This is a genomic window from Corynebacterium sp. CCM 9204, from assembly GCF_041357695.1.
GTDB lineage: Bacteria > Actinomycetota > Actinomycetes > Mycobacteriales > Mycobacteriaceae > Corynebacterium.
This window is the reverse complement of sequence record NZ_JAUERX010000006.1, coordinates 1-57,671: the sequence shown is the minus strand read 5'-3', so window position 1 is coordinate 57,671 and position 57,671 is coordinate 1. Positions and strand designations below refer to the sequence as shown.

Here is a 57,671-nt window from a genome sequence, read left to right as displayed (position 1 = left end):
ATACCGAACGTCACCAGCAGAACGACACCGATCTCCGTACGAATCCGCCGTACCATGTCAGGTGAGGTCACGGATGGATCTCCGAGGCTACACCGAGCAACTCGTCGAAGGACGCCCGCACAGAACCCAGATGGATTCCCACAGGAGGGCGCCCCGTCACGGGTACCGGTACACTCACCGCGGCGCCACCCGTCATGTTGAACAATGTTGCCCATGGTGTCCACCGTGTTTGTTCCGCAAAATCCTCTGGTGGTTCTAACCGGGAGAAATGACCAATTTCCGGAGGGTCGAAAGCCAATGTCGGGGTGAGGAGGACATCAATCTTCCACGCGGTGAGAATCGTCTGCCGCACCGAGTCAAAATCCCGGATGGCTTCTACGCGCCGCGCCTCGGACAGTGCCCCGCCCCGTTTCCGCAACCATCCGATGATGTCACTCGCCGGACCGGGGATGTGCACGGATCGGGAGGCGAGAACGTCAGCGAATGCCGCAAATGGACGGTGTCCGTAGGGACGGAAAACCTCCTGCACCCGGTGCCCGAGATCGGACAGTCGATCCGCAACCGAACACACTGTGGAGATCATCGTCGGAGAAACCCGTCCGTCGCCGTGCAACGGCTCGACGAGCACCCCGACTCGCAACGGTCGGCGCACGGGGATCGCTCCGAACAAGAATGCCGCGTCAGCGATGGTCCGGGTAATGAATCCCTGGGCGGTGGGTACGCCTCCCTGACTGTTGTGTGGTGGTTTCACGCCCACCGTTCCCGTTGCCGCAGCCGGTACCCGGATGGAACCGCCACCGTCGGACGCATGGGCGGCATCAACGAGACCTCGTGCAACCGCGACGGCGGCTCCGCCGGATGAGCCGCCGGGGGTTCTCCCCGGCCACAGGGGGTTCTCGACGGCCGACATACCCACTGGTTCGCAGTATGCGGTCATCCCCATCTCGGAAGTCTGGGTCTTCCCCGGAATGATGACTCCCTCCGCGAGGAGTCGGGCAGCCCGGGGATCGGTTTCCGTGGGATGGGTACGCCGGGTGATGGAACCGTAGGAACACGGGAATCCGGCGACGGGCATGAGATCCTTGATCGGCAGAATGAGACCGTGGAGACGCCCCCGTTGGGATAGGGGAAGCGAGTCGAGGAATTGGGCGTGACGCAGCGCGAGTTCCGGGTCGGTCGCGGAGAAACCACTCAGCTCGGGGCTGGTGTCAACGAGAGCCGTCAATGCTGTGGATACGTCAGACACCGCAGAAGCTGCGCCGAGACGCATTCGCTCCACACGGGCGGCAATGGGCTCAACGGACATGGTCAGCAGATTACCCGCTGCGGGGATGGGGGGTCGGAGCGGACTACACTTCATGAACATGAAGAATGTCGTCGCTTATCTGGGGCCCGAGGGTACCTTCACGGAAGCTGCCCTGATCTCCTTCCATGAGCGTGGCAGCTTCGGCCCGGGAGACATCGGAAAGCTCGCGGTCGCAAGCCCCCATGAAGCTCTCGCGGCCGTGCGCGCGGGTGCTGCGCAGTACGCGTGTGTCGCCATCGAGAATTCCGTCGACGGGCCGGTGACGCATACCTTCGATGCTCTTGCGGACGGCGAGGGCGTGCGTATTCTCGCGGAAACGGAGATCGAGATCAGTTTTTCCGTGATGGTGCGGCCCGGGGCATCCGCGGGTACTGTCCGGAGCTTCTCGACACACCCTGTCGCGCGGCAGCAGGTCCGTCAGTGGACCGACCGTTCATTCCCAGGTGCGGAGTTCATTGCCGCCTCGTCCAACGCCGCCGCCGCGAAAGCGGTTGCGGAGGGGCGGGTTGATGCGGCGGTTGCCCCCAGACGGGCCGCGGATGTTTTCAATCTGGAGCGTATTGCCGATGACGTGATCGATGTTCCAGGGGCCCGGACCCGCTTTGTGGTCGTGGGGTCTGTGCAAGTGCCACCCGTGCGGACCGGAAACGACAGGACCGCCGTCGTGTTCACACTGCCCAACCGGCCGGGAACTCTGGTCTCTGCGCTGACCATTTTCGCGGATCGCGGTATCGATTTGACCAGGATCGAGTCCCGCCCGACGCGGACATGCCTGGGAACATATCGTTTCCACATCGATATCGCGGGTCACATAGACGAGGCTGAGACCAGGGATGCGCTCCATGACCTGAACGAACTCGCGGAAGAAATGACATATCTCGGGTCCTGGCCAGTGACGGACGGGCAGAGCTAGATGAGGGGTTGAGCTGGGTTGCGGTTACCCCCAACCCAGCTCATGCAGTTCGTCGTCGTCGAGGCCGAAGTGGTGGCCGATCTCATGTCCGACGGTGATGCGGACCTGTTCGATCAGCTCCTCTTCGCTGGTGCAGTAATCGAGCATGGCCTCCTTGTAGATGGTGATCGAGGACGGTAGCCCGGTGTGGTTGGCGAGGCGTTCCGGTAGCGGGACCCCGTGATAGAGCCCGAGGATGCAGGGCGAGTCAGGGTTGTAGTCCTCGATCAGGATGGCCACGTTTCTGAGGTTGTCGAGGAATTTATCGGGAATCTGAGCGAAGCCCATGTCCACGAGTTCGTTGAAACGTTCGTCGGAGATGTTGATCACTGGCGTCCTTGTTGTCGTGGAGCGTGAGCTACTGGCGTAGGGGATCGCGTTCGGGTTGGGGTGCCGGGGGCGCGCCATCGATGAGGAACGGCCCCGTGGCTGCGCCCTCGAGAGTGGCGAAGCGCCCCTCTCCGTTCGCCTTGAACAGTGCGCAGTTGACGGTATTGGCGCCTCCAGTCCAGGCGTTGGCGTCGATGGCGGTCCAGAACGATTCGAGGGTGGAGTAATAGAAGGGGTCATCGCCACCGAGGTGGGTGGTGGCGGCCTGGGTGCATGCGCCCTTGAGGAAGGCGTCCTGTTCCTCGACGGTGGGGGTGCCCTCGGGGAAGACGGGCTTGAGGTCGATTACTGCGGTGATTTCGAGCTGGTGCGGCTCGGCGCAGTCCACGGCACGGGGTGCTCCGGCGGCATCGATGGTGACGCATTCACCGGGCTGGAAGATCCTGGACTGGTCCTGCTCCGCGGCGCGTCCGCGAGTGGTCAACGTCTGGCCGGTGTCATCGGTGACCTGGACTCCGCAGAGCATAGTGCGGTCGCCGGCCTCCCATGCGCTCGCCGGAGGGAGAATGGGCGCAATGGAGTAACGGCCGCGTGGCGTGTAACGCCCTCCCAGGTAATCGATGGTGGGGGTCTTGCAGAGCTCTTCGCGCAGTTGCGCCTGCCGGGTGAGGTTGGGTGCGGGGGCGGAGGAGCCGAACTCACTCGAGGGGTAGGTGGCGAGATCTTCGCGTGCGGAGACCTCGAAGCGGTGATCGGTGGCGCAGTCGGTTTTCTCGAAGTTAGATACCGTGCCGTCGGGTGCGACATCCCAGGTGAGGCAGTCGCCGACGTCAGCGGTGGTGAAAGGAGCGGTAGACGGTGCGCTGGTGGAGGTTACTGCGGCGCCTGTCGATGCCATGGTGGTCCTGGCTCCGGTGTCGACACCATCGTCTGCGGAGGTCTCCGCGGCGACGTGGTTGTAGGAGCCGACGCCGACGGCTGCGACGAGCATCGCGATCAGCCCGGCCTGTACCGCGGTGGCTGAACGCCACGATCTGGTTGCTTTCATGATTCCTCCATCATGCCGGGTACATGGGACAGGTGCACGCTCCCTCCACGGCTTGGGTCACTCTCTGCCTGTTTCTGTAGCGCGTTCCACACGCGTTTTTAGTGCGTAGCGATCCGTTCGGTAGAGGGATGCGCACCATTCCACGGGGTGTTCCCGGGAGAACGATCGCCGGACGATCATCAGTAACGCCGTTCCAGGTTCCACATCGAGGGCGAGGGCTGTCTCATCGTCCGCGTTCACGGCGGTGGCGGTCTGCTCGGCCCCGGTGACGGGCATGCCGTAGACCTTGTCGAGGATGCCGTAGACGGAGTGGTGGATGTCGTTGTCCAGCAGGTCGGGGGCGTGGAGACTGTTGTACCAACCGTCGTCGATTGAGTAGGGGCGGCCGTCGCCCAGTCGGACACGTCGCAGATGGATGTGGGGCCGTTCAGCCACGCCGAAGAAGGTTTCCACCTGTCGTGGTGCGGTCTCCCGCTCGGCGAGGAGGATCGTGGACGTGGCCTGTAGCCCCTGTGCGCTCATCTCGGAGGAGAAGGAAGCCAGGTGTAATCGGGAGATGAGTGGGGTGGGGGCGACGAAGGTGCCTTTCCCCCGGGCGCGCTTCAGTCTGCCGGATGCGACAAGATCCCCGATGGCACGCCGTACGGTGATGCGGGACACCCCGAAAGTCTCCTCGAGCACCCGCTCCCCGGGCAGCATGTCGCCGGGGGCGAGTCTGGTGGTGCAGATTTCCTCGAGAATTTCCCTGAGTTGTGCGTGCTTCGGTTTCGGCCCATCAGTGAGGTGGCGGGCCGGTAGAACCGGAAACTTCGGGGAGGACACCATGTGAACAGTATACTTCGCTGGTAATAACCGGATGATGGTCCTTTTTAGGATCAGCACCACCCGGGACCGGGGACCGCCGGGTTCGGTAGGCTGGCAACCGTGATTGATCTCAAATTCCTCCGTGACAACCCCGACGTGGTCCGTGCCTCACAGCGCACCCGCGGCGAGGACCCAGGCCTCGTCGATCGGTTGATCGCCGCTGACGCCACCCGCAGAGAGGCGATCGTCGCCGCGGACAGCCTTCGCTCCGAGCAGAAGGCCTTCGGAAAGAAGATCGGCCAGGCCGCACCTGAGGACCGCCCCGCCCTGCTCGCCGGTTCCAACGAGTTGAAGGCCAAGGTCAAGGAAGCGGAGGCCACTCAGAAGCGGGCTGCAGAGGAGGTGGAGCGGCTTCAACTGAGTATCGGGAACATCGTGGAAGGCGCGCCTGCGGGAGGTGAAGATGATTTCATCGTCCTCGAGCACGTCGGTGAGCCCCCCAGCTTCGATTTCGAACCCAAGGATCACCTGGAACTTGGTGAGTCGCTCGGGATTCTCGATGTCGAGCGGGGCACCAAGGTCTCCGGGTCCCGTTTCTACTTCCTGACCGGATTCGGGGCTCTTCTACAGCTCGGTATGCTGACCCTCGCCGCGCAGCGTGCCACCGCCGCCGGCTTCACCCTCATGGTTCCACCGGTGCTCGTCCGTCCCGAAACCATGCAGGGTACTGGTTTTCTGGACAGTCACGCTGACGAGATCTACCACCTTGAAGAGGATGATCTCTATCTCGTGGGCACCAGCGAAGTGGCACTCGCCGGATACCACTCCGGCGAGATCATCGACCTCTCCGACGGCCCACTGCGCTATGCCGGTTGGTCTTCCTGTTTCCGCCGTGAGGCCGGATCCTACGGCAAGGACACCCGAGGTATCCTGCGTGTCCACCAGTTCGACAAAGTCGAGATGTTCAGTTGGTGCAAGCCCGAGGACGCTGTTTCCGAACACCAGGCACTCCTCCAGATGGAACGCGACATGCTCGCCGCCGTCGAGGTTCCCTACCGCATCATTGATGTCGCGGGCGGTGACCTCGGTAGTTCCGCAGCCCGGAAATTTGACACCGAGGCGTGGGTTCCAACCCAGGGCACCTACCGCGAGTTAACCTCAACCTCGAATTGCACGACATTCCAGGCCCGTCGCCTCAAGGTCCGCTACCGGGATGATGAGGGACGTACCCAACCCTGTGCCACTCTGAATGGAACGCTGGCTACGACGCGGTGGCTTGTCGCGATCCTCGAGAACAATCAGCAGGCGGACGGTTCCGTCCGGATTCCCGAGGCGCTGCGGCCCTTCGTCGGGCGTGAGATCCTTGAACCAGTGAAATAGACGCCCCGCCTCCAAGGAATAGGCACCCCACCTGCGGAAGGGGCGGGTGTCGATAAAAGCAGGCCGACACAGACAGGATTCCCATGACGCAGCGTGACTTCATCCGGGAGGGAATCTTCCGCTACCCTGCGGACCTCATCCGGGTGCCCGACCATCCGACCGAGGCGAACGAGCCGTTCTACTCCCGTATCGTCGCTCTCGTCCGCTCACTGATGAGAGTGCAGGACATCACCATCACCATTGAGGGCGTGGAGAATGTCCCACTTGAAGGTGGTGCTCTGCTCGCCTACAACCACACTGGTTACTATGATTTCATCTTCGGTGGGGTGGCCGGGTATTTCCGCGGACGCAGGCTCGTCCGTTTTATGGCGAAACGCGAGATTTACGATGTCCCCGTCGTCGGGTGGTTCATGAACCGCATGCATCACATCCGGGTTGACCGGTCCGCGGGCCGCGGTGCTCTTGACGAGGCGGTGAACAGGCTCCGTGGCGGCCAGCTCGTCGGAATCTTCCCCGAGGGCACCATCTCCCGCAGTTTTGAGATGGACAGATTCAAGACCGGTGCCGCCCGGATCGCCGATGCCGCCGGGGTGCCCCTCATCCCGGTCGCGATGTGGGGATCCCAACGGATCATCAGTAAAGGCGTCCCCCGCAACCTCGGACGCAAGCACATTCCAGTCTGGATCCGGATCGGTGAGCCGATCTCGGCGAACGGTGATCCCGTTGAGGTCACCGAGAGACTCCGTGATGCTGTCGCTGGCCTCCTCGACGGCGTCCGTGCGGACTACGCCGCAGAATATGGCGCCTTCGAGGGGGCGCCATGGATGCCCGCATCTCTCGGAGGCAGCGCCCCCACCCTCGAGGAAGCGGCGGTGATCACCGCGGAAAAGAAACAGGCTCGCGCAGACAGGAAGGCCGCCCGGGCCGCTGCCCGCGCGGACCGCCGCGCGGACTTCGCCCTTGAGCGGATCACCGAACGCGGCCGTGCACTTCCCGCCCGGATCTGTCGTGTCCTCGACCGATTACGTGATTTCCTCCGGGAGCTGCGGTGAGTCGTCCCCTGCTTGTCGGAAGCGATATCGACGGCACGCTGATCACGGGTACGGAACGTATCAGCCCACGTACCCGTGATTGTCTCCGCAGATTCATCAATGCCGGTGGTGCTCTGGTGCTCGCAACCGGACGTCCACCGCGCTGGCTTCTTCCCGTGCTTGAACAGCTTCCGGTCCGGCCGATGGCTGTCTGCGCCAACGGGGCCGTTCTCTACGACAGTGCGGTTGACCAGATCGTCGAGACTCATCCACTCTATCCCCGGCAACTGCGAACCATCGTTGACACCGCACGGGATATCTTCGCCGGTGACGGAGGCGTGGGCATTGCCGTCGAACGCGCCGGAACCAGCGCCTTCGACCCGCAACCCGAACTATTCATCATCGCCCCGGACTGGGCGCACGCCTGGCCGACGATCAATTTCGGTGAAGCCTCTGAAGATGAACTCCTCGCAGAACCCGCCATCAAGCTCCTCCTCCGCAACGAGGAACTCGACAGTGCGGACATGTACCGGCGGCTCGCTCCAGAGATCTCACCCGAACTGGCACACCTCACCTACTCGTTCAGTGATGGGCTGCTCGAGTTCGCGGCTCCTGGCATCACCAAGGCAACTGGTCTCCGTGGTATCGCCCGAATCCTCGGAACCCCCTCTGAAAGGGTAATTTGTTTCGGCGACATGCCCAACGACATCGAGATGCTCCGTTGGGCCGGAACTGGCGTAGCCATGGGAAACGCGGCCCCTGAGGTGAAGGCAGCCGCCGATCTGACGACTCTCACCAATAATGAGGATGGGCTGGCCGCTGTACTCGAACGCTGGTACTGATCCGATCCCACTATCACTCTGTGGCGAATATTGTTCGGCAGCGTTGTATAGTAGCACTGTAGCTATGAAACGAAATGTGGGCAGCAGAGATAGTAGAACTGGCAGGACGGTGCTACCACTGATGCTTTGCGGACGATAAGTCCGGGTCATCGATCCGAGGAAGTCAACCGCAGCCGGTCCTCCACCGGTTGGCGGTTTCCCATCTGCACAAAGATAACTGCGTGGTCATAATGCCCGGAGGGGGCCCGTGACCGCCGGAAAACGGGGAACGGTGAAAGATATCAGAGAAGAAAAGAAGAAGGCTGAGGGGGGTCGACGTGGTCGCCCGCTGACGGTATCTCGCGAGCGGGTCATCGAGATTGCCGCGGATCACATCATGACCAAGGGTGCCGCAGGCTTTTCGATGAGGGGGGTTGCCGAGGAAATCGGTGTCACGGCGATGGCTTTGTACCACCATTTCGATTCCAAAAACAGTCTCATCGCAGAAGCGTTTCTTCACACACTCAAAGCCGGTAGTCCCGCAGAGCTACCGTCTGATCCGGTGGACCGGATCGTCGCGATCTGCATGGAGATCATCGACCACCTGGAGAAGTTTCCCTTCGCCAAGGAAGTGATCGTCTCCGGGGAAGATACCGCCATCGTATTCGGATCGCTCTACCGTGATTTCGCGATGACCGCCCACAGGTCGGGGGTTCCCGGTCCGAACATCGTCCGTAGCGTCCAGGCTCTCCGCCGGATCATCGTCGGAGAGGTCATCGCACGTCAGGTCGACAGAAACGCCACCGAAACCGGACAGTCCCCCTATCGTAGTGAGAGCCTCTTCGAGACGCTCCCCTGGGACATCGATCGTGCCGCGGAACTGCTGGAGGAAAGCGCCCGTACCTACTCGGTCGATGAGCTTCTTCGCACTGTCGCCGTGGAGATGCTCGGCGAACGCGTCCATACCTGAACCTGACCGGAAGGTTCACGAGACGCGTGGAGGGGCGGCCGGGTTCATCGGCCGCCCCTCCACTTTCTCCAACTAGGACTCGTGGATGTCCACCGTCCCAGTCTCCGGATCGAACGTGATCCATCCGCCCTGGAAATCGGTACGGATCAGATTGCCGTCCCGAAATTCCTCGTTCACGGGCATACCCAGCGGACCTGCATCAAAGCCCTGTGCCGCCCACGCATCACCGATGGCGCCCCAGATGGCGTGGGTACCGCTTTCAGGTGATGACACGATCAAGCCCCCATCAAACGGCGTGACCTCGATCCGGGAGTTTCGGGCTCCCACCGGTGTCGCCACCTGCGTACCTCCACGCGGAGAACCGAGAACGGGTCCGGCCACAGCGGAGACCCGATCCCAGGTTCGCTTCACTTTCGGGTCACTGCTGAACGACACCGCCTTTTCAACCAGGGCCGGAACATCTGAGAGTTTCAGGCCCGCGATGACTGGGGTTTTACCAATCTGTGAGATGCGTTGTTGTCCGTCTTCCCTGGAAACGAGGAATGCGACCGTGATCGCCAGGAGAGAACCGGCGACGCCGAGGATTGAATTGAGCTTCCCTCCACTGCTGGTGAGATAGTCAGGGGCAGGGGCAGGTTCAGGAATCGGCTGAGGTGTCGGGGCTGGAGCCTCGGTTTTCTCATCATCGGACAGGGACTCATCGACATTCGTGGTGTCACCCTGCAGCAACGCGCGGTACTTCGTGTTGGCCAGTGCCCGGATGGTTCCCATCTGGGCGTACCCCGCATCACCGGGGCATTCCGTAAGATCGACGTCCCGGTGCGCGAAGATGTTCGGCAACCTGACCGGTGTGCCCTTAGGGTACTGCGTGTATGACGACCCCTCGGAATAGTGGGTGTCATAGCCCAGGGGATCAATGCCGGCGACCTTCGCACGCCACCCGGCGAGCTCACCGACGGCCGCCAGCATTGTCGGATTCGGGGTGACATCCTGGTAGTTGCCGATCATCGAGATGGCCCACGTGTTCTCGTTGAAACCACCGGCGTGCGCGCCCTGCACCGCCCGATTCATTCCGCCGTAACGGCCCTCGTAGATTTGACCGAACTTGTCCACCAACGACTGATACCCGATGTCGCACCAGCCCAACGTCTGTGCATGGTACTGGTAGATACCGCGAACGATGCCCGCAGCCTGGGCGCGATCATACTGGTTGGACCCGGCCGTATGGTGAATGGTCAGCCCACTGACCTTATCGTCGTAGGTGACGTTTCCACAGCGCTTCGACTCATCGGCACCCCATCCCTTCCGGGAGATGATTTTCGGCATGCCGCGGGCATCCTCTTCGGCATTCACCAGATCCACCGACGGCACAGCAGACGCCTTGCCGTCAACGAAAACAGCCTCGATGGCGTTGGCGTCGATGACCTCTGCAACAGGTGCGATCTCACCGACATCGACAGTGGTCGTGTGGTTGACCTCGCTCACCGGGATTCCTTCAACCGGCGGTACCCCCGCAAATGCCGCAGGCTGCTCGGCCGGAACCGTCGGGGTGTCGACAAGCTCATCATCGGAGGCCTCTGTGGCCGCGACCCCGGCACCGTTGTCGGGATCTCCCGGTAGGACATCCACATTCGCCGTCGACACCTGAACCGTATGCGTCGGCTCAATATAGATCAGCTCAGTGCCGTTCTTTCCCGCGGGATTCTGAACATCACCTGCAGGCTCCGCGTCGTACCAGGGGCTCCACGATCCGTCCGCGCGTTTCGCACGGAAGAAAGCAGCGATGTCCTTCTCCCCATGCCATGTCAGGGCGAACATGGAGAATTCCTCGTCCCGGGTGAACTCCTTCACCGTTTTGGGGCCGGTCGTCTCCGATCCCTGGCTGATCACCGCGGCATCAGAAACGACCACGTTCTCGCCCGTGGCGAAATTTTCGGTGGTTACGGCGGCGGTGACCGGATCTCCACCGACGGTGTCGGTCCGGAGAATCGGCTGGTTACCCACACCGACCATCACGGTGGTGATCAAAGCGGCGGAAAGAACCACCGCGAGGGCTGGGCGTCTGGACTGCGTGGTGATGCGGCGTCGCTGCTTCACGTTCTGGTTCTCCTCGGTGGGACAGGTGGGCTGTTCCGGTACCTCGCAGAACCTGCGGGGTACCGGAACATGCTCAAGTGTCGAAAGATGCTGTTGCCGATCCCCGAACCTCACCGATTCTGCGGGATATGTGGGATCAGTGGGGCAAAAGGAACAGCAGACTAGGTTTGTGGCCTATGGTAACAGTGTTGATCGTGTGACAGGTGGGGGTTGGCGGCGTGTCGCGCGGAGAACCGTGGAGAACCTACACACGGTCCCGGAACAACTGGAGCGGTCCGAACCTGGAGAACACCCCGTGCCACGGCGTGGGTGGACTTGGGACACCCGAGCCTCGACACCTTTCAACTTTCAACGCCACCGTCACGGAAGCGCATAGATCTGGTGTGCTGCCGCACGCACTGCGATCGTAGGATCCGCCATCGTCGGCCCCGGAGAAGCCAGGCGAAAACATGATTCACCCTTCCGAGGAAGCACTACGTTCCGTACCACCATGGGACCGTTTTCGAGTTCACCTTCCCTACGCTTGTCCGACGGGAACCCGGCTGCTCACCGGCCCCCGACTCTGCAGAATGATCCCCACGACGCCTCGACGTCAGATATCGTTATCTCCGGGGTGGACAGGCGGTGCCGGGAGCCTGCACTCGCAACCCCGCTCCGGGGTGCGGCGCGCCCACAGCCCGTGCCGCTGTCCGGGGCATTATTCTGGATCCCATGACAAATCCCTCGACCAGCCCCGCCATGAACACCCGGTACGACCTCATCGTCGTCGGTTCCGGCCTCTTCGGACTGACTGTTGCCGAACGGGCGGCCAGTCAACTGGGGAAGCGCGTACTCATCGTTGAGCGGCGCAGCCATCTGGGTGGTAACGCGTATTCGGAAGCTGAGCCGACCACGGGTATCGAGATCCATAAGTACGGCGCACACCTGTTCCACACCTCGAACAAGCGGGTCTGGGACTATGTCAACCAGTTCACCGAATTCACCGGCTACCAGCACCGGGTCTTCGCCATGCACGACGGCCAGGCGTATCAGTTCCCTATGGGCCTGGGCCTGATCGCGCAGTTCTTCGGACGCTATTACAGCCCGGACGAGGCACGTGCGCTGATCGCGGAGCAAGCCAGCGAAATCAACCCCGAGGAGGCCTCAAACCTTGAGGAGAAGGCGATCTCTCTCATCGGGCGTCCGCTCTACGAGGCGTTCATCCGCGACTACACCGCGAAGCAGTGGCAGACCGACCCCACAGAACTACCAGCCGGCAATATCACCCGACTGCCGGTGCGGTACACCTTCGACAACCGTTACTTCAATGACACATACGAAGGCCTACCGAAGGATGGATACGCTGCCTGGCTCGCGCGGATGGCAGACCACGAACTCATCGACGTCCGGCTCGACACCGACTGGTTCGAGGTCCGCGACGATGTCCGCGGTGAAAGCCCCGATGCGCCGGTCGTCTACACCGGTCCGCTGGACCGCTATTTCGACTACTCCGAGGGCAAACTCGGTTGGCGCACCCTCGACTTCGAAACCGAGGTGCTCGACACCGGCGATTTCCAGGGCACACCGGTGATGAACTACAACGATGCCGATGTCCCCTACACCCGCATCCATGAGTTCCGGCACTTCCACCCTGAGCGCGACAGCTACCCGAATGACAAGACCGTCATCATGAAGGAGTACAGCCGCTTCGCCGAGGACACGGATGAACCCTATTATCCGATCAACACACCGAATGATCGGGAGATGCTGCTCGCCTACCGGAAACGTGCGGAAGAGGAGACCTCGGAGAACCGGGTGTTCTTCGGTGGGCGTCTGGGTACATACCAGTACCTCGACATGCATATGGCCATCGCGAGCGCCATGAACCTCTTCGACAACAAGCTCACCCCGTTGTTCGAGGGAGAATAGCTCACCAGCCTCCCGAGGCTGCCCCACCGGAGAATCCGCCCGAGGAGTACCCGGTGGTGGTGCCCGAGGAACCCGTGGAAGAGCTCATCGCCGACTCATGCCATGAGTTCACCGTCATAAATGGCACGAACCCGGTGTACCCGTAGCCGGGGCGCCATGAATCATCCCAGATCCGTGGTGCCGTGGTGTCGTCATCCGGCTCCACGTCGTCGAACTCGCGCCGCCGCACGGCCTCGATGACGATCCGGTAGTCGGTGATGATCTGCGCGTAGGTCTCCATGAACACCGGGGCATCCGGTGTGTCCCGAAGCGCCAGGACCCGCTCATCGATCTTCTTCAGATCCTCGCGCAGACCATCATCGGACACCGTCGTCCGGGCCTCTGTCAGATCCTCGTGCATCTCCGTCAGGCGCCGGCGACGGACGGTGCCATCGCCGTGTTCCACCCGGAAGAACTCATCGATGTTGTCCTCCGCGTTCTCCATCTGCTGCACCGTTTCGTAGGCCTCGTTGATCGCCTTCCGATGTTTGGCCAGTTCCCTGTCCTCGACCTCGTTGCCGATACCACTCAGGCTCTGCACCGTATCGTCGATAGACAGAAACCTGGAACGCACATCCTCCCAGTCGCGGCGCACTGCGTCGTCGGCAAGCGGGGACGACAACGAGTGAGCCTGCACATTGATCGAATCCAGGTGCGCCGCTACCCGCGCGTAGTTGTCCACCACGTAGTCATAGCGTTCCCGCATCCGACGTCGACGATGACACCGAACCCAGGCCGCGCTGCCGATCCCAACCACGGCACCGATGCCGCCGATCCCACCCAGGATCCACCAGTGCGACGGGCTGGCATCCCCGCCCGCGGACACAACCGTCGTGTCCCCGGCCGCCCGGGCACCGGCCAGCAGTGCCGCCGCGATGTTCGGGTCGCCCGACTGTCGCAACGGCACCCGCATCTCGTCGAGGATCCCGTCCATGCGGCCCGCGCCGTAGAAGTTGATCGCGTTGCACACGTCGTCGCCGCAGGCCACCCCGACGCGGCGGGGATCCATACCCACCGCCACAATCAGCGAACCTGGGGCGAACTTGTCCTCCGCCCCAGACAGCAGCGATCGGTCGTCGCGCTCCGCGTAGTAGCGGAGTGAATCGTTCAGGTTGGACTCATTCGACTCGAACACCAGGTACACGACCCGCTTGACGTTGACCGGGAGGGCCAGGTTCTGGGTTTCCCCCGCTAATAGTGCGACGTCGTCATCTGTGAGCACGCCTCCACGCAGGGGGATCGCAACGGAACGTTCCGTTGGTGGAGCCTGTGCTCCAGCTACCGGAATCGGCAGAAGCAGCACCATGAGGAAGGCCACCAGAGCAGCTACCTGCAGGATTATTCGGGATGAGGGTTCCGCACGGTTCATATCGCCAGTCTAGTGGCGCCTAGAAACGGTGTTTCCTCGTTGTCGGCTGGTTGTGTGCCTGCGTGCGGGTGCGCTCCTGGGGTTTTTCCTCCAGGTGGCGTTGTGGTCCGTGAAAACGAGCTTATTCACCAGCCCGGTTCCTCTGGTCTTTCCGGATTACCGGCTCCGCTTGCTGTGCTCACCGCGTGGGTAACGCAGCACCATCGCGCTAATGATTAGATTGAGACTGGTACTGACCGAAGGCCGAAAGGACGTTGAAACGTCATGAGCGAATCTTCCGCCCCCGATTCCCGGGAAACACCTGCCGTTGCGTCGGCACCGCGGGTGCCAGATGATTCCAGGGCGGTGGAGCAGTTGCAGCGTGTTCTGCTGCCGAGGAGGGGGGAGCCGCACGACGTCCGCACGCTCTATCTTCTTGAGGCTGAGACGAACACACAGCGGGTGACGTGGCCAGACCGGACTAGCTTCAGTGTCCGTGCAGGTCAGGAAGTGAGTTTCCAGACCTACTTCAATGCTTTCCCGGCGTCCTACTGGCGGCGGTGGTCGCAGTTGTCGAAGGTTGTTCTCCGTGTCGAGGTCACCGGTGAAGCGCGTGTCGACGTCTACCGTTCGAAGATCGATGGTTCTCGGATTGCGGTTGCCGGCAGGCTCGTTGCGGACGGTGCGGCTGAGTTTGAGTTGTCGCTGGATCCGTTCGAGGATGGGGGTTGGTTGTGGTTCGACGTGACCGCGGAAACGGATGCGATGATTACGCAGGCCGGCTGGTTCGCACCGTGCGCACCCGCGCCGCAGACCATGCCCGATGGCACGACTGTCGGGCCGTTCGAGCCGCGGGTGACGGTGGGCATCCCCACGTTCAACCGCCCCGCGGATGCGGTCGCCGCGCTCGAGGCACTCGCCAGCGACCCGCAGGTTGACGCGGTGATCGACACCGTGATCATGCCGGACCAGGGGTCCCGCCATCCGGCCGACGAACCGGGCTATGCCGCGGTGACGGAGCACTTCGGGGACCGGTTCTTCGAGTTCCGCCAGGGAAACCTGGGGGGGTCAGGTGGTTACTCGCGCATCATGTTCGAGGCCCTCGGCGGCGTCGACGGTGCAGGGGAAGCAGGCGCGAAGAAGTCGCCGTATATCCTCTATATGGATGATGACATCGCGATTGAGCCGGATTCGGTGCTTCGTGCCCTCCAGGTGGCGCGGTACGCGAAGAGTCCGATGCTTGTCGGTGGGCAGATGCTGAACCTGCAGGAGCGAAGCCATCTGCACTCGATGGGTGAGGTCATCGACCGGTCGATCTTTATGTGGACGTCAGCGCCTCATGTCGCGTACGACCATGACTTTTCCCGCTATCCCCTGTCTTACCAGGGCAGACCCGGAGACGGCCCGAAGGATCGGAACTCACGGGATCTGCACCGTCGTATCGACGTCGACTACAACGGCTGGTGGATGTGTCTCATCCCGCGAATTGTCGCGGAGCAGGTCGGGCAGCCGCTACCGCTGTTCATCAAGTGGGATGATGCGGAGTACGGTTTGCGTGCAGGGAAGGCGGGATTCCCGACGGCCACGTGGCCGGGTGTGGCGATCTGGCACATGGCCTGGTCCGACAAGGATGACGCCATCGACTGGCAGGCATACTTCCATCTCAGGAACCGCTTGATCGTCGCTGCGATGGATCATGATGGTGGTCCGGAAGGAATCGTGCGCAGTATGAAGAAAGCGACACTGAAACATCTGTTGTGCCTCGAGTACTCGACTGTCGCGATCCAGAATGAGGCGATGAAGGACTTCCTCGCGGGACCGGGTCACCTCTTCGACATCCTCGAGACGTCGCTGCCGCGCATCAACCGCCTGCGCCGTGACTACCCGGATGCCGTGGTGTTGCCGACTGCCGCTGAACTCCCGAAGCCGTCGGGCGCGCCGGGTGTTCCTGTCAAGGACATCGGTGGCCGCCTGGCCCCGGTGAAGAAGGCCGTCTGGTTGGCCAAGGGACTCCTGCACTCCGTGCGTCCGCACGACCCTGCCCACCATGAGGTTCCGCAGGCAAACTTCGCGCCGATCGAGGCTCGTTGGTTCTCCCTGTCGCGTGTCGACGGCGCTACCGTCACCACCGCCGACGGGCGCGGTGTCGTGTACCGTCAGCGCGACCGGGAGAAGGCGAAGACACTCCTCGCGGAATCCAACCGGTTGCAGCGTGAGATCCTCGATCGTTTCGATGATCTACGCATCGCCTACCGCGCCGCCCACGAGGAGCTCACCAGCCGCGAGAGCTGGGGAAAGGTCTTTCATGCGTGAATCCGATGTATTGGTGAGAATTCAGGACACGCTCTACGACGCCCCCGCTGCGCTGCCGGTGGCCAGGGGACTCAGTCTTTTCGGTGAACACGCCGCCGGGTGGATTGCGCTCGGTGCCGTGGGAGCAGCCATCGACGCAAACCGACGTGGTCCGTGGCTGGCGGTTACCGGGTCGGCATTCGTGAGCCATGCGGCATCCATCGTGATCAAACGAGTCGTGCGCCGGAAACGTCCCCACGACTCACGCATCCGGATCGGGGTGTCCACGCCGTCGAAGCTGAGTTTCCCGTCGTCGCACGCGACATCCACCACTGCGGCCCTCATCGCGGTGAACCGAGCCACCGGTTCGCGCTGGCCGCTCGTCGGAGTGCCGGTGATGATGCTGTCGCGTATGGTGCTCGGAGTGCATTACCCAACCGATGTCGTAGCGGGAGCCACCCTGGGGGCCGTGACCGCCGATGCCGTGTGTCGGGTCGTCGACAAGCGTGAAAGGAAGAACGTATGAGTCAGCCGCATGACGGGCTGCTCGGGTCTGAGCCCCATACCCGGGGGATTGAGGGCGACGGGAGACGCCAGCCCCCGAAGAATCTCCCCGATGCCATGATCAAGGCACTCCGACCCAAGCAGTGGGTGAAGAATGTCCTCGTCATCGCGGCACCTGCCGCGGCTGGATCCGCCGCGCTTCTCAACGGCCGAACCATCGCCGACATTGTGATCGCGTTCCTCGTATTCTGTCTCGCGGCGTCCTCGATCTACCTTGTCAACGACGCCCGCGATGTTGATGCGGACCGAGCGCACCCCACCAAGCGGTTCCGGCCGATCGCCGCAGGTGTACTCCCCGTGAACCTTGCCTATGTGATGGCTATCGGACTGATGCTCGCTTCCGTACTGATCTCCCTGTTTGCATCCGCAGGGGTAAACCTCGCGATCGTTGTAGCCGTCTACATTGCACTCCAGCTCGGTTACTGCTTCGGGTGGAAACACCAGCCCGTCATTGATATTGCGCTGGTTTCCTCCGGTTTCATGCTTCGTGCGATGGCAGGAGGAGTAGCGACGGGTATTGCGCTTTCCCAGTGGTTCCTCCTTGTCGCGGCCTTTGGGTCGCTGTTCATGGCCTCCGGAAAACGCTACGCGGAGATTCTTCTCGTCGAGTCCTCGGGCGCGAAGATCCGGAAGTCCCTCGAGGGGTACACCGACACGTACCTCCGATTCGTCTGGACTCTATCGGCCACCGCTGTTGTCATGAGCTATGCGCTCTGGGGCTTCGACGTCAGCCGTGCAATGGATGGGGCCGGTGGGGTCTGGTACCAAATCTCCTTGGTCCCGTTCACAGTCGCGATTCTCCGTTATGCCGCTGACATCGACCGGGGCGATGGCGGGGCACCTGATGAACTCGCCCTGTCCGACCGGACCCTCCAAACCCTCGCCGTGCTGTGGGTGGTCTGCATCGTGATCGCCGTGTACGTTGTGCCTGCACTGTAAAAATATGGCGATCCGTGTACGGTGATCGTGTAACGAAATGATCAAGGCCGGGGATAGACGGATCGGTTGCTGCTATCAGCGCCCCCGGTCCGGAAAGTGTCCTGCAAGGAGAACCATGTCAATCGCCTCTCGCCTGCGTATCGCAGGGAAGAAGGTCACATCTGTGGTGGCCGCCACCGCCGCGACAGCCACTCTCATGGTTGTCGGTGTGGGAACCGCTGAGGCCGCTAACCGTGACTGGCTGCGGCCGGACGCCACCGGTACCTGCGAATGGGATGCTTCCGGCCACGGAGTGCAGCGCTGCGACGTGTGGTCGCCCGCCATGGACCGTACGATCCCCGTTCTCATCCAGCCCTCTCAGCGTGGTGGAGATGCGGGCTTCTACCTTCTCGACGGTATGCGGGCAGACACGCAGCAGACCGGCTGGACCATGTATGCTGACGCCCCCGCTACCTATGCGGACAGCAACATCAACCTCATCATGCCTGTCGGCGGAGCAGGAACCTTTTACAGTGACTGGGTTGCACCCGGTAACTTCTCGTCCTCCGACCCGCTCGTGATCAAATGGGAGACGTTCCTCACCGCCGAACTTCCGGGCTATCTGCAGGAGCACTTCGGGGTCAATCCGCACCGTAATTCGATCGCAGGTCTTTCGATGGGGGGTACCGCAGCACTCAACCTCGCGGCCCGGCATCCTGAGATGTATCAGCAGGCGATGAGCTTCTCCGGATATCTCACCACCACGGCACCCGGTATGCAGACTCTCATGAGGATCGCGCTCCTAGAGACCGGTGGCCTCAACCTCAATGCCATGTACGGTGCGTTGATCAGTCCGCGCCGCTTCGAGAATGACCCCTACTGGAACATGGAGGGGCTCCGGGGCAAGGACATCTACATTTCTGCGTCCACAGGAATGTGGGCGGGAGATGACTGGAACATCCCGCTCTGGGACAGGATCGTCGGCTGGGGTCTCGAGTGGGTTGCCCGGAACACCACGGTTGCCTGGGAACTCAAGGCCCGTGCCATCGGTCTGAACCCGGCGGTGGACTACCCGCCGACCGGCGTCCACAACTGGGGAATCTGGAATGATCAGCTCCACAAGACCAAGGGGCGAGTCCTTGACGTTATGAACGCCTGGTAGCGCTTCCGTTCACCGCGGTTTTCGCGGCTCCGGATTCTCCACCTGAATCCCCGCAGTACGGACTTGAGAAAGTTCCCTGCGGGGATTTCGCTGTACCCGGAGATCTTCGTACCTTGCTCTGCTGGTGAGGAGGTTCGGGATTTCCTGGTTTCTGCCGTGTTGTGTGACTTTGGCTGGCACGGTAGCTGGGTCTGTTGAGGGGATGATGTTCTACTTCGTGTTAGAGAGGTTTTAGGGGGCGGGTATCCCCGAAGATGGTGATGAAAGTCCTGTTTTCGGTGGTTGTGAGGTGCGTGGGTTTCCTCATTACTGGGGGACTTTCCGCCGAGTGCACGATCGTCTCCTGCGGTTTTGCTCCCGATGCGGCAGTGAATCTGATATTGGTGAGGTTGTCCGGTCGGTGACGGTAAATCGGGGGATGAGGAAGGGGGCTGGGCTGTCCGGGAACCTCATAAGGGGAATTGGGGTCAGATGAGGCATGGGTGTCAGGAATGAAAGATCGGTTCCCAGTGGAACTACCGGTATGACGTCTGTCATGGATCGCGGTGGCCGGGGCCGTCCAGGACGGCCTCGCTTACCTGTTCGGTGTGCGCGGGCGGGATCGCCGATGGTGGATACCCGGATGCTCACACCTGCTGAGCGGGCGCGGGTGTATGCGCGGGTGCGGACGGGTGATTTGGTGCGGGTAACCCGGTGTATTTTCGCACCGCCGGACATCGTTTCGGGTGAGCGGTGGGATCGGTGGGCTGCGTTCGCGGTGGGGGTGTCGTATCGGTATCCGGATGCGGTGGTGATGGGTGAGGCGGCCGCTGTGCTGCATGGTTTCCCCTTGGCTGGGCGGTTGTCTGGCGTGTCGTTACAGGTGGGGCGGGGTATGTCGGGTCCTCGGGTGGAAGGGGTACGGTTTCGTTCGGCGCAGGATGTTTGTCGGGCGGATTCGGTTGTGGTGGAGTCTCGGTGGGGTCCGGTGCGGGTGACGTCACCAGTTCAGACAGCGGTTGATGTGGCACGGTTCGGTTGCCCGGAGGACGCGGTGGTGGTGTTTGATCATTGTCTGAGAGTGGGTTTGTTTTCGGTTGCGGATGTGGTTGAACGGCTTCGGGTGATGCGGCGGTCGAGGTGGTTGATCCGGGTAGTTCGGTTGTTACCGGTGGTGAGTGGTGCGGCGGAGAGTCCGAGGGAGTCGCTGGTGCGCTATGTGTTGTGGTGTGCGGGGTGTCCGGTTCCCTGGTTGCAGGCGGAGGTTGTGGATCGGAGAGGGGTTTTCGTGGGGCGTGTTGATTTTCTTTTCAGGGATTCGGGGGTGGTTGTGGAGTATGACGGTAGGGAGAAATATGGCCTGGTGGAGGTGGTGCCGGGGGTGGATTCGATGTCGTCGGAGGAACTTCTGGGGCAGGTGCGGGTCACGCAACGTGCGTTACTCGCGGAGCAGGAGCGGCAGCAGCGGCTGGAGTTGCAAGGCTTGCGGGTGGTGCGTGTGAATTGGCGGAATTTTAGGGATAATTCCTGGTTGGAGGTGGTGCGCCGGTTATCTTCGGATGGGGGTCCGTTGTGGTCGGGTGCTTGTCGACGCTGGGTTCCGGGTTGGTCGGAGTCTTTTATCGCGGTGTCAGGTTGGCGGCGGGTGTCGCGGTGCTTGGGGAGGGTACTGGTGGGGTAGCCTCGGCGTGTCATGTGTTGAAACTCGACTAAGTCTTATGTTCAACCTAAACTTAAAGTCGATCTTTAGGGTTTGGTCCGGTGGCTGGTACAGCGATTGGTAACGGTCTGGCCCTGGATCGACGACATAGCTACAAGAAGAACCGGTGACGGCGTCACTTGTTCCGGGAGCGGGGAACTCCCGGAGCGTTGTGGGGCGCCTGTTCGTGTCACCGGTTGCACCGGTCGGCCTTTCACGCCGAACATTGATTTCAAGAACCGATACAAAGGACACCTTCATGCGCGACACCGCATTCACCAGCAGCCGACGCTCTTACCGGATAGCCCTCGCTGCAGTCCCCACGGCAATTGCCCTGGGCGTCGGCCTCTTCTCCCCGGTCGCTTCTGCGGAGCAGACGACTGTTCTGGCTCAGAGTTCCGGCCTGAGCGGACTATCGAGTGCGTTCGGCTCATCCGGTGGTATCACCGATTACCTGAAGGAAGAGAATGTTCCGGAGCGGACTCCTGTTAAAACGGAGTATCCCGATATCGAGGGCCTTCCGGAGGGCGTTGATGTCGTCCGCCAGGAGTGGCTGGGTACGCACCGTATCGCTCTGTTCATTCGTTCTGCCGCGATGCCGGAGCAGCTCATGCAGGTGCAGGTACTTCTGGCCCGTGACTGGTACTCGCAGCCGAATGCCACGTTCCCGAGTGTGTGGATGCTTGATGGATTGCGTGCGGTCGATGAGGAGTCCGGCTGGACGCTCCACACCAACGCAGAGCAGTTCTTCGCGGACAAGAACGTCAACGTGATTCTGCCCATCGGTGGTGAAGCCTCGTTCTACACGGACTGGAATCGTCCGGACAACGGGAAGAACTACCGGTGGGAGAGCTTCCTCACGCAGGAGCTTCCGGCTGTGCTGAAACAGGGCTACCGGGCCAACGGTAAACGTGCGCTCATTGGTCTATCGATGGGAGGTACAGCAGCCGTCAACATTGCGGAACACCGTCCTGATCTCTTTGATTTCGTCGGTTCATTCTCGGGTTACCTTGATACGACATCGACGGGTATGCCCGCGATGATCTCGGGTGCCTTGCGTGAGGGGGGTGGGTACAACGCTGATGCGATGTGGGGACCTGCAGGATCTCAGCGGTGGATCGACAATGACCCGAAACTGGGTATCGAAGCGTTGAAAGGCAAGACGGTATACGTTTCGGCTGGCTCCGGGCGGGACGATTTCGGTGAACCGGGATCGGTGGCGACCGAGCCCGCGAACCATGCGGGTAAGGGATTGGAAGTCATTGCCCGGATGACTTCGGAGACGTTCGTGCGTTCAGCCCGGGAGGCTGGCGTTCCGGTGATCGCGATGTTCCGTCCGTCGGGTGTCCATAACTGGCCCTACTGGCAGTTTGAGTTGACGCAGGCATGGCCCTACGTTGCAGACACTCTCGCGCTCAAGGAGGAGGACCGCGGAGCGGACTGTGAAGCAATTGGTGCGATCGGTGCGTTGACTGCATCCGGCGCGTGGGGTAGCTGCGTCAACAACGAATACGACGTGGTGGCCGGCGACGGTGATACGGGTAAGGCCCAGGATTTCCGGGGCGGGCAGGCGTACTGGTCGCCTGACACTGGTGCGCACATGTTGATTGGTCGTATTGCGGCGCGCTACGCGGAACTGGGTGGGCCACGTTCTTTCCTGGGCTTCCCGAAGACCAACGAGCTGACGGCGCCGGATGGGCGGGGTCGCTTCGTTCACTTCGAGAACGGATCGATCTACTGGACGCCGGAGACCGGTGCTCAGGCGATCCCCGGTGACATGGTCGAATCGTGGGGTAATCAGGGCTATGAGAAGGGTGTACTGGGTTACCCGGTGGCTGAGGCGAAGGAGCTGGAGGGAAGCTGGATTCAGCAGTTCCAGGGTGGCTACGTCATCCGCACGCCGAAGAATGGCACGTTCTGGTCGCGTGGTCTGATCGCCCGTAAGTACGGCGAGATGAAGGCGACCGCCTCGAAGCTCGGTGCCCCCACCTCCAACGAGTTCCTGATCCCGGGTGGTGCACTCCAGAACTTTGACAACGGCACGATCTACTGGTCACTGGGCAGTGGTGCTCATGCGGTCTACAACGGTGCTATCCGTGACTACTGGGGTGAAAATGGCTGGGAGAACGGTAAGTTCGGTTGGCCAACATCGGATATGGAGGAGATCCCGACCGGTGGCCTGAGCCAGACCTTCCAGCATGGAACGATCAAGCAGATCAACGGTGGAATCGTTGAGGAAATGAAGTGATGCGTAGGTTCATTTTTCCTCTGTTCACCATCGTTGCATTCGTCTTGGCGGGGTGTGGTGGTGCGACGTCGGAGAGTGATGATGTCGTGGAGCCGTCGGTGACGTCATCGTTGCCGAAGGCTTCGCGTGAGGATGTCTCCGAGTCCGCCAGCGCGGAGCCTTCAGGCAGGTCTGAGGATCCGTCCCTGGTGTCCGCGAGTCCGGAGCGTCGGGAAGCTGCGCCACAACCGGTGGTTCCGCCGATTCCCGAGCCTCGTGATGGTGCGGCACGGGAGATCGACAAGATCCCTGGACTGGCACAGGATCGTAGCGCCGCTGATCTGGCGTACCTGAAGGAACTGCGAGAGGGTGGAATCTCTGTCGACGGTATTGAGGATCAGATGATCGGTGCCGCTGCGGAGGTCTGCCGTTCGGCGGCTAGCGGTGTCGATAATTACACGTTGGAAGCTGTCGCAGGTCAGCTGATAGAGCAGGCGCGGGCGTCGGCGTCGGTTGAGGTCGTCGCGGATCGGATTGCCTCTGCCGCCAAGTCAGCGTACTGCTAGACGTTATGAAAAAAACGCTGACAGTTCTGGTGGCCATCGTCGTGGTCGGCATGATCGCTGTGGGAACCTGGCGGTGGGTCAATGATGAGGGGGCCCTTCCTGGTTCGGGGCCGGGTGCGCCGGGTGATCCTTCAGCTACCGGTCCGGTGCAGCCGGAGTGGTGCCCGGATGTAGAGATCATCGCGGCACCGGGTACGTGGGAGTCATCACCCACCGATGACCCGGTGAACCCGATGTTCAACCCGAATTCTTTCCTGTTGTCGGTCACGAGGCCACTGCAGGAGCGGTATTCTGCGGAGCGCGTGAAGGTGTGGACCCTGCCTTACACGGCGCAGTTCCGTAACCTGAACTCCGAGAACGAGATGACGTATGACGAGTCCCGGAGTGAGGGTACGTCGACGCTGGAGAATGAACTCCGTATCACTCACCAGGACTGTCCGCTCACGGATTTCATCATGACTGGTTTCTCACAGGGCGCGGTTATCGTCGGAGATATCGCCAGTGAGATCGGTAACGGCCACGGTGCCGTGCCTGCGGAGCGGGTCAGGGGTGTCGCCCTGGTCGCTGACGGTCGGCGCGAACCGGGTGTCGGCCAGGCTGTGGGAAACCCGGTATCGGGTGTAGGTGCGGAAATTTCTCTCGAACTGTTGAATCCGGCTGTGCAGCTCGTGACGCCTGGTGCGACGATGCGCGGGCCGCGGGACAGTGGTTTCGGTGTGCTGGATGACCGTACCTTCCAGATCTGTGCTCCGAACGACCACATCTGTGACGCCCCGCTCGGTGTCGGCAACGCGGTGGAGCGTGCGCAGGGTCTGATCGCGAACAATGGGGTGCACGCACAGTATGCGACGAATCCGAATGTGTTCCCGGGGTCGACGACGACACGGTGGTTGATCGATTGGATCTCGGGGCTTGTTGACCGTGCCCCGGAGTCGGCACCGGCGTCGGGCGTGGTGGGATCGGTTCCACCGGTTCCGTAATACCCTGCGGTGGCGTCGTTTCCACGCCAAAGTAATACACTGGACCAAACATACGATGCTGATAATGGTGCCGGACAGTGTGCACCCACTGACAAACAAGGAGAATTATGGATCTCAAGGCGGCCATGGGCCAGTTCTTTGATGACAAGGGCCAGATCAATCTTCCCGAGAAGCTGACGCTCGCCGGACTGTGCGAGACCCTGTACATGGTGGAGGCCGCCTCTGGTGGAGCGGATCGGGAGTGCCTCCGGTTCTGGGACTACTCGGAGAACCGCGAGGGAATCTCCACGGATTACTCCCGCAGGCAGATCAACACCCGCATCAAGGCCGTCGCCGCCCGACTCCAGCAGATCGGCACGCTCGGTGATCGTGTCGCGATTCTGGCGGGGAACAGCCCGGAGTATATGTTCGGTTTCCTTGGTGCAATGTACGCCGGAATGGCGCCGATCCCGCTCTACGATCCGATGGAACCCGGCCACGGGGAGCATCTGAAGGCGGTTCTCGCGGACTGTGGACCGAAGTTCATTCTCACCAACTCGGGGTCGGCGGCTGCTGTGCGGCGCATGTTCGCGGATCGTCCCGCAGCGGAGCGTCCCCGAGTCCTGACCATTGATGCACTGCCGGACTCCCTGGCGGAGAGCTTCGTCAATCCGCTTGAAACAGAGGCCGGCAAGCAACTGGCTGCGTCCTCGACGACGGCTCCGTTGGACCTGGTGGCGTTCCTGCAGTACACCTCCGGTTCGACGCGTACACCGGCTGGCGTTGTGCTCACCAACCGCAACATCATGACCAACGTGCTGCAGATTTTCGCCGCGGCGAAGTTGACGATGCCGCTGCGGGTTGTCTCCTGGCTGCCACTGCACCACGATATGGGGATCATCCTGGCCGCGTTCTGTGTGATCCTCGGCCTGAAAATTGAGATGATGAGCCCGCGTGACTTCATCCAGCAGCCGAGCCGCTGGCTGGACCAGGTTTCGTCGGGTGAAGAAGATGAGAAGATCTACACCATTGTGCCGAACTTCGCTCTCGAACTGGCTGTGCGTTACGGTCGCCCGGCAGAGGGAAAGACTCTGGACCTCAGCCGCCTCGATGGCCTGATCGTCGGCTCCGAGCCGGTCACGCCGAAGGCGATCAACCAGTTCATCGATGCTTTCGGTGAGTACGGCCTGAATAGCAATGTGATCCGTCCATCTTATGGTCTGGCCGAGGCATCTCTGATCGTGTCCACACCGCAGACCGACTCCCGCCCCCTCATCACCTGGGTTGATCGCGAGCGTCTCAACGAAGGTACCGTCGAGATTGTGGATGGTCCGGGGGAGAATGCGGCTGCACTCGTGTCCAATGGGCAGGTAGCCCAGCCACAATATCTAGTTATCGTGGATCCGGAAACCCGTTGTGAGGTTCCTGACGGCACTGTCGGTGAGATGTGGACCCACGGTGACAACACGGCGATGGGTTACCTCGATCGTCCGGAGGACACCGCTGAGACCTTCCGGAACACACTCGCCGGTAGGTTGCCCGAGAACTCCCGGGCCGAAGGCGCCCCGGACGATGACCGCTGGATGGCGACCGGTGACCTCGGGGTGATCGTGGACAATGAGCTCTATATCACCGGACGTCGCAAGGATCTCATCATCATCGCGGGCCGCAATCATTACCCGCAGGACATCGAGTACACCGTCGATCATGCCTCCGAACACATTCGACCGGCCGCCGTCGCGGCGTTCGCGGTGCCGGGTGATGAGGTGGAGAAACTCGTGATTCTCGCGGAGCGTGACCTCGGCCGTGAGGCGGATGGCGATGCGGCCGCGATCGAGGAGATCCGGACTGCGGTGTCCCGCTCGCACGGTATCGTTCCCGCAGATATCGTGATCGTCGCACCCGACGAGATCAGGCGCAGTTCCAGCGGTAAGATTGCCCGGAGGGTCTGTCGCCGCGACTACCTCGCGTAGCGGGGCGTCAGCTACCACCGGAGACCCTCCGTGGATCCCGTCCCGGCACACCGGGTGGGGTGCCGCGGGGGGTTGCTTCGTCGTCGGGTTGAGTGTCCCCGGCGAGATAATCCTCAAAGACCGAAATCAGCACACGAAAAGAGTGAAGCCACCGTATGGATCACAGCCAGCAGTCCCCGTCGATGACGACCGCCGAACTACGTACGTGGTTGCGTCACTGGGTGGTCAGGACAACCGGTCTGCCCGAGGAGGAGGTCACCGATGACAAACCGATGGAGACCTTCGGGCTGTCCTCGCGCGATGTTGTGGTCCTCTCCGGGGAACTGGAGAACCTGGTCGGGGCGCAACTCGACGCAACGGTGGCGTATGAATTTCCGACGATCGCGGCACTCGCCCAACGGGTGATCGAGGGGCCGACGACGAAACGCCGTAGCCCCCGTGCCCAGGCCGGGGTACACACGGCGTCAAGAGGCACGACACCCGGCACCCATGACATCGCTATTGTCGGTATGTCGGCACGTTATCCGGGTGCTGGCAACCTCGACGAGATGTGGGATCTACTGGTCAGTGGCCGTGACGGCGTAGGCGACCTACCCATCGGGCGCTGGTCCGAGTACTCCGGTGACGAGGTGCTGTCACGCAAACTGGCGGAGGTGAACACCACGGGTGGCTATCTCGAGGATATCGCCACCTTCGACGCGGAGTTCTTCGGGCTATCGCCCGTCGAGGCCGCAAACATGGACCCTCAGCAGCGTATCGTTCTTGAACTGGCGTGGGAAGCCCTCGAACATGCGCACATACCCGTGTCCTCGCTCCGGGGAGAACCCGTCGGGGTCTACATCGGTTCGTCGAACAACGACTATGGCATGCTCATCTCCGCCGATCCTGCGGAGGCCCACCCCTACGCGCTCACGGGCACGGCGAGTTCCATCATCCCGAACCGGATCTCCTACACCTTCGACTTCCGGGGCCCCTCGGTCTCCGTGGACACCGCCTGCTCGTCATCCCTCGTCGCGGTGCATCACGCCGTCCGTGCCCTGCGTGACGGTGACGCCACCGTCGCCCTCGCCGGTGGCGTCAACATCCTTTCGTCACCGTTCATCTCCACCGCGTTTGGGGAGCTCGGTGTGATCAGTCCTTCGGGCAGGATCAACGCGTTCTCGGATGATGCTGACGGGTTCGTCCGTGCGGACGGTGCGGGTATCGTCGTGCTGAAGCGTGTCGAGGATGCCATCGTCGACGGAGATGAGATTCTTGCCGTGATCAAGGGGACGGCGATCAACTCAGATGGCCGCTCCAACGGCCTGACCGCTCCGAATCCCGAGGCGCAGATCGACGTCCTTGAGCGAGCCTATGCTGATGCCGGCATCAATCCTTCTGTCGTCGACTACATCGAGGCGCACGGAACCGGCACCATTCTCGGTGATCCCATCGAAGCGACGGCGATTGGTGCGGTACTCGGTGCTGATCGTGATGCCGCCGATCCGACTCTGCTCGGTAGCGCCAAGACCAACTTCGGTCACGCGGAGTCCGCAGCCGGGGCCGCGGGTCTGATCAAGGTTGTGCTCGGTATGGGTCATGGTGTCATACCGCCGTCCCTGAATTTCCGCGGCCCGAACCCCTACATCGACTTCGATGCGGAGCACATCGAGATCGTGGAGGATCCACGGGAATGGCCCTGCTACTCGGGTCGACCCACCGCAGGTATTTCCGGTTTCGGTTTCGGTGGCACCAACGCGCATGCGGTACTGCAGACGTTTGAGCCGACAGATTATGACGTCGTGGCACCGGAGACCGAAGCGCAGCTCGACGACGGTGAAGCTGTCCTTCTGCCGGTGTCCGGACTCCTGCCCTCCCGCCGTGCGCGTGCCGCTGCCGTGCTCGCTGAGTTCCTGGAGGGCCGTCCGGATGCTGATCTAACGAAGGTCGCGCGTTCCCTGGCCCGGCAGAATCACGGCCGCTCCGCCGCGGTTGTCACCGCATCCAGCGTCGCGGAGGCCATCAAACGCCTGGGTATTGTCGCCGAACGCAAGAAGGGCGCCGGGATCGCCGTCGCTGATTCCCCAGCCCAGCCCGGCCCCGTGTTCGTCTATTCTGGTTTCGGGTCGCAGCACCGGAAGATGGCCAAGGAACTCTACGAGCTATCGCCGCTGTTCCGTGAGCGGCTCGATGAACTAAACAAGATCATCGGCTTCGAGTCGGGCTGGTCGCTGACCGACATCATCACCGATGACGAGCAGACCTACGACACCGAGACCGCGCAGGTCGCCATTACCGCGATCCAGATCGCGCTCACCGATCTCCTCGCGAACCTCGGGGCGACCCCCGCCGCCGTGGCGGGCATGTCCATGGGCGAAATCGCCGCGGCCTACGCCGCCGGTGGCCTGTCCGCCGAGGACGCCATGCGGGTGGCCTGCCACCGTTCACGTCTCATGGGTGAGGGGGAGAAGTCCCTGCCCGAGGATCAGCTCGGTGCGATGGCCGTCGTGGAGTTCTCCGTCGATGATCTCGATGCGTTCATCGCCGAGAACCCCGACTTCGCGGGCATCGAACCCGCCGTCTACGCTGGCCCCGGCATGACCACCGTTGGCGGTCCCCGGGATGCCGTCGTGCGCTTTGTTGAACTGCTGGAGAAGCAGGAGAAGTTCGCCCGGCTGCTCAACGTCCGCGGTGCCGGGCACACTAGCGCCGTCGAACCGCTCCTCGGCGAACTCGCCGCGGAGACCGCCGACATCGAACCGCGTCCCCTGACCATTCCGCTCTACAGCTCCGTTGACCGGGGTGTGGTCTACCCGGTGGGATCCGTCGTCCACGACACCGACTACTGGGTGCGCTGCACCCGGGGGCGGGTCTGGTTCCTAGATGCGATCTCCCGCGTGTTCGCCGACGGCCACGACATCCTCGTCGAGGTCTGTCCCAACCCCGTTGCGCTGATGGGCATGATGAACACCGCATTCTCGGTGGGCAAGCCCGACGCGCAGCTTCTGCACACCCTCAAGCGCAAGGTATCGCCGGGAGAGACCCTGCGCGATGTGCTGTCCCGGCTCTACGTCGCGGGCCAGCCGATCGACCTCGGCCTGCTCATCGGCGATGGGGAACGCATCGACGCTCCCGGTGTGCGGTGGAAGCACCAGCGTTACTGGACCGCCGCCCGCCCATCGTCGACGTCCGTGTCCGGCATCCCGGGCAACCGGGTGTCCCTGCCGGACGGCTCCGTGGCGTTCTCGATCCTTGCGGAGACCGTGCCCTCGACCCTCGCGCTCGTCGAGGCCGCGGCCGAGGCGCTGAACCCCGGGACCACCGTCGTCGCGTTCGAGGAACGCGGCACCTTGCCGCCCTCCGGTGAGATCACGACGATCGCCCGTCGCCACCTTGGTGGCGTCGATGTCAGTGTCCACCGCATGCTGGGTGGCACGGCGACCCTCCTCGCCGAGGGGTTCGCCGCGGCACACGCCGGTGAAGGGGTCGGCCCGGTGCCCGGTGGTGCGGGTGTCGGCAGTTACGACTCCGATTCTGAGGCGGCTGATCCGTCCGAGACGGGGCTGCCCGAGATCGTCGTCGATGCGGTTCGCTGGGATCCGGCGAGCGGGGAGAGCGTGGAGGATCGGTTGCGGACCATCGTCAGCGAGTCTATGGGCTATGACGTCGATGATTTGCCGGGCGAGCTCCCGCTTATCGATCTCGGGTTGGACTCCTTGATGGGTATGCGTATCAAGAACCGTATCGAGAATGACTTCCAGATTCCGTCGCTCCAGGTCCAGGCGCTGCGCGATGCCTCCGTTGCGGACGTCGTCGTGCTTGTTCAACGACTGGTTGAGGACCGTGACGTGGCTCAGGACCAACCTGCATCGACATCTGTGGACCCCGCGGATTCCGTCGCGGCGGATGCGCCGGGTGACGGGCAGCGGTCTGGGAACCAGGGCGTGGGGGTCGCTCCGCGCGATGCCTCCGAACGTCTCGTGTTCGCGACTTGGGCAGCGCTGACCGGCGCGGCCGCGGCCGGGGTAACCAGTGATTTGCCCGAGGTCGACGAGAAGACCGCGACTGCCATCGCGGAGCGCCTCACCGAACGCTCCGGCACGGAGATCACGGTTGAACAGGTCCGCGATGCCCAGACCCTTGAACCTCTGGCCGATGCTGTGCGTGAGGGTCTTGAAACCGAGGTCGAGGGCAACATCCGTGTATTACGGCCCCGTGCCGAGGGCTCGGACAAGCCTGCCGTGTTCATGTTCCACCCGGCCGGTGGGTCCTCGGTGGTCTACCAGCCACTGATGCGCAGACTGCCGGAAGACGTTCCGGTCTACGGTGTGGAAAGGCTCGAAGGTTCGCTCGAGGATCGTGCGGCCGCGTACATCGATGAGATCCGCAACTACTCGGAGGGACGCCCGGTGATTCTCGGTGGTTGGAGCTTCGGTGGTGCACTCGCCTACGAGGTTGCGCATCAGCTCGTCGGGTCGGACATCGAGATCCAGCAGATAGTGCTCCTGGACACGGTGCAACCCTCTGAACCGGCTCCGGACACGTTGGAGGAGACGAAGGCACGTTGGCAGCGTTATCAGGCCTTTGCGAAGAAGACCTATGGCCTGGATTTCCCGGTGCCCTTTGATCTCCTCGAGAGTGCCGGTGAGGAAGCCCTGCTCACCATGATGGGTGAGTTCCTCGCCAACACGGACGCAACCGAGCACGGACTGTCCGCCGGTGTCCTCGAGCACCAGCGTGCAAGCTTCGTGGACAACCGTATTCTCGACACCGTGGATCTCGGTCGCTGGGCCGACGTCCGGGTGCCGGTGCTGTTGTTCCGAGCGGAGCGGATGCATGACGGTGCGATTGAACTTGAACCGCGTCTCGCACAGATTGACCCTGACGGCGGATGGTCCGCTATCGTTAATGAGTTGGAGATCGTTCAATTGAGCGGAGACCATCTCGCCATAGTGGACGAGCCGGTCATCGGGACCGTCGGTGCGCACCTCACCCGGCGCATCGAAGAGCTCGCCCGCAACGGCAACTAGAACCAGAAGAGATAAAAGAGGCGAAGTGACCGGTCACACCACTGCTGAAAAGCTCGCGGATCTGCACGCCAAACTCGCGCGGGCACAGGACCCGGGCAGTGAGAAAGCCCGTGCCAAGCGTGATGCCGAAGGTTTGACGACGCCCCGCCACCGCATCTCCCGGCTCCTCGACGAGGGTTCCTTCGTCGAGATCGGTGCGCTCGGGCGCACGCCCGATACCCCGGATGCCCCATACGGAGACGGTGTCGTCGCAGGGTACGGCCGTATCGGTGGCCGGCCGGTTGCGATTTACGCGCACGACAAGACGGTGTTCGGTGGTTCCGTCGGGGTGACCTTCGGAAAGAAGGTCTGCGAGGTCATGGACATGGCCATCCGTATTGGTTGTCCGGTCATCGGTATCAACGATTCGGGTGGTGCCCGTATCCAGGACGCGGTGACCTCTCTCGCGATGTATTCGGAGATCGCCCGCAGGCAACTGCCGCTCTCCGGTCGTAGCCCGCAGATCTCCATCATGTTGGGCAAGTGCGCAGGGGGTGCGGTGTATGCCCCGGTCACCACCGATTTCGTCATCGCGGTGGAGGACCGTTCCGAGATGTATGTCACGGGTCCCGAGGTGATCAAGAGTGTGACCGGCGAGGTCATCACCTCTGCTGAGCTGGGTGGTGCGAATGAGCAGATGCTCAACGGCAACGTCTCCTACGTCGCCACCGATGAGGAGGACGCCTATGACTACGTCCGTGAGCTTCTCGATCATTTGCCGAGTTCCTGCTTTGAGGAGGCACCTGTTTTCGCCGCCGAGGGCGATATCCCGACCGACCGGGATCTCGCGCTTGATTCGTTCATGCCGGACGACACCAATGCCGGCTATGACATGCACGATCTTCTGGACCAGATCTTCGATGACGATGATTTCCTGGAGATTCAGGCGGATTATGCACCGAACATGATCACCGGGTTCACGCGTATCGACGGTCATAGTGTCGGCGTGATCGCCAATCAGCCGATGTTCTACGCCGGCTGCATCGACGCGGATGCTGCTGACAAATCCTCCCGTTTCATCCGGATCTGCGACGCCTACAACATCCCGCTGGTGTTTGTCGTCGACACCCCCGGGTATCTTCCGGGTGTTGAGCAGGAGAAGCTCGGTCTGATCCACCGTGGCGCGAAGCTCGGGTTCTCCGTCGTAGAGGCCACCGTCCCGAAGATTTCGCTCATCGTCCGCAAAGCATACGGCGGCGCCTACGCCGTGATGGGCTCGAAGTCCCTCTCCGGTGACATCAACCTCGCCTGGCCGACCGCCCAGGTCGCCGTCATGGGTGCCGCAGCGGCCGTTGTGATGATTCAGGGCCGACAGATCGCCGCTGCCCCACCGGAGCAGCGCGAGTACATGAAGAAGATCTTCATGGACTTCTACGACGAGAACATGACAAGCCCCTACGTCGCCGCCGAGCGCGGTTACATCGACGCGATGATTGAGCCCAACCAGACCCGCGTCGCGCTCCGCCAGGCACTGCGCCAGCTCTCGACCAAGCGGGTGCCCGTGGAGCAGAAGAAACACACGATCATGCCGATGTGAGCGGAAGTCGGAGAAGGCTGGACTCGGCGTGGCTTTGATGAACGCCGTGAAATGTCACTTCACGGCCTCTCGGGCCAGCAGCACCATGTCCCCCTCACCCCTATGACCAGGGGATTGGGGACTGATAGGTCACCGAGCGTCCATCGGGGGCTCCGTAATGCGAGTCGGGGAAACGATCGAGAACCACTGGTACGCCCACACTACGGAGGATGCCTTTCACGGCAGAAGTTGGCTGGTGCTCCAGGGTGTCGTGACAGAGCATCATCGGCACCGGGAAGAAGCGCTGCCATCCCTCTCTACCGTTGTTTTTCCAGATGGCCGAGCGGTTTTTCTGCCGTATCGAGGACATTTTCATTCCCCAGACCGATAAGAAGACTGACCGGGAAGTCGCCCGTGTAGGATCTCCGTTGCCGACAGGGGCCCGCCGGGGTGGTCCTCTCCCCCCATGATCAGAGCGTGTGACGTCAAGGAGGAAGAAACCCCGGCGGTGTTTCCACACTGTTCACCCCGGTGACGGCGGAAGTCCGTTCACCGCGTTGTAGTGTGAAGTGGCACCAGCCCACCGGAGTGCCCCGTCTCCGGTTCTCCGACGACCCATGAGGAGAACGTCCGTGCCCACCACCCTGTCCACCGTCGTCGACCTGTTGACCGGTATACCGGGGGCCATCACCCTCGCTTACTGGTTATAGTCGCACCTCTCCTGTGAAGTTAGGGCACTACTTCAGTTGAGGTTTCCCGGCGCTGCCCCGCTGTTGACGGCGCCGCCAGTCTGTCGCACGAGAGTTTCTGATCCACCCCAGTCGACGCGAGGTGGTTCCGAGAGCCCGCCAGCCGAGGAGTAGGAGTGCGGACATGAGGCCCGCGACGATCATGAATGACCAGTGTGGGATTGCTGAGTGCCGTACCCCCCAGATCGCCAGGCCGGTCGCGAAGGTGACGAGCCAGACGGTGATTCCGCCTGGGTTGATTGGCAGTGGTTCGCGGTGTTTCACCGCGAGGATCCCGTAGGCGAGCAGGACACCGACGAGGAACGGCCAGGCGGTGCCGAGCCATCCGCTCACCGAGAAGTCAAGGCCGTCGCCGCGATGCGCCAGCCGAGCCAATAACGCGAACAGGAGAAGCGCAGTCAGGTCGGCTCTCAGTGCATGACGGCGACCGATGATGAAGGCGAGGAGGGAGTTCGGGGGTCTATTCACTATGGTGCTCCTCACTGCGGGCCTCTCGGTGGAAGGGCCCGACGCAGGGTACCCGGCGTCGGGCATCTCGCCCTTGACTCTACCCCGCCCGGTCAGGCTGGTTCGATAGCTTCGCCGGCTGCCCAGATCCGTGTCGGCAGCAGAGACTCTGAATCGAGAATGAGTACGTCGCCAGGGTATCCGGCGGCGATCCGGCCATATCGAGTGTCAACCCCGATGCATCGTGCGGCGTGTCCAGTGGCGGCGGCGACGGCGACATCGAGGGGCACCCCGACCTCGTGTACAGCGTTGGCCACCGCGCGGTCCATGGTCAGGGTGGATCCTGCGAGTGAATCGCCTTCAGCGAGGCGGGCGACGCCGTCGCGGACCTTCACCTTGAGCTGCCCGAGCATGTAATCTCCGTCCGGGTTGCAGGTCGCGGACATCGCATCGGTGACGAGCACGACGCGTTCGGGGGCTTCAAGGAACAGGGAACGGACCACCTGCGGATGGACGTGGATTCCGTCGTTGATGACCTCGACCCATACGCGCTCGTCGCGGAGCGCGGCGATGACCGGGCCTGGTGCGCGGTGGTGGATGCCGTTCATCCCGTTGAATGCGTGGGTGAGTTGGGTGGCGCCGTTGTCGAACGCCTCGCGTGCGGTCTCGTAGCTTGCGTTGGTGTGTCCGACGGCTGCGACGACACCGTTGTTCACGAGGAGTTTCACGGCTTCGGTGCCGTTCTCCCGTTCGGGGGCGATGGTCATCTGCACGATGGTTCCCTCGCCGGCGTCGAGGATACGCCGAACATTGTCGTCGGTCGGGTCCTTGAGTTCGTGCAGGGGATGGGCTCCCTTGTGCCCTGGATCCAGAAACGGCCCTTCGGGGTGCAGACCGAGGACGCGGGGGTTGGTACGAACGATCTCCGCGCCTTCGCGGATACGCTGCTCCATCAGGTCGAGTGAGTCGGTGACATAGGAAAGGACGGCGCGGGTCGTGCCGTGGGCAGCGTGTTTCGCCAGAGCTGTGGTGGTTGCTTCGGGACCGTCATCGTAGGCGACCCCGCCGCCGCCGTGATGGTGGACATCGATGTATCCGGGAACGACAGGGGCGCCCTGGGCGTCGATGATCTCGGCGCCGCCGCTCGGCCAGTCGTGGGATTCGGCGGTGGTGCCGACATGCGTGATCACACCGTCCGCGATACGTAGTGCACCATCGGCCACGGTTCCGCCGATGGTGCCGTCATAGATGGTTGCTGAATGAATGATCAGGGGGGACATTGCTTCTGAATCCTTTTCGGGGTCTTGCACATCATGCCGGGAGTGAACACTCCCGGTGGGTTGGAACTGGGCCGTGCAGGTCTTGATGAGCATCACCTGCTGTCAGATCACGGAACGCTGCACGGAAGGTGTGTCCTGGCGTGCGATGACCATGTTGTAACCGAGCTGGGTGAGTCGACGTGACCAAGACGGGTCGACGTCGGGATCTGTGACGATGGTATTCACGGTGTCTATCCCACCGAGGGATGAGAAGGAGCGACGCCCGAACTTCGAGTGGTCCGCGACGATCACCGGTGTGATGGCCCGAGTGGCCATCGTCCGATTTGTCTGCGCCTCGAACTCGTCGACGGTTCCAGGACCGTTCTCGTCGATACCGTTGGCACCGATGAATGCGACGTCCATGCTCAGTTGTCCGAGTACCGTTGCGCCGAGGGGGCCGGTCAATTCGTAGGAATTGCCGTTGAGGACACCTCCGATGAGCACGATTTTCATGTTCGCGCTTCCCGCGAGGAGATAGGCGATGTCGATGGCGTTCGTGACGACGGTGACCACCGGGTAGTTCGTCGGCATGTCACCGGGGGACTGTTCAGCAGCCCACTCGACCAACTGCTGCGCGATGGTGCCGACAGTCGATCCGCCGGACATACCGACCACGCAACCGGGCTCCAGGTAATTGAGGCAGTACCTGGCGATGGTGTTCTTCTCCGTGAGCTGCTGCATCCGCTTCTGCCGAACGGGAGTATCGAAGGCGACGATGTTGCTCCGCGCACCGCCGCGGGTACGTCGCAGCAAACCCCGTTCTGCGAGGGCATCGAGATCCCGGCGTGCCGTCGCGGGCGAGATCTCCAGTTCGTCGACGAGTTGCTCGACAGTCACCGTGCCGGTGTCCGCGATGGTGTCGAGAATCGTGGTGAGGCGCTCGCTGCGGATCATCGCCGTTCCTCCTGTACTGGGATCATGCATCGTCGTGGGGCAGAAAAAGTGGGTCCGTCCGGTCATCGCTCTCTGACTCGTGAGCGATGACCGGACGATTCATGGTTCGTAGCTGATTCTATACTTCGGTGAAAACGCCGATCAGTCGCTCTGCCTCCGTGCTCAAAGCCTCACGTCCCGCCTTGATGTACTTGCGGGAGTCCGTCACCGAGGGGTTATCGTCCAGGAATGCGCGCACGGCACGGGTGAAATGGCCATTGAGGTGCGTCGACACGTTGATCTTCGTCATGCCGGCGCGGATACCGCGCTGGATCTCCTCGTCCGGGACGCCGGAGGAACCGTGGAGCACCAGCGGCACGCCGGCGGCGTCTTTGAGTTCGCCGATCAGGTCGATGTCGAGGGACGCGGTGCGTTCCTGCATGGCGTGTTCGGAACCGACGGCGACGGCCAGGCCGTCGACACCGGTGTCAGCGACGAACTGCTTGGCCTCGTCCGGGCTGGTTCGGACGCCCGGGGTGTGGGCGGTCTTGCCGCCGATCTCGCCGAGCTCCGCCTCGACCGTCGCACCGCGCTCGTGGGCGTAGCGGACGACCTCAGCGGTGTTCGCTATGTTCTCTTCGACGCTCAGGGTCGAGCCGTCGTACATCACGGAGTCGAAGCCGAGGTCGATGGCCTGCTTGGCCAGCTCGACGGACTCGCAGTGGTCGAGGTGGACGGCGATCGGTGCGGAGGACGCCTCGGCTAGCGCGATCATGGCGCGTCCGATGGGCTCCAGGTTGTCGCCGTGATAGCGGACGCAGTTGTGGCTCATCTGCAGGATGACCGGCTTGCCGGCGCGCTCCGCTGCGGACACCAGCGCCTCTGCGGTTTCGAGGTGGATGACGTTGAAGGCAGCGGCGCCGATCTGCTTCTCAGCGGCAGCCTTGACGACGTCGAAGGTGTTGATTCTGGTCATGGTGTGTGACTTCCTTCGTGTGAATGTCTCAGTTGGTGCGTTCATCGATGATCACGTCGTTGGCGAGCTCCTGCCACCGGTCACTGATCACGCCGGCGGTGTCCTCCAGAACTGCCGCTGCGGACCATGCAGTGGCACGGCGGAGGAGTTCGCTGCGCTCGAGTTCGTCGATGAGTCCGGTGGCCAGGGCGGAGACGAGGGCATCTCCGGCCCCGGTGGGGTTTCCGGTCAACGGCTGGGGAAGGCGCGTCCGGGTGCTGCCGTCATGATCCACCGCGAGAAGCCCGTCCTCACCCATGGACACGATGACCAGACCCACACCCAGATCAAGGAGCTGAGCTGCACCGACCTCGAGGTCATCTGTTCCGGTGGTTTCCGCGAGTTCTGCGGCGTTCGGTTTGACGACGTCGACGCCCGCCCGGCAGGCGGTCCTGAGATGTGACCCCGCACAGTCGACGATGATGCGCCCACCTGCCTCGCGGGTGCGCGTGATGAGATCGTTGAGGACGTTCTCGTCCGCGCCGGGAGGCCAGGATCCGGATACTGTGACGACGCTGCCCGGATGATCCACCAGTACCTGCCCAAGTTGATCAACGAGCCTGGTCCAGATCTCGTCCGGGTGTCGGTCACCTCTCTCGTTGATGATGCTCGTCGCCCCGTCGCTGATGGTGTGGATGGCGAAGGTCTCCCGGAGTCGCACGGGGGTCGGGGTGAACGCCGATTCCGGGGCGGCTTTACCGTCGGGGGCCGTGTAGGTTGGTGCATCGTCATTGACGGGGCCCAGCATGACCGCCGGATAACCCTCCGCAGCGGCGACCGCCGCGACGTTGACGCCCTTACCGCCGAGTTTCCGTTGTGCGGAGTCGATGCGGTGCGTCTTCTCGGGGACGAGGCGATCCAGGGTGATCGTCACATCGAGGGCGGGGTTCGGGGTGATGGCGATGACGGCGGCGCCGCCTGCGGGGGATTGCGTACTCACGTGCTGATCCTTCGTTTCAGTACCCGTTTGTGATTACTTCAGGATGACGGAACGGGTCAGGTTGCGCGGGTGATCCGCATCCAGGCCGCGGGTCCGGGCGGTCGCGAGTGCGATGCGGTGGACGCGTACGAGATCCGCCAGGGGGTCCAGATCATCGTCGATGAACCGGGCACCGGTGTCTGCGACCTGCTCTGCGAGGCCCTCGGGGGCAGGGCCGAAGTTCCAGGTGATGCGGCCTTCGGAGGCGATGGCGATCGGGCCGTGGCGGTATTCCATGGAGCTGTAGGATTCGGTCCATGCCTGGCAGGATTCACGCATCTTCAAGGCGGCTTCGGTGGCTAGCCCGAGCCGCCAGTCGGTGCCGAGGAAGGAGTACTGCTCGGCGTTGACGAGGGATTCGTCGAGGTCTGCAGCGAGGATGTCGCGGGCCTGGGCGATGGACTTCTCGATGACGGAGCGGTCATCGATGGAGGCCCGGAGGAAGGTCAGTGCGGTGGTGGCGAACCTGGTCTGGACGACAGACTGTTCGTCGGCGAACTCGAGGTTGATCACGTGATCGGCGAGTTCCGCGACGGGGGAGTTCTGGTCACCGAGCACGGCGATGGTGCGCATCCGGTCTCCGACCTTCTTCAGCAGGTCGATGATTTCGCTGGTGGTGCCGGAACGGGTGATTGTGATGAGGACGTCGTAATCGCGGTCGAGACGGGCTTCGGTTGCGGTGTAGGCGTCGGTGACGCCGTGTCCGGCACTCTCCCGGAGAGCGGCGTAGGACTGCGCCATGAACCAGGAGGTGCCGCAGCCGACGACGGCGACGCGTTCACCGGGCTTCGGGAGGACGGAGCGCTCCTGCTCCATGTCAAGTGCCTTCTGCCAAGTGTCCGGCTGGCTGGTGAGTTCCTGTTCCATGTGGGTGCCGAGTGCACTGCTCATGCTGATCGTCTCCTAACGAAAAGACTGTGAATGGTTGATTCGTGGCTGCGTGGAGGTAACGGCGATCCGTCCGACCGTCGTCCTGCTCACGTCCTCCGTTTGTGGACGACCAAGGTGGGTGAAGGTCAGCGGATTGTCACCTTCGATGATTGCAGATGATTGAAAAGCTGTCTACCCAATCGTCAAACGATCAGAGATATTTCACACTCGGGGGTGACGGTTCGGACATGTCCGATGGGCGTTAGTGACGTTTTCCGCTTCGCAATGTCGGCTATGACATACATCACTTAATGTATAAAAGTGCAGGTAATGATGCATTATTTGACCACGATCGGGGTGTCTAACTGGAATTGCTACCCATTTTGGCGGTGACAAGGGTGGGGGGAGTCTCCTTGGTTGAAGTGATTGAAAATGGAAATTAAGGCTTGCGGCACGCAAAACTGCTCAATACGATCAGTGTTGTGACAGGCGCACAGCGCGTAAACAGGGAGCTGGGCCACAGAAACCTGCTTCCGGCCACAGTCCTGTCACCCACTCGCGGGTGGCAGAACGTAGAAAACGATCACGAACGAATCACCGGAGGATGAGGAGACAATGACCTTCAAACCCGATGCGGTCGCCGCAAAACAGAGTGCTGCAGACTGGCGGGAAGCCATCCGACTGGTCGGAGGACTCTACGAGCGGGAAGGAATTGCCACCAGCGAGTACGCGGAAGCGATGATCGACGGTGTGACCGAGTTCGGTCCCTACATGGTGCTGATGCCAGGTCTGGCGATGCCGCACGCAAAGTCCACATCCGGAGTGAATCGTGCCGGAACCGCCGTTGTCACTCTGTCCACCCCGGTGGATTTCGGCAGTCCCGCCAACGATCCCGTCGATGTACTCGTTTCCTTCGCCGCAGGTGACAGGAAAGGTCACATGGAAATGATTAAGTCATTGGCCAAGGTGCTCTCCGACGGCGAACTGATTGATCGTGTCCGGGCCGCGGAGACCGACGAGGAACTCGCCGCAATCTTCGCGGAGCGCAACGACGACTGAAAGCTTCATCTGCTTCACATTCACACCAGACAAACCACACACCGACAGTAAGGACACCACAATGATCTCCATCGCAACCGTCTGCGGCATGGGCCTCGGAACTTCCATGATGCTCGCCAGCCAGATCCGCACCCTCCTCAAGGGTGAGAACATCGATGCACGGGTTCAGGCCATCGACCTCGGCTCCTTCAAGTCCCAGCCCTCCGACATCGTGGTCACCACCAGCGGTATGGCCAGCAATGTCCAGGGAACGAAGTCCATCGTCGTACTCATCGACAATCTCATCGACAAGAACGAGGTCCGCACCAAGGTGCTCGACGCCGTCAATGAGTTCAACTCCAAGTAGTTAATCCACCACCTTCTTACAGATTGGTGCTGAATCGCCATGAATCCCGTTCTCCAGTTCATTGTTGAGCTGATCCAGATCCCGGCCGTCATTGTCGGCGCGATCGCCTTCATTGGTCTGATGGTCCAGAAGAAGCCCACCGGCGATGTCGTCACCGGAACGGTGAAGACAGCCCTGTCGCTGCTGATCATCGGTGGTGGCGCAGGCGTCCTCGTCCAAGGACTCTCTCCCATCCAGCAGATGTTCGAGATGGCATTCCCCGCCTCGGGTATCACCACCTTCGTTACTTTCGATGAGGCCGTCGTCTCCGCCGTCCAGTCATCAGGTGTCGGTTCCATCGGTTCCGAAATCGGGCTGACCATGTTGTTCGGCTACATGTTCCACCTGTTCCTGGCACGTGTGACCCCCTGGCACTACGTCTACCTCACGGGCCACATGATCTGGGTCCACGCCGGTGCATTTACCATTTTGATGCACTCCCTCGGCTTCAACCCCTTCCTCACGGTCTTCACCGCGTCGCTGCTGGTCGGTTTCTACTACACGGTCGCCCCCGCCATCGCGCAGCCCTTCGTCCGCAGGATCACAGGCGGCGACGAGGTCGGTTTCGCACATGGCCAGACCCTGCTGAACGTCCTCTGCGGCTACCTCGGCATGGTTATCGGCAATAAGGAGAAGTCCACCGAGGACACCCAGCTTCCCGAGAAGCTCTCCTTCTTCCGTGATGTCGCGGTCTCCACGACCATCGTCATGACGATCGTCTCCCTGCTGTCCGCGAGCGCTGCGGTCATCACCGGTGGTACCGGGGCCTTCCAAGCCGCGACTGATGACGGTGGCATCTCGAATGGCCAGAACTGGATCGTGTTCGCCCTGCTGATGGCGCTGCAGTTCACCGCCGGTATGCTCATCCTGCTCTACGGTGTCCGCATGCTGATCGGTGAGATCGTCCCCGCCTTCGAGGGCATCTCGCAGAAGGTCATCCCGAACGCCATCCCGGCCCTCGACGTCCCGGTCCTGTTCGCCTTCGCCCCCAACGCCCTGCTCGTTGGTCTGATCTCCGGCCTCATCGGCCAGATTGCCGGTATGGCGCTGTGTGTCGCGCTCGGCTGGCCGGTCCCGATCCCGTCAATGATCGTCGCCTTCTTCGCTTCCGGTACCGCCGCCATCTTCGCGAACTCCACAGGTGGCCGCACCGCCGCCTGGCTCGGTGGCTTCCTCTGGGGCTTCCTCGGCTGGATACTCATCTCCTACGCCTTCAACATGCAGGTGTTCGGCGACCTCACGCCGTACAACGCAGACGGCCTCGGCTTCACCGTTCCGGACGCCATCGTCCCCGCCATCGTCGTGGACGGAATCGGAAAGCTCTTCGGAGTCTGATAGCCCCCTCCGGTGCCCGGGATATTCGCCCGGGCACCGGCTCAGGGCGGTGTCCGATCCGTCCGCCCACCGATTGTCACTCACCACGTTCAACCAGACAGAAGGAAGAGAAACACCATGTCAGACCTTCTCAACACCTACTTCGACGAAATCACCGCACTGCTCGCGAAGATCCGCGAGGAAGAGCTCCCCAAGATCGAGGATGCTGCGGACACCATCGCCGACAAGGTTATCGCAGGCGGCCGTATCTTCGCCTTTGGTGCCTCCCACTCGTCGCTGCCGGTCCAGGACATCGTCTACCGCGCGGGTGGTCTGATGCTCATCAACCCCCTCTACGGCCCCGGCATCGAAGCCCTGACCACGCGCCCCACCACCCTCGGTTCCCAAATGGAGCAGATGCCCGGCTACGGTGAAGTGCTCTTCAACAACTCCCCGCTAAAGGAGGGCGACGTCCTCATCGACGTCTCCGTCTCTGGCCGTAACGCCGTGCCGGTTGAGCTGGCCCGCAAGGCACGTGAGAACGGTGTCTTCGTCGTCGCCCTGACCTCGCAGAAGTACACCTCGGCTGTTGACTCCCGTGTCCCGGACGGAACTAAACTGCTCGACCACGCCGATGTTGTCCTCGACAACAAGGTCGATCCGGGCGACGCCGTCCTCTCCCTCGATGGCATTCCGCAGAAGTTCACCCCGGCCTCCGGCGTGACCTCCACAGCCATGCTGCACAGCCTCTCCGCCGCGATCATCGAGAAGCTGCTCGCCAAGGGCTTCTCAGCACCGGTGTTCCTCGCCGCCAACCTCGATGGTGGCGCTGAGTGGAACGCCAAGCACATGGCCGAGAACGCCGACCGGATCTTCTACCTGAACTAATCCGGCCTGCTCGCTCGCGTTCCCCGCTGCGCGCGAAACCTCCCGCCCACCCCTTTCCCGGACGAAAGCGGGTGGGCGGATCTCCAGCACACACAGACCTTCCTGAATTTCCCCGACCGGTACACCGATACACGCAAAAGCGGTCCGGTCTTCCACAAGGTGTCATACGGCACCTCACCAGCAAGGAGAACACCATGAAGAAACTCCCGCTGAAAAAGACTATTGCTGTCTTGGCTGTCAGCGCCGTGAGTCTCCCACTCTATGGGTTCGTCGGATCGAGTAGCTCCGTCGGATCGAGCGACTTTGACTTCGGAAACTTGTTCAGTTCGCTGAACGGGTTTAGCAGCGCCACCGTTGACCCGGCACCCGGCGGTGACGGGGATGCCCACCGTGACGGCTGGAAACTCCAGTACCAGGAGACCTTCGATACCGCCCCGAACCTCGATGCGGTTCCGTGGGTCCAGGACACTTACGGTGACAACCGGTGGAACGTCGACGAGTTTGACGATGACGGCATCTACTTCCAGCACATCGGTGGCCCTTGGTTCGACCGGGCACTCAACAGCTTCAAGCTGCTGAGGAAGAGTGTTCCGATCGGTGAAAAGGGATGGCTGACCGTCGAAATGGGCACCCGGGACATCAATCCCGACGGCTCCAAGGCAACACCGCCCACGCTGGAAGTTGAAAACGGTGCTGCGAAGCTCAATGTGCCGTGGGATGGCGGTTTGATTCTCACCGCAACTGACCCGCTGCCCAGCCAGTACCGCGTCGAATACGAACTCAAGACCCTCGACTTCGGAGGCAAGCGGCCCGGCGGGGAGAATGGCGGTTGGGACTACGACGGCAAGACAAACGGCTACACTCCCGGGGAATGCAAGACCAACTTCCCGTGGACCCGCAGGGGTGACTACAGCCAGGGCGAGTCCGAGAAGGTCGACGGCTGCGCGAAGCCCTGGGGCAACGTCACCGCAGAGAACGGCTACTACCTGCTGTCCATCATGGACTACGCACACCCCGCGCCGCACAACAACATCTTCATCCACAGCCACCGCAAGGTCGGCATGGACATCTACTCCGTGAACGGTGGCTGGGCCAAGGCCTACAAGACCTGCAACCCCGCCACCAAGGAGATCTTCTCCTACCTCGACTCCAACGGCAACGGTGTCAACGAGATCTTCTTCGACGGTGGTGCCTGGCGCGACAAGGGCTTCGCCTACAACCAGTTCGTCATGCACACCGAGTGCGGCATCCGCGACGGTTCGGAGAAGAACGCTACCATCGTCTCCGCAGTCGAGCTGCAGCCCGAGCTCATGCCGAACGAAACCTACACGTTCGCGATCGAGCGCACCGCCACCGGCTACGTGCAGGAGATGACCGGTAACTTCAAGAATGTCGGGCATCAGACCTACCGCTACGAGCGCCCGTTCGTCAGCGAGGTCAACGGTCGGCCCACGGCGATCTGGCACTACAACCAGACCCCCGAAGAGTACGACGGCAGCTTCAACGAGACACTGACCTTCGACGAGGGCACATACGGCTCGTTCTCGAAGGATATGTGGCCCAAGGGTTCCGCGTACCCGGACAACTTCGTCATCGGGATCCCGCACCTGAACTACTACGAAGGTTCCGCTACGGTCGACAACATCCGGCTTTACACGCCGGAGTAAAAACGGCCCCGCACGGTTCGGACACCGCAGTCGATGGCTCAGGACGTCGGCTGCGGTGATATCCCCGGTGGTGGCCAAGCCAACCGCCGAAAAACAGTGCTCCGAAGTATCCCGCGCCCCGCATTGTCCAGTGGGGCGCGGTTTTTTGGTTTCCGGACGGTGGAGCCGTACCCAGCGGGTGTCTCTGTGTTGCACATGTGGTTTGGCGGTCGGGGAGGGCGCCCCACCTGAAGATGAGGGGAGCAGCTCGAACAGAGAAAAACCGCCCGGGGATACCCGGCCGGTTGAGGTGGGAACGCATGAAATCGTGGATTGCGGGGGTGCGGTGTCGTCAGTGGAGCCGGTTGCGCTCGTCGACCGTGATGACCGTGCTGGCGGCGAGGGTTTTCTTGCTCACCCCCCGGCGGGTGAAATAGACGAGGTAGACGAGCCATCCGATGGCGGTGACCGTGAGGAAGGAGATCATACGGTAGACGAACACGGCTCCGAATGCGTTTACACCGGTCATTCCGACGGCGACGAGGGTCGCGGTCATCGCTGCTTCGACGGGGCCGAGACCTCCCGGGGTGGCTTGGACGGTTCCGGCGATCTTGGCTGTCACGTAGGCGAGCGTCACGCCGGCGATGGTGGTGTGATCGGCATCCGCGTAGATCGCGGGGAAGATGCCAGTGACTGCCCAGACGCTAGCCCATAGTGCGACGATGTCGAATCCCCAGTTAAGGAGCGACCAGAGGGAGATGACCGCGAATCGTGGCAGGGTCAGCCGGACATCGTGGAGCTGATGTACGTGATTGAGAATGCTTTCGAGCCCCTCCGTCTGGTCCCTCCGCCGGAGTGCGTTGAACCGGGGCCACCATCTGCGGACCCATCTGGCGAGGTGGCGTGGGTTTCCGGAGGCCCAGTAAACGGCCCACGCGAGGAGTGACATCACGGCGAATGTGACGATGAGTGATAGGAGCGATAGGTCGGCGCCGAGGACGACGATGGCGGACGCCCCGAGTGCGACGAGCCACATTGTCGACAGTGCGCCGGAGAGGACGATCTGCCAGGAACAGACCATGACCCCGGCCCCCCAGGAACGCATCGTCTGATACTGGAGAACCGTGGAGAATGCCTGGCCCCCGGGAAATGATGATGACCAGGAATTGGAAGCGAACGTGAGCGCATTCGCATCCCGGCGCCGGATTTTCACCCCGCCCGCGCGGAGAAGGAGACGGAGGACGTTCGCCATGGAGTAGAGCGATGCGAGCGATGCGAGGAAAACCACGCTGACTCCGGCGGGCTCGGCGCGCCGGACAGCACCGAGGCCCCGGATGAAGAAGTCGGTGCGATCACGGAGGAAGAAAATGGCCAGCGCAACGAGAATAAGTGGTGCGCCCCACCTCACCCAGGGGTTGCGACGAAAGCGTCTGAATCTCCGGATCATCTTTCGATTCTCCGGTTTACCTGTCCGGTGTCGTCGGCTTGAAGGCGGGCGAGGAGGTCAGGAAAGGGGATGAGATCGTCATCGTCATGTACGGTTCGTCCGTGCCGGGCTGCCTCGCAGTCATCGATGACGATGGCGTGGTCGACGGGGAGATCCCCGGGTACAGGTATTGCGGTCGGGATGTCGGAACCGTGGCCGAGGTGCTGGGCAGCTTTTTTAATGAAACCGGGTGCCCACCAGTTGTCTTCCCTCAGGAGGTGCATGACGGCAGGTACCAGGAGCATGCGGATGATGGTCGCGTCGAGAATCAGCGCGGCGATCATGCCGAATGCGATGTACTTCATCATGACGATCTCGGAGAACCCGAAGGCACCGCAGACGACGATCATGATGACGGCGGCGGCGGTGATGATGGATCCGGTGTGCGCCGTGCCGTAGCGGATCGCCTGGTCCGTGGTGGCGCCCCGTTCCCGGGACTCGACCATCCGGGAGACGAGGAACACCTCGTAGTCCGTGGATAGTCCGTAGATGATCGCCATGATGAGCACGAGGACTGGGCTCATGAGCGGCCCGGCGGAGTACCCGAGGAACGACGATCCGAGGCCGTCGACGAACATGGCGGTGAGGATACCGAGGGTTGCCCCCATACCGAGGATGGTCATGATCACGGCCTTGGCAGGCAGGATGAGGGACCCGAAGGTCAGCGCCATGAGGATGAACGTGGCGATGACCACGTAGAGCGCCATCCACGGCAGTTTCTTGAAGAGCGCCTCGATGGACTCCACTTCGAGGGCGGGTGTGCCACCGATGTAGACGTCGACGCCCTCGGGGACGTTGATCTCCCGGAGCTTCTCGACGACCGACTCATTGAATGTTCGGTCGGTGATTCCGGCTGCGAGGATGGTGGTGCCGTTCTCGGTGGGGGAACTGGGGCTGAATCGTCCGGTCAGCCCGGGTACGGCGTTGGCCTGCTGGTAGACCTGAACGAGCTGATCGTTGGTGGCGCCAGTGACCACGAGTTTGATGGGTTCCGTGCGGAAGGCCGGGAAGGTCGAGTCGAATTCGGCCTGGGCCTGTCGAACATCATTGTCCGGGGGCAGGTACGTCTCATTGATCCCGCCGAACTTGACTCCGGCCAACGGCAGGGTGAGCAGGAGGAGTCCGGCGACGATCGCAAGTGTGACGATCTTCGAGTGCCGCATTGCCCAGGCGGGGACACGGCCCCAGAAGCCCTGGGTCACGTCCTCCCCGGCATGGGAGGTCTTCCTGATCGCGAACCTGTCTACACGACGCCCGAGGAGGCCGAAGATGCTGGGGAGCACGGTGATGGACAGGAGTGCCGCCAGGCCCACGGCGCTGATCGCACCGTATGCCACGGACTTGAGGAACGCCTGAGGGAAGATGAACAGGCCGGACAAAGCGACGGCCACCATACCTGCGGAGAAAACTACGGTCTTTCCTGCCGTCGCCGTTGTTGTCGCCACGGCGTCGGGGACGTCGGATCCGCGGTCCAGTTCCTCCCGGAATCGGGACACCATGAACAGCCCGTAGTCGATCGCGAGTCCGAGGCCCAGCAATGTGACCACTGACTGGGCGAACACGTTGACCTGGGTGAATCCGGCGAGAATGGAGAGGATTCCGAGTGAACCCAGGATCGAAAGAACACCGACGATCAGCGGCATGGTGGCCGCGATGATCGATCCGAAGACCACGAGGAGCAGGAGCGCGACGGCAGGCAGTGCGTAGAGCTCGGCTCGGGAGACATCTCCGGCCATTCCTTCGTCGAGGGCATCCGCGACGGCCGTGGACCCGGCGACGGAGACCCGGAAACCGTCTGGGAGACCGTCGGGGATGAGGTCATCTTCGACGGCACGGAAATCCTTCAGCGTCTGTTCACCGTCGCCCCTGAGTCCGATTGCGGCGAATGCGGTGCGGTGATCATCGGTGACGAGCTGCCGGTTACGGGTGCTGTCGAAGTAGCTCGTGACATGGCTGATCTCGTCGGGGTGCTCGGCCCGGAACCGGTTGAGATGCTCGGAGATCATACGGAACGCCGTAGGGTCATCGACCGTTGCATCATCTGGAGCCTTCACCAGAAGGATGACATCGCCGTTGTTATCGCGCCCGAAGGTTTCGAGTTCTATTGCTGCGGCGCGGCTGGAGGACGAACCAGGATCATCCCAACCCTCTTGACTCATCCGGTCGTCGAGGCGCAGACCGAACAGGACGTAGAGAGCGCAGATCGCGGTGAGTACCACCACCGGAACCACACGGCGGTACCGGTAGGCGAGTCGTCCCCAAGTCGTGAACACAGCGTTGTCGGCTCCTTTTCTTCGTTTTCGAGGGTTGAAACGGTCGGCTCAGGACCGGTGGGAGAGGAGCGCTGACAGCGGGCGGAATGGCTGCAGCCAGGCGCCTCCCTCGGGAAGCGAATCGAGGGAGATACGCGGCAGGGGCTCCCGGAATACTCCGGGTATCTCTTCGAGATCGATGAACTCGATCATCTCCGAACTGACTGCCCAGGAGGCGTGCTCATGGAACCCGATGACGGTGACCGGCATCTCGTCAGCCAATTCTTCGAGGGTCTCACGGAAGTTCTGACCGTCGGCACTGGCGACGACGAGCCCGTGGAGCACGCCCTCTTCGTGGCGTCGTCGAATGTGGGCGAGCATGTCCGGATCGACGTCCGAGTCATCATCGGTCTTGGGCTTGGCGAAGACCGCGAAACCGACATTCCGTAGTGCCTCGACCCACGGGCGGACGACGTCGGCGCCACCCGGAGCGACGTTGGTGAATACCGTTGCCTCGGGCTCGAGGTGGAACCCGAGTTCCTCAGAGCGCATTGATGCGCGTCCGAGGAGCCACCGGCCAATGGCGTCGAAGCGCGGACGGTAGACGGCGGTGGGGCGTCCTCCGAGGATGGCACCGAGCCCCATGTCGAGGTTCGGGGCATCCCAGACAAGCAGAAGTGTTTCGGGACCGTACTCCGCGGCGGGGTCGGAGTGGTCGCTGTAGTTGTGTGTGTGATCGTGGTGGGCGTTATTCATGTGCGGATCTTTCGCTGGTGTACGGCACCGGTTCGGCCGTGGGCACGGTGGAGGTCACAGGGGACGCTGCCAGAGGAATTCGGTGATGTTGTGGTCACGATCGAGGCCCTTGCCCTCGAATTTAGTGATCACCTGTCGGTCGACCAGTTGCGGGCAGTCTGGCCACGGCCAGCCCCGGAACTTCAGGTCAGGTTCGACGTCGATGAGCTCGTTGATCCACTCGGCGTAGTCGGCGTGATCGGTGGCGACATGCAGGACGCCGCCCGGCTTCAACCGTCCGGCGATGAGGTGTAGTGGACCGGATTGGATGATACGGCGTTTGTGGTGCCGTGCCTTTGGCCACGGGTCCGGGAAGAAGATGCGCACACCGGAAAGAGAACCCGGGGCGATCATGCGGTTCAGTACCTCGATGCCGTCACCCCGGATCATCCGGATATTGTCGATGTCTCCGCGCACCGTCGCACCGAGAAGCTTGGCGAGGCCCGGCTTGTAGAGTTCGACCGCAATGACGTTCACGTCGGGTTCCTTGACTGCCATCGCCGCAGTGGAGGTGCCTGTACCGGAACCGATCTCCAGGATGGTTGGCGCGGTACGCCCAAACCAGGCGTCCGTGTCGATCATCTCGTCGACCAGAACCTTGCCGAAGTGGGGCCAGTGTTCATTCCACAGCTTCTGCTGGTTGTCGGTCAGGGTGCCTCGTCTGAATGTGACGTTACCCAGACGGGGATAATCCAGGCCGTCATCGAAGACAGACTGGAGGCGGCGACCGGAGGGAAGTTCCCCGAGATCGTTCGGCATAGGAGAGTTATCGGTACTAGACATCTCATCCAGTTTGCCTGCTGTGCCCGAGAAACTTCAATATATGGAGCCACGCCCTTGTGTTGCAGATCACTTTTCTTCTTGTGTTGCTGTCGTGGTGGAGTTTGCGTGGCTGCAATTCAGCCCTGAACGGGGGTGCTTTCCGAACATGCAATCGGGTTATTTATACGGCTTTGAGTGGTATTTTCGGGGGTGATGCACTGGTAATGACAAATGTGGTCAGAGTCTCAATCTGACTGCCTGCGGGGGGTGATGGGGTACAGCTACGCTAAAAGTTGAGAACTCTGCCGAACGACAGAAGATGTCAGGAGTAAAGATGACCGAGTCAACAATCCCACGCCTTGAGGGTGTACTGCCCACGAAGAACAAGGAACTGATCCGATGGATCTCCGAAGCTGTGGAACTGTTCCAGCCGGAGAAGGTCGTCTTCGCCGACGGCTCCCAGGAAGAATGGGATCGGCTCGGGGCTGAACTCGTCGAGGCCGGTACCCTCATCAAGCTGAATGAGGAGAAGCGCCCGAACAGCTACCTGGCGCGTTCGAACCCGGCCGATGTCGCCCGCGTTGAATCCCGTACATTCATCTGCTCCGAGGATGAGTCGGGGGCTGGTCCCACCAACAACTGGATGGATCCGGCCGAGATGAAGGCCGAGATGACCGAGTGCTTCCGGGGGGCCATGAAGGGCCGGACGATGTACGTCGTCCCCTTCTGCATGGGGCCGATCAGTGACCCTGACCCGAAGCTGGGTGTCCAGTTGACGGATTCCGCATACGTGGTCATGTCCATGCGCATCATGACCCGCATGGGTACCGAGGCCCTGAATAAGATCGGCGAAGACGGCGAGTTCGTACACGCCCTTCATTCCGTCGGTGCCCCGCTCGAGCCGGGTCAAGATGACGTCGCCTGGCCCTGCAACGACAACAAGTACATCACGCAGTTCCCGGACACCCGCGAGATCTGGTCCTACGGTTCCGGCTACGGCGGAAACGCCATCCTGGCGAAGAAGTGCTATGCCCTGCGGATCGCATCTGTCATGGCCCGTGACGAGGGATGGATGGCCGAGCACATGCTCATCCTGAAGCTCACCTCCCCGGAGAACAAGTCCTACTATATCTGCGCCGCTTTCCCGTCGGCCTGTGGCAAGACGAACCTGGCAATGCTGGAACCCACCATTGACGGCTGGACGGCTGAGGTGGTTGGTGATGACATTGCGTGGTTGAAGTTCGGTGAGGATGGCCGACTCTATGCGGTTAACCCGGAGAATGGCTTTTTCGGTGTTGCACCCGGTACCAACTACGATTCGAATCCCAACGCCATGAAGACGATGGAGCCGGGCAACTCCCTGTTCACCAACGTCGCACTCACCGATGACGGTGATGTCTGGTGGGAAGGACTGGAGAACAAGCCCGCCCACGCGATCGACTGGAAAGGCAACGACTGGACCCCCGACTCCGAGGAGCCGTCCAGTCACCCGAACTCCCGCTACTGCGTCCCGATCTCCCAGTGCCCCGTCGCGGCGGAGGAATTCGATGACTGGCGTGGTGTCCCGGTATCCGCGATTCTGTTCGGTGGTCGGCGCCCTGACACCGTCCCGCTGGTTACTCAGGCATTCGACTGGAACCACGCCACTATGATCGGTACCCTGCTGTCCTCCGGACAGACCGCCGCCTCATCCGAAGCGAAGGTCGGTGCTCTGCGCCACGATCCCATGGCCATGCTACCTTTTATCGGGTACAACGCAGGCGAGTACCTCCAGCACTGGATCGACATGGGCAACAAGGGCGGCGACAAGATGCCGCCGGTGTTCCTAGTGAACTGGTTCCGTAAGGGAGATGACGGCCGTTTCCTGTGGCCCGGATTTGGCGAGAACAGTCGTGTACTGAAATGGATCGTTGACCGCATCGAGGGCCGTGTCGATGCTGATGAGACCGTTGCAGGCCACACCGCTCGCGCCGAGGATCTTGATCTTACCGGCCTGGACACCCCGCGGGCCGATGTTGAGGAAGCCCTGACCGCTCCCCCGGAGCAGTGGGCCCGCGACATGGAAGACAACGCTGCCTGGCTGGAGAAGCTCGGTCCTACCGTACCCAAGGAGGTTTTCGACCAGTTCGAGGCACTCAAGGGGCGCATTGAGAAGGCGCATAGATAACGGGAGGGAGAGAATTATCCAGTACTCGGGTCGCCAATGAGGCTCGGTTCTTTCCCGAAATGAAATCCGCCCACACGCTACTGAAGTGTGTGGGCGGATTCCGTTACGTAGAAGTATTATAGATGAGAGAAACCAATACGGTCCGGTTCGGAGAAGACAAGCACTCTCGGTGAGCGTTAGTGTCTATCGGCTAGAATATGTCCGGAGGATTCCTACGCGCAGATGTCTTTCAAGAACAGGTATAACGCCTCGACAGTTTGCCTAATAATTTCTGGTTTTATCCGATGACTTTGACCCCTTAGCTGTACCGGTGCTATTTCGGTGCACGGTGAACCGGGGGCATGTCAGCAACCCTGGCTACAGGGATCTCTCCCCTCACGAGACTATTTGCAGCCAACTGGTGTTGCCTGATGATTGAAATCAGACGGGTAAAGTTTCAACACGCGAACACGCTGATCGACCGGTATGTTGGTGGCACAGCCTTTGGACCAGTGGTTCTGTCGGTTCTTTCGGTTCTGTAGAACGACGCCTGCGCCGTCGACCAGTCCTTCTGTGAGCGGGTTGTTCGGATGTGCCAGGAAAAGGATTGGTGCCTCGGCCTCTGGGATCTCGGGTTCAAGCCATCAAGCATCCTGGTCCATTATCCATACTGACAGCTCACTAAGTGCGAGTTCACCACTTTTGGGCTGATCTGGTTAGCTCCGATGTTTTGACAAACAAGTCAATGCAAACCCATGCGCTGTATGTTTGGATATGTATTGACTCGGTGCGTTGGCTGACTGGTTTGCCATGTATTCCTACCCAGCTCATTATTGCGGTAATCGACCAAGCATGGACTGCCGGTGTTGCGTGATCCGTAATTGGGACCCGGCTGATATAGGTTTATCGCCTCTGAGGCCATTAAGTTCTAATTAGGATGGTAACTCGTCTCTAGTTTTGAAATGTTGATCTGATTGGTAATCGATCCGCAAACAGCCGTTACTGTTACCTAATCCTGAAACAAAACCACACGCATGTATATGTCTGTGATACGCGTATAATAGCAAGTCGCAGAAGACCTGCTATCTGCGGATTGAATAAGTATTTAGGTGTCCCGACCGAGGAGTGTGTGTGACGTCCGAGTCGACATGGGTGTTATGTCGCGGTCGGTTATAGAGTTTAGCATCATCCTAGATGGATGCTTTTCTAGTTTCGCTTATTTGTGCATCTAGGGGTGCTGAGATAAGTCCTGGGGCGGGTAATTTCACTTACTATTGATTATTTAATAAATAATGAACCTCGTGTTGAGGTTAAACCTCTCGGGTTTTTGATATCTGCACTCCCCTCAGTATTTGTAGTCGAACGTTAGAGATAAATAAGGGCTTATTGGGCATGTCGGAATAGTTGAGGTATCCCATGTTATGGATCTGTTGGAATTACCAGACCTTACCGAAGGTGAGCTATCTATTGAAAATTTATCGACCGTTCGAGGTATTTTATTTTATGGTCGACTTTGTGCTGTTATTGCGCCATTGATTCTTGTTGCTTGATCATAGTATCGATTTTGCCGTAAATAAAATAAGCGTGGCTTTCGTTGTTTGCAAAATATAGTAACTGCCTTTCTGGGTCTCATGTTGAAAGTATTTTCACTTAATAAAACCTTATTCATTTTAGCTTTAAGATGAATTCTCTCAGCGTGGCTTCTTCATTGTGAAGACGTGTTAAGGATCATTTGGGCTGAGACCTGGTGGTCCAAATTATGTAGGTGACCAGCATGGATATATCTACGATGTGCGGGATTTGAGGTATCTGTAGCGGCCTTGTGGGATGGGGCTGGGGTGAGTTAATAGCCTTTTCAATCCCTCAATGTTTCATGGCGGGGGGCCTTGATACTGACCAGTTCACTTTCCCATTAGTTAAGTCATCTTCCTGCAAGTTTATCTGTTTATGTTTGTTTGATCTTGCGGTGGGTGAATTTGAGCAATTTTCCACTATTTTGCATCATTTGATCAACTTGTTCAAGTTCACTAATTGGTGGTTTACTTAGTCTAATGGGGATGTTGAGTATTTGGCCTTATTCAAGAATTACAGGTTCTTTCAATTTTGTCAATTATGTCAAATCGCTTATCTCCAAACTTTCTCAGATCCGAAGTTGGGTTTGTTGAAGTAGTGCCGTTGGCCAAGCTTTCCCGATTTATATTGAATATAAAAGCATCTCAAGGCGATTGTTATGAAAATGTATTTCTGATCCTTTGCCGTTCAATTTGAACAATTATTTGTATTGCCATGGCAGGCCCTGACGTTTCTCATAAAATATATCAATTTTAATGATAGGTAATCACAATATGTAGGCGCGTAGAAGGTCGTAACCTTTCGAAATCTGCCTAAATGATCTTCAAGTAACCTTAAAACATCTAAGCTCCGAGCATGATTAGGGATAAAAATTCTACATGTTTCGCAGCAACTTTGTCTATTCTTCAAAAAATCTGAGCATAAAATGAGGTAAAAGTGTGTGCAAAAGGTCACTAGCAGATAATCGGCCTAGCTTCAAACTTATGGATCTGATAGTCTTAATCACGTCGGTATCTGCCCATCTGTATAAGGAAAGAAAATAATGAGTAATCCCAGCAAACGCGGTCCGGTTGGACTGTCCAGGCAGGGGCGAGTCAGGCTGATTGCCAGCGTCGCCTCGGTAGCCCTCATGATGCCCGCTATCACCGCTCCGCCTTCAGGCTTGGGCTTCGTGTCGGTCGCTGAGGCTCGGGAGATGAGTCCTGAAGGCTCCAATGGTGCGATCAATGCGGATGCAATCGAGTCAGGCGCAGTTACAAGAGCCGTCGATTTAACAAATGCCAGAAGGTTGCTGTCGGGTCGTGCAATCTTGCTCGACGGTAACGATGTGAATCCGCTTTTTGCCGAGAAAAATAATCCGACTCCCATTCCTTCAGGAGTACCGGTTTACGCGCAGTGGATTGACCGGGATGGTGCAGTTTCGCCGGTCTATGTTGCTCATACGCACGATCTGCCCGGTGTCGGTGGAGGCGCGGGTACCTACGCTTTCCAGTTCCCCAGCTGGTTCGATTCTGAAGGTAAAGAGAGGATCTTCCTTCCCGCGGCCGGTGGGCGTGTTAAGTGGCGTGTGTGGGTTCCGCCCTTCGTTAATGAGAATACCGGGAATGAAGTAACGACCATTCGTCAGGTCAGTGGGTTCTTCCCCGGCGCATTCAGTAATGCTATTCCAGCTTTAGGTGAGTGGGTTACTCTTTTCCGGAGCGTCCAGAAGACCGCGCTTATTCAATATGAGAAGCCGGGCTCGTACATGTTCAAGGGTGAACCTGTACTAGATTCCGAGGGTGCCGATACCAGCGTGGTTTTCGGAGGGCCTAATAATTCAATTAACGGCTCGGTCTGGAAAGAGAATGGGCGAGGGGATCAGACGCCCTATAAGCCGGCTAAGAGGCCAGTTTTGGGGGATGAGTTTGCTGAAGGGTATGAGGTTGTTGCATCGTCGATAACTCCGGCGGGGAAAGAAGTTTTTGAACTAATTAAAACTCTTCCTAAGAATGAGCAGCGGCTCGCGACGAAGAACGCACTTGAATCGAATCCTGAGTATATATCTGCGACCAGGTCGGCGAAAGTTGACGAGAATGGTCGTTACACCATTAGATTTGAGGATGGTGAGCTTGATGCGGGTTTGATGTATGTCGCGGTCAAAGACCTTGAGGGAAACTATGTGGCGAATTATGGTAAATTTAGTTCGCCGATTTTCCTGCCCGCAACTAATGATCAGGGAGTCAATCCTGATGTCCCCGAGAGTTATGCCTACTTCCGCAACAAGGTTCATAACCTCAACTTTGCTTTGATTGAGACTGAGTATCCTCAAATTCGCATCACTAACTATGATGTGATGGAGGATATGGCACGTCCTGGAGATACTGCCGTTCTCGAACTTAGCTCCGGAAAAATTGCTCCCCAAGGGCAGCGGATTGTGTGGACGGACTCGGAGGGTCGGGAAGTAAAGGTCTGTGAGGATCTATTCTCATCTGAGGATGTTCAAAGCTGTACATTTACGGTCCCAGAGAATCTTAAAGCGGCCGGCTCGACGTATACCGCATCGCTATATGACGGCGAATTTATCGTTTCGGCAGATTCATTCTTTGCGAAGCCATTCCCGGTAGATCCCACGAATGAGGATCCGGAGATTGCTCCTAAGAATGGTGTGAGTGTGACGGAAGGGGAAGAAGTGCCTTCCAATACCTTGTTGGCGACGATTAGTGACGACAAGGAGATTGATCCCCGTGGAATCTCTGTCAGTGGTCTTCCAGAAGGTGTTAATTGGGAGTATGTCGAGAATGATGAGGACCCGAGCTCTGGTCGGATCATCCTGAATGGTGTCCCCGAAATGGGTACCGCCTCAGAGACGCCCGTAGATGTGACCGTCACGGTTCAGGACGCTAATGGCGCAGAGGTTTCGGAGACGATTCCGGTAGCTGTTAATCCGTCGAATAAACCGCCCGCTATTACCAAAAAGGACGGTCTATCGATGACTGAGGGCCAGGAGGTGCCTGCGGGTACTGTGCTGGCGTCGGTGTCTGATGACAAGGGTCTGCCTGAGGGCGCGGTTGAGGTCAGTGGTCTGCCTGAGGGTGTGACTGCTGAGTTTGATGCGGAGTCCGGTCAGGTCGTGTTGGGTGGTACGCCTGCTGAGGGTTCTGCCCAGGATGATGCGTATACCGTGACGGTGACGGTGACTGATTCTGATGGTGAGTCTGTAGAGGAACTGGTTGAGGTACGGGTTAAACGTGAGGTAACTGCTGATGTTGATCCGAAGTACGCCGAGAATACAGTTGTTCGTTCAGGGCTAGAAGCGTCGTCGAAGGAGCCGACGTTTGTTAACCCTGAGACTGGGGAGCCTGTCACTAGGCCGGACGGCGCTATTTTTGCGCTTGGTGAGTTGCCTTTCGGCGTTGAGGCGGAAGAGGTGAGCATTGACGAGAACACTGGTGTGGTCACCTATAGGCCTAGGACTAACGGCTCTTTGGCCATTTACTCGTTCCCGGTTATCGTTGAGTATTCGGATGGTTCAACCGATGAAGTAGACGCTAATTTCGATGTTCAAGGAAATGATCTTTTCCTTGAAGCAAGTTATGATGATGTAGCTGCCGTCGTCGGTGAACAGAAGTCTTCTGGCCCGATTAAGTTTGCTAATCGAGACGAACAGGATCCGGAAGTTAAAGTTCCGGAAAATCCTCGTTACGATCTGTTTGGTAAGCGGATTGGTGATGACGGCGAGCAGGTCGATGCCGATAATGCCACTATTGATCCTGTGACTGGTGCGGTGACATACACGCCGAAACCGGAAGAAGGAGGAAAAACTGTCATCTTCTTAGTCAGTATTGAGTATACTGGAGCAGAAGGTGATACTGATTCAATTCGGGTTCGTTTCAATGTTGATAAGATCACTGTCGGTGTTGATCCGAAGTACAGTGATACTCCCGCGACGTCCGGTGAAAGTGCTTCTTCTAATGAACCAAGGTTTGTCAAGCCTGGTACTGACGAGGATGTGGATAAGCCTGCTATAACGTCGTTTGCAGTGGGTGACAGTGCGCCTGAGGGGGCGGAAGTTTCGGAGTCTGGTGTTGTGACGTATACACCGACGTCGAGTGAAGCTGGCCAGACTGTCGATGTTCCGATCGTTGTGACGTATGCGGATGGTTCGACCGATACGGTGACTGTTCCCTTTGTTGTA

40 protein-coding genes (1 of these 40 running past the window's edge) are annotated in these 57,671 nt (G+C 60.6%); 23 read left to right on the top strand and 17 right to left on the bottom strand.

Features of this window, described 5'->3' with window-relative positions; genetic code table 11:
• On the bottom strand, nucleotides 1–56 hold the 5' end (the start) of the coding sequence (locus QWU43_RS10950) for a CPBP family intramembrane glutamic endopeptidase (RefSeq protein ID WP_370915581.1). Its footprint begins 679 nt before the window's first position; the window shows 56 of its 735 coding nt (coding positions 1–56); its start codon is at nucleotides 54–56; its stop codon lies off the left edge, out of view.
• Between the two features lie 11 nt (nucleotides 57–67).
• Nucleotides 68–1,270: an amidase gene (locus tag QWU43_RS10945; RefSeq protein WP_370915582.1), complete on the bottom strand. Its 1,203-nt coding sequence runs from the start codon at nucleotides 1,268–1,270 to the stop codon at nucleotides 68–70.
• A 94-nt stretch (nucleotides 1,271–1,364) separates the two neighbouring features.
• Here QWU43_RS10945 and pheA point away from each other — a divergent pair, with 94 nt between their 5' ends.
• Nucleotides 1,365–2,219 (top strand): prephenate dehydratase, encoded by an 855-nt coding sequence (gene pheA / locus QWU43_RS10940; protein WP_370915401.1) that lies wholly within the window; start codon nucleotides 1,365–1,367, stop codon nucleotides 2,217–2,219.
• A gap of 24 nt (nucleotides 2,220–2,243) precedes the next feature.
• On the opposite strand, the gene QWU43_RS10935 is transcribed toward pheA, so the two are convergent.
• From QWU43_RS10935 to QWU43_RS10925, 3 genes are read right to left on the bottom strand one after another with little or no spacing between them, the layout of a single operon-like run.
• Nucleotides 2,244–2,588: a metallopeptidase family protein gene (locus QWU43_RS10935; protein ID WP_370915402.1), complete on the bottom strand. Its 345-nt coding sequence runs from the start codon at nucleotides 2,586–2,588 to the stop codon at nucleotides 2,244–2,246.
• A gap of 28 nt (nucleotides 2,589–2,616) precedes the next feature.
• Nucleotides 2,617–3,636, bottom strand: coding sequence for a septum formation family protein (locus QWU43_RS10930; RefSeq protein WP_370917863.1), 1,020 nt, complete (start codon nucleotides 3,634–3,636; stop codon nucleotides 2,617–2,619).
• Between the two features lie 57 nt (nucleotides 3,637–3,693).
• A complete protein-coding gene (locus tag QWU43_RS10925; protein ID WP_370915404.1) occupies nucleotides 3,694–4,461 on the bottom strand; it encodes a GntR family transcriptional regulator in 768 nt (255 codons plus the stop codon).
• 99 nt (nucleotides 4,462–4,560) lie between these two features.
• On the opposite strand from QWU43_RS10925, the gene serS reads away from it, so the two are divergent.
• The 4 genes from serS to QWU43_RS10905 all read left to right on the top strand — a co-directional run bounded on the left by serS (nucleotide 4,561) and on the right by QWU43_RS10905 (nucleotide 8,642).
• Nucleotides 4,561–5,820 (top strand): serine--tRNA ligase, encoded by a 1,260-nt coding sequence (serS, locus tag QWU43_RS10920; RefSeq protein WP_370915405.1) that lies wholly within the window; start codon nucleotides 4,561–4,563, stop codon nucleotides 5,818–5,820.
• An 83-nt stretch (nucleotides 5,821–5,903) separates the two neighbouring features.
• The gene (locus tag QWU43_RS10915) at nucleotides 5,904–6,872 is read left to right on the top strand and encodes a lysophospholipid acyltransferase family protein (protein ID WP_370915406.1); all 969 of its coding nucleotides are present in this window, start codon (nucleotides 5,904–5,906) and stop codon (nucleotides 6,870–6,872) included.
• Nucleotides 6,869–7,693 carry an HAD family hydrolase gene (locus QWU43_RS10910; RefSeq protein ID WP_370915407.1) on the top strand — a complete coding sequence of 275 codons (825 nt, stop codon included), beginning with the start codon at nucleotides 6,869–6,871 and terminating at the stop codon, nucleotides 7,691–7,693. Before QWU43_RS10915 ends, QWU43_RS10910 begins: the two co-directional genes overlap by 4 nt.
• A 271-nt stretch (nucleotides 7,694–7,964) precedes the next feature.
• Entirely contained in the window at nucleotides 7,965–8,642 is a 678-nt protein-coding gene (locus tag QWU43_RS10905; RefSeq protein ID WP_370917862.1) for a TetR/AcrR family transcriptional regulator, read from the top strand.
• A 72-nt stretch (nucleotides 8,643–8,714) separates the two neighbouring features.
• On the opposite strand, the gene QWU43_RS10900 is transcribed toward QWU43_RS10905, so the two are convergent.
• Nucleotides 8,715–10,739, bottom strand: coding sequence for an N-acetylmuramoyl-L-alanine amidase (locus QWU43_RS10900; RefSeq protein WP_370917861.1), 2,025 nt, complete (start codon nucleotides 10,737–10,739; stop codon nucleotides 8,715–8,717).
• Between the two features lie 711 nt (nucleotides 10,740–11,450).
• On the opposite strand from QWU43_RS10900, the gene glf reads away from it, so the two are divergent.
• A complete protein-coding gene (glf, locus tag QWU43_RS10895; protein ID WP_370915410.1) occupies nucleotides 11,451–12,647 on the top strand; it encodes a UDP-galactopyranose mutase in 1,197 nt (398 codons plus the stop codon).
• Nucleotide 12,648: 1 nt separating this feature from the next.
• Here glf and QWU43_RS10890 read toward each other — a convergent pair whose 3' ends face one another.
• Complete coding sequence (locus QWU43_RS10890) at nucleotides 12,649–14,055, bottom strand: DUF5129 domain-containing protein (RefSeq protein ID WP_370917860.1); 1,407 nt, start codon at nucleotides 14,053–14,055, stop codon at nucleotides 12,649–12,651.
• Nucleotides 14,056–14,319: 264 nt separating this feature from the next.
• Between QWU43_RS10890 and QWU43_RS10885 the strand changes: the two genes are divergently transcribed.
• From QWU43_RS10885 to QWU43_RS10840, 10 genes are all read left to right on the top strand, one after another.
• On the top strand, nucleotides 14,320–16,347 hold the full coding sequence (locus QWU43_RS10885; protein ID WP_370917859.1) for a glycosyltransferase: 2,028 nt from the start codon (nucleotides 14,320–14,322) through the stop codon (nucleotides 16,345–16,347).
• Nucleotides 16,340–16,852 carry a phosphatase PAP2 family protein gene (locus tag QWU43_RS10880; protein WP_370915413.1) on the top strand — a complete coding sequence of 171 codons (513 nt, stop codon included), beginning with the start codon at nucleotides 16,340–16,342 and terminating at the stop codon, nucleotides 16,850–16,852. Before QWU43_RS10885 ends, QWU43_RS10880 begins: the two co-directional genes overlap by 8 nt.
• Nucleotides 16,849–17,829: a decaprenyl-phosphate phosphoribosyltransferase gene (locus QWU43_RS10875; protein ID WP_370917858.1), complete on the top strand. Its 981-nt coding sequence runs from the start codon at nucleotides 16,849–16,851 to the stop codon at nucleotides 17,827–17,829. Before QWU43_RS10880 ends, QWU43_RS10875 begins: the two co-directional genes overlap by 4 nt.
• A 115-nt stretch (nucleotides 17,830–17,944) precedes the next feature.
• Nucleotides 17,945–18,970 (top strand): alpha/beta hydrolase, encoded by a 1,026-nt coding sequence (locus QWU43_RS10870; RefSeq protein WP_370915415.1) that lies wholly within the window; start codon nucleotides 17,945–17,947, stop codon nucleotides 18,968–18,970.
• A gap of 1,937 nt (nucleotides 18,971–20,907) precedes the next feature.
• Nucleotides 20,908–22,896 (top strand): alpha/beta hydrolase-fold protein, encoded by a 1,989-nt coding sequence (locus tag QWU43_RS10865; protein ID WP_370915416.1) that lies wholly within the window; start codon nucleotides 20,908–20,910, stop codon nucleotides 22,894–22,896.
• Nucleotides 22,896–23,441 (top strand): DUF732 domain-containing protein, encoded by a 546-nt coding sequence (locus QWU43_RS10860; protein ID WP_370915417.1) that lies wholly within the window; start codon nucleotides 22,896–22,898, stop codon nucleotides 23,439–23,441. The genes QWU43_RS10865 and QWU43_RS10860 overlap by 1 nt, the downstream gene beginning before the upstream one ends.
• Nucleotides 23,442–23,446: 5 nt before the next feature.
• Nucleotides 23,447–24,421: a cutinase family protein gene (locus tag QWU43_RS10855; protein WP_370915418.1), complete on the top strand. Its 975-nt coding sequence runs from the start codon at nucleotides 23,447–23,449 to the stop codon at nucleotides 24,419–24,421.
• Between the two features lie 107 nt (nucleotides 24,422–24,528).
• Nucleotides 24,529–26,373: a FadD32-like long-chain-fatty-acid--AMP ligase gene (locus QWU43_RS10850; RefSeq protein WP_370915419.1), complete on the top strand. Its 1,845-nt coding sequence runs from the start codon at nucleotides 24,529–24,531 to the stop codon at nucleotides 26,371–26,373.
• 155 nt (nucleotides 26,374–26,528) lie between these two features.
• The gene (pks13, locus tag QWU43_RS10845; protein WP_370917857.1) at nucleotides 26,529–31,382 is read left to right on the top strand and encodes a polyketide synthase Pks13; all 4,854 of its coding nucleotides are present in this window, start codon (nucleotides 26,529–26,531) and stop codon (nucleotides 31,380–31,382) included.
• A gap of 25 nt (nucleotides 31,383–31,407) precedes the next feature.
• On the top strand, nucleotides 31,408–32,958 hold the full coding sequence (locus QWU43_RS10840) for an acyl-CoA carboxylase subunit beta (RefSeq protein ID WP_370915420.1): 1,551 nt from the start codon (nucleotides 31,408–31,410) through the stop codon (nucleotides 32,956–32,958).
• Between the two features lie 716 nt (nucleotides 32,959–33,674).
• On the opposite strand, the gene QWU43_RS10835 is transcribed toward QWU43_RS10840, so the two are convergent.
• The 6 genes from QWU43_RS10835 to QWU43_RS10810 form a co-directional block, all read right to left on the bottom strand.
• On the bottom strand, nucleotides 33,675–34,154 hold the full coding sequence (locus QWU43_RS10835; protein WP_370915421.1) for a DUF3054 domain-containing protein: 480 nt from the start codon (nucleotides 34,152–34,154) through the stop codon (nucleotides 33,675–33,677).
• A gap of 92 nt (nucleotides 34,155–34,246) precedes the next feature.
• The gene (gene nagA, locus QWU43_RS10830; RefSeq protein WP_370917856.1) at nucleotides 34,247–35,413 is read right to left on the bottom strand and encodes an N-acetylglucosamine-6-phosphate deacetylase; all 1,167 of its coding nucleotides are present in this window, start codon (nucleotides 35,411–35,413) and stop codon (nucleotides 34,247–34,249) included.
• Between the two features lie 102 nt (nucleotides 35,414–35,515).
• A complete protein-coding gene (locus tag QWU43_RS10825; protein WP_370915423.1) occupies nucleotides 35,516–36,346 on the bottom strand; it encodes a DeoR/GlpR family DNA-binding transcription regulator in 831 nt (276 codons plus the stop codon).
• Nucleotides 36,347–36,464: 118 nt separating this feature from the next.
• A complete protein-coding gene (locus QWU43_RS10820) occupies nucleotides 36,465–37,301 on the bottom strand; it encodes a ketose-bisphosphate aldolase (RefSeq protein ID WP_370917855.1) in 837 nt (278 codons plus the stop codon).
• A gap of 28 nt (nucleotides 37,302–37,329) precedes the next feature.
• Nucleotides 37,330–38,280, bottom strand: a complete 951-nt coding sequence (locus tag QWU43_RS10815) for a 1-phosphofructokinase family hexose kinase (protein ID WP_370917854.1) — start codon at nucleotides 38,278–38,280, stop codon at nucleotides 37,330–37,332.
• A gap of 33 nt (nucleotides 38,281–38,313) precedes the next feature.
• Nucleotides 38,314–39,210, bottom strand: coding sequence for an SIS domain-containing protein (locus QWU43_RS10810; protein ID WP_370915426.1), 897 nt, complete (start codon nucleotides 39,208–39,210; stop codon nucleotides 38,314–38,316).
• A 594-nt stretch (nucleotides 39,211–39,804) separates the two neighbouring features.
• Between QWU43_RS10810 and QWU43_RS10805 the strand changes: the two genes are divergently transcribed.
• The 5 genes from QWU43_RS10805 (at nucleotide 39,805) to QWU43_RS10785 (ending at nucleotide 44,502) form a co-directional block, all read left to right on the top strand.
• Complete coding sequence (locus QWU43_RS10805) at nucleotides 39,805–40,248, top strand: PTS sugar transporter subunit IIA (RefSeq protein WP_370915427.1); 444 nt, start codon at nucleotides 39,805–39,807, stop codon at nucleotides 40,246–40,248.
• 61 nt (nucleotides 40,249–40,309) lie between these two features.
• On the top strand, nucleotides 40,310–40,594 hold the full coding sequence (locus QWU43_RS10800; RefSeq protein ID WP_370915428.1) for a PTS sugar transporter subunit IIB: 285 nt from the start codon (nucleotides 40,310–40,312) through the stop codon (nucleotides 40,592–40,594).
• Nucleotides 40,595–40,633: 39 nt separating this feature from the next.
• Nucleotides 40,634–41,968, top strand: a complete 1,335-nt coding sequence (locus QWU43_RS10795) for a PTS ascorbate transporter subunit IIC (protein ID WP_370915429.1) — start codon at nucleotides 40,634–40,636, stop codon at nucleotides 41,966–41,968.
• A gap of 117 nt (nucleotides 41,969–42,085) precedes the next feature.
• Nucleotides 42,086–42,835, top strand: coding sequence for a sugar isomerase domain-containing protein (locus tag QWU43_RS10790; RefSeq protein ID WP_370915430.1), 750 nt, complete (start codon nucleotides 42,086–42,088; stop codon nucleotides 42,833–42,835).
• Nucleotides 42,836–43,029: 194 nt separating this feature from the next.
• Complete coding sequence (locus QWU43_RS10785) at nucleotides 43,030–44,502, top strand: hypothetical protein (protein ID WP_370917853.1); 1,473 nt, start codon at nucleotides 43,030–43,032, stop codon at nucleotides 44,500–44,502.
• Between the two features lie 331 nt (nucleotides 44,503–44,833).
• Here the strand turns inward: QWU43_RS10785 and QWU43_RS10780 are convergent, their stop codons facing one another.
• Genes QWU43_RS10780 through trmB form a run of 4 tightly spaced genes read right to left on the bottom strand, consistent with a single transcriptional unit; the run spans nucleotide 44,834 to nucleotide 49,797 of the window.
• Nucleotides 44,834–45,928 carry a YbhN family protein gene (locus QWU43_RS10780; RefSeq protein WP_370915432.1) on the bottom strand — a complete coding sequence of 365 codons (1,095 nt, stop codon included), beginning with the start codon at nucleotides 45,926–45,928 and terminating at the stop codon, nucleotides 44,834–44,836.
• On the bottom strand, nucleotides 45,925–48,240 hold the full coding sequence (locus tag QWU43_RS10775) for an MMPL family transporter (protein ID WP_370917852.1): 2,316 nt from the start codon (nucleotides 48,238–48,240) through the stop codon (nucleotides 45,925–45,927). Before QWU43_RS10775 ends, QWU43_RS10780 begins: the two co-directional genes overlap by 4 nt.
• A 48-nt stretch (nucleotides 48,241–48,288) precedes the next feature.
• Nucleotides 48,289–48,975 carry an NYN domain-containing protein gene (locus tag QWU43_RS10770; protein ID WP_370915434.1) on the bottom strand — a complete coding sequence of 229 codons (687 nt, stop codon included), beginning with the start codon at nucleotides 48,973–48,975 and terminating at the stop codon, nucleotides 48,289–48,291.
• Nucleotides 48,976–49,029: 54 nt separating this feature from the next.
• On the bottom strand, nucleotides 49,030–49,797 hold the full coding sequence (gene trmB, locus QWU43_RS10765; RefSeq protein ID WP_370915435.1) for a tRNA (guanosine(46)-N7)-methyltransferase TrmB: 768 nt from the start codon (nucleotides 49,795–49,797) through the stop codon (nucleotides 49,030–49,032).
• A gap of 313 nt (nucleotides 49,798–50,110) precedes the next feature.
• Here trmB and QWU43_RS10760 point away from each other — a divergent pair, with 313 nt between their 5' ends.
• Together QWU43_RS10760 and QWU43_RS10755 are read left to right on the top strand one after the other, a co-directional pair.
• Nucleotides 50,111–51,943, top strand: coding sequence for a phosphoenolpyruvate carboxykinase (GTP) (locus QWU43_RS10760; protein WP_370917851.1), 1,833 nt, complete (start codon nucleotides 50,111–50,113; stop codon nucleotides 51,941–51,943).
• A 2,593-nt stretch (nucleotides 51,944–54,536) separates the two neighbouring features.
• On the top strand, nucleotides 54,537–57,671 hold a 3,135-nt coding region (locus QWU43_RS10755), incomplete at its 3' end, for a YPDG domain-containing protein (RefSeq protein WP_370917850.1).

Excerpts from the sequence above, each read along its gene's own strand:
- QWU43_RS10945 (WP_370915582.1), bottom strand. The coding sequence starts at position 1,270 with ATGCGTCTCGGCGCAGCTTCTGCGGTGTCTGACGTATCCACAGCATTG.
- pheA (WP_370915401.1), top strand. The coding sequence starts at position 1,365 with ATGAAGAATGTCGTCGCTTATCTGGGGCCCGAGGGTACCTTCACGGAA.
- QWU43_RS10930 (WP_370917863.1), bottom strand. The coding sequence starts at position 3,636 with ATGAAAGCAACCAGATCGTGGCGTTCAGCCACCGCGGTACAGGCCGGG.
- QWU43_RS10925 (WP_370915404.1), bottom strand. The coding sequence starts at position 4,461 with ATGGTGTCCTCCCCGAAGTTTCCGGTTCTACCGGCCCGCCACCTCACT.
- QWU43_RS10915 (WP_370915406.1), top strand. The coding sequence starts at position 5,904 with ATGACGCAGCGTGACTTCATCCGGGAGGGAATCTTCCGCTACCCTGCG.
- glf (WP_370915410.1), top strand. The coding sequence starts at position 11,451 with ATGACAAATCCCTCGACCAGCCCCGCCATGAACACCCGGTACGACCTC.
- QWU43_RS10890 (WP_370917860.1), bottom strand. The coding sequence starts at position 14,055 with ATGAACCGTGCGGAACCCTCATCCCGAATAATCCTGCAGGTAGCTGCT.
- QWU43_RS10885 (WP_370917859.1), top strand. The coding sequence starts at position 14,320 with ATGAGCGAATCTTCCGCCCCCGATTCCCGGGAAACACCTGCCGTTGCG.
- QWU43_RS10880 (WP_370915413.1), top strand. The coding sequence starts at position 16,340 with ATGCGTGAATCCGATGTATTGGTGAGAATTCAGGACACGCTCTACGAC.
- QWU43_RS10875 (WP_370917858.1), top strand. The coding sequence starts at position 16,849 with ATGAGTCAGCCGCATGACGGGCTGCTCGGGTCTGAGCCCCATACCCGG.
- QWU43_RS10870 (WP_370915415.1), top strand. The coding sequence starts at position 17,945 with ATGTCAATCGCCTCTCGCCTGCGTATCGCAGGGAAGAAGGTCACATCT.
- QWU43_RS10865 (WP_370915416.1), top strand. The coding sequence starts at position 20,908 with ATGCGCGACACCGCATTCACCAGCAGCCGACGCTCTTACCGGATAGCC.
- QWU43_RS10860 (WP_370915417.1), top strand. The coding sequence starts at position 22,896 with ATGCGTAGGTTCATTTTTCCTCTGTTCACCATCGTTGCATTCGTCTTG.
- QWU43_RS10855 (WP_370915418.1), top strand. The coding sequence starts at position 23,447 with ATGAAAAAAACGCTGACAGTTCTGGTGGCCATCGTCGTGGTCGGCATG.
- QWU43_RS10850 (WP_370915419.1), top strand. The coding sequence starts at position 24,529 with ATGGATCTCAAGGCGGCCATGGGCCAGTTCTTTGATGACAAGGGCCAG.
- pks13 (WP_370917857.1), top strand. The coding sequence starts at position 26,529 with ATGGATCACAGCCAGCAGTCCCCGTCGATGACGACCGCCGAACTACGT.
- nagA (WP_370917856.1), bottom strand. The coding sequence starts at position 35,413 with ATGTCCCCCCTGATCATTCATTCAGCAACCATCTATGACGGCACCATC.
- QWU43_RS10825 (WP_370915423.1), bottom strand. The coding sequence starts at position 36,346 with ATGATCCGCAGCGAGCGCCTCACCACGATTCTCGACACCATCGCGGAC.
- QWU43_RS10820 (WP_370917855.1), bottom strand. The coding sequence starts at position 37,301 with ATGACCAGAATCAACACCTTCGACGTCGTCAAGGCTGCCGCTGAGAAG.
- QWU43_RS10810 (WP_370915426.1), bottom strand. The coding sequence starts at position 39,210 with ATGAGCAGTGCACTCGGCACCCACATGGAACAGGAACTCACCAGCCAG.
- QWU43_RS10805 (WP_370915427.1), top strand. The coding sequence starts at position 39,805 with ATGACCTTCAAACCCGATGCGGTCGCCGCAAAACAGAGTGCTGCAGAC.
- QWU43_RS10800 (WP_370915428.1), top strand. The coding sequence starts at position 40,310 with ATGATCTCCATCGCAACCGTCTGCGGCATGGGCCTCGGAACTTCCATG.
- QWU43_RS10795 (WP_370915429.1), top strand. The coding sequence starts at position 40,634 with ATGAATCCCGTTCTCCAGTTCATTGTTGAGCTGATCCAGATCCCGGCC.
- QWU43_RS10790 (WP_370915430.1), top strand. The coding sequence starts at position 42,086 with ATGTCAGACCTTCTCAACACCTACTTCGACGAAATCACCGCACTGCTC.
- QWU43_RS10785 (WP_370917853.1), top strand. The coding sequence starts at position 43,030 with ATGAAGAAACTCCCGCTGAAAAAGACTATTGCTGTCTTGGCTGTCAGC.
- QWU43_RS10780 (WP_370915432.1), bottom strand. The coding sequence starts at position 45,928 with ATGATCCGGAGATTCAGACGCTTTCGTCGCAACCCCTGGGTGAGGTGG.
- QWU43_RS10770 (WP_370915434.1), bottom strand. The coding sequence starts at position 48,975 with ATGAATAACGCCCACCACGATCACACACACAACTACAGCGACCACTCC.
- trmB (WP_370915435.1), bottom strand. The coding sequence starts at position 49,797 with ATGTCTAGTACCGATAACTCTCCTATGCCGAACGATCTCGGGGAACTT.
- QWU43_RS10760 (WP_370917851.1), top strand. The coding sequence starts at position 50,111 with ATGACCGAGTCAACAATCCCACGCCTTGAGGGTGTACTGCCCACGAAG.